Genomic DNA, 54816 nt, shown 5'->3' with positions numbered 1-54816 from the left:
CGAGAGCCAAGCCCTGGAACTCGCCCGGCATGATCCCTTGACGGGCCTGCCCAACCGCCGGAAGTTTTCCGAGGAGCTGAGCGCCACCGTCGAGCACGCCCTCGACTATCACATCGGGGTCGCGGTGCTGCTCTTCGACCTCGACCACTTCAAGCCGATCAACGACCTGCACGGCCACGGCGCCGGCGACACGGTCCTGATCGAGATCGCCGAGCGCCTGCGCCGCCTGGCGGGCCCGAACGACCACATCGCCCGGCTGGGCGGCGACGAGTTCGCGCTCGTGGCAGCGACCAACGACGACGACGCCACCGCCATCCGCCTTGCCCAGCGGGTCATCAGCGCCCTGACGCAGCCCGTTCCCATTGGCCACACGCACGCTCAGGTGAGCGTTTCGATCGGCATCGCCATCTGCCCGGCGGACGGCAAGGATCCGGAGACGCTGATCCACGCGGCCGACCTTGCCATGCACCGGGCCAAGCAGGAGGGAAGCGGCAAGTACCGGTTCTTCGAGGAGAGTATGGACGCGGAGATGCGGGACCGCGCCGTCATCGAGCAGGAGCTGAAAGTCGCGATCCAGGGCGGCGAGATCGTGCCCTATTTCCAGCCCATCGTGGCCCTCGACACCGGACGCCTGAGAGGGTTCGAGATCCTGGCGCGCTGGGAGCATCCGCTCAAAGGCACGCGTCAGCCGGGAGAGTTCATTCCCGTCGCGGAGGATACGGGCCAGATCTCCGCCATGTCCTATGGCCTCCTGCGCCAGGCCTGCCAGGATGCGCGGGTTTGGCCCAACCACTTCACCCTGTCGCTCAACGTGTCCCCCTGCCAGCTCGAGGAGCGGTCCTTCCCGCATGAAATCCTCCGGATCCTCGACGACATGGCCTTTCCGCCCGACCGCCTCATCATCGAAATCACGGAAGCCGCCCTCGTGAAGGACCTCGGCACCGCCAAGGAGGTGCTCGACACCCTGAAGACGCATGGAATCAAGGTCGAGCTGGACGATTTCGGCATCGGCTATTCGAGCCTCTACCACCTGCGGGAACTGGCTCTCGACGCCATCAAGATCGACCGGTCCTTCATCGAATCCCTGCGCCAGAACGCCGAGGCCCGCAAGATCCTCGGAGCCATCATCAATCTGGGCAACACCCTCGACCTCGGCACCGTGGCGGAGGGCATCGAGGACGAGGAGGATGCCCGGCTGGTGACGGACCTGGGCTGTCGCTTCGGCCAGGGCTATTTCTACGGCCGGCCCGCTTCGGCCGTGGAAGCGGAGAGGCTGGCCCGCGAGGAGGTTCTGGCCGCGGCCCAAGAGTAGGGCGAAACGGGGAAAGGGTCAGACCCGCTCAAGGCCTCCGAACGTCCGCCGCGTCAGCCGTGGGGCCAGCAGCGCCTGTCCGAGGCCACGCGTGCTCAGGAAGATCAGCAGCGCGATCCAGAGGCCCGTATTGCCGAGGCTGCCGGCAACGCTCACGAAAGCCGCAAAGGCCGCGAGCGCGGCCAGCATCAGGTTGCGCATGGCGGCCGTCCAGGTCGCGCCCGCATAGATTCCGTCGAAGGCGAAGGCGGCCGCGCCGAACAGCGGCGTCAGCGCCGCGAAGGGCAGGTACTGCCGGGCGAACGCCCTGACCTCCAGGTTGGTGGAGACGAAGTCGATGAAATGCGCGCCCCCGACGAGCAGGATCATCGAGGCCGCGAGCCCGAAACCGATGCTCCACCCCACGCTCAAGCGCACGGCCCGGCGAAAGGCGGTCTCGTCCCGAGCTCCCACGCTCTGGCCGCACAGGGTTTCGGCCGCCGTCGCAAAGCCGTCGAGAAAGTAGCTCCCCACCAGGAACATGTTGTAGAGCACCGCATTCGCGGCCAGCGTCACGTCTCCGGCCCGCGCGCCCTTGGCCGTGAAGACCGCGAAGGCCAGCATCAGCGCCATGGTGCGGATCATCACGTCGCGGTTGACCGCGAGCGTGCGCAGCATGGCGGCGCGGTCGAACACCCGCGCGCGCCCCACCCGGAACGGCCTCGATCCCAGGCGCCGCAAGGCCAAGAGGCCCAGCGCCGTCCCGACCATCTCGGCCAGCGCGGTGCCCACCGCCGCGCCCGCGATGCCGTAGCCGAGGCCGAGCACGAAGAGGCTCGTCAGGGCAATGTTCACGACGTTGATCGCCACCTGCAGCAGCAACCCCACATCCGTGCGACCCCGCCCGAGGGTGGAGCCCAGGATGGCGTAGTTCGCCAGGGTGAACGGCGCCGCCCAGATCCGCAGGCCGAAATAGACGCCGAGGGCCTGCGTGACGCTCTCGCTCGCTCCCGCCAGCGGAAAAGCGACGGCGGCGAGGGGCCATTGCAGGGCGATCAGCGCGAGGCCGATGAGGCCTGCGATGACCAGGGCGCGGGCCAGCGCGATGTCCACCTCCCGGTCGTCGCCGGCGCCCGTCGCCTGGGCCGTCAGGCCGGCGGTGGACATGCGCAGGGCCCCAAAGCTCCAGAACACGAAATCGAAGATCACTGCCCCTAGCGCCACAGCCCCCAGCAGGTGCGCCTCCCCCAGGCGTCCGATGACCGTGGCGTCCACCAGCCCCAAGAGCGGCGTCGTCACATGGGCGAGCGTCATCGGGATCGCGAGCAGGAGCAGGCGACGGTGGGAGACCTCGATGCGGCGCAGGGGCGGACGAATGTCCATGAGGCCCGTCAGCGACGGCTGAACAGGCGGGACAGGAGCCAGAGCGGGATCACGATCACGGCCCCGTACAGAATCCATAGGCCGACCTGCTGCACCGTCTCGAAGCTGATGTCCAGGACCGAGCGGATCCAGTTGAACAGGCCCTCGATCAGCCCGAACGGCGTGATGTCGAGATAATAGAGAAAGGCCCCCACGAGCAGCGACAGGAAGATCAGCTTCGCCAGCACGGAGCCGGGGGAACCCCCGAGAAATCTGTTCATGTTCGACAAGGCATGTCCTCTGCAGGGCCCGCGGTCTGGACCTCGGCTTCAACGCGTGCTTCATCGCAAGGGTCCCGTCCGTTTGCAACCGAGCCCGCGATGATCGATCCCGCTTCCTTCGACCCCGCCGCCGTGAGCGACGAGATCCGCCGCCAGAATGCCGATATCGTGGCCAAGCTGTCGGGTCTGCCGGATGTCTGGTCGGTTCCGGCCTCCGTGGTGCGGGAGCGCAGGGCGCAGGGGCTCGGACCCTTCCCGCCCATGCCGCTGAGCCGGAGGGTGAGGGACATGGCCATCGACGGGCCGGCTGGCCCGATCCCCTTGCGGGTGATCGCCCCCGCCAACCCGAGCGGCGCCTACCTGCATATCCATGGCGGCGGCTGGACCTGGGGCACGGCGGACGAGCAGGACCCCTGGCTCGACCGGCTGGCGGATGCTTGCAATCTCGCCGTGGTGTCGGTGGAATACCGGCTCGCGCCCGAGCATCCCTACCCGGCCGCCCCGGACGATTGCGAGGCGGCCGCGCTCTGGCTCGTTCGCGAGGCCAAATCCCTCTTCGGAACGGATCGGCTCTTCATCGGCGGCGAATCGGCCGGCGCGCATCTGTCGGCCGTCACCCTGCTGAGGCTGCGCGACCGACATGGCCTCACCCCCTTCCGGGGCGCGAACCTGTTCGCCGGCTGCTACGATCTGACCCTGACGCCCAGTGTGCGGAACTGGGGTGACGAGAAGCTGATCCTGAACAGCCGGGACGTGCGCATGTTCGCGGAGAATTTCTGCGGCCCCGACCGGGACCGCCGGTTCCCCGACGTGTCGCCGCTCTACGCCGACCTCACGGGCCTTCCGCCCGCCCTGTTCTCGGTGGGCACGAGGGATCTTCTCCTGGACGACACCCTCTTCATGGCCTCGCGCTGGACGGCCGCCCGAAATGCCGCGGACCTCGCACTCTGGCCCGGCGGCTGCCACGTTTTCATCCGCTTCGACAGCGCTCTGAGCGAGGCGGCGCTGGCGCGGATCGACGGGTTCATTCAGGGGCTTTGAGGCCTGACCCTCTCATTACAGCCTCACCCTGAGGAGCCGCGAAGCGGCGTCTCGAAGGGTCGTCCAGATCACACCGGAAGCGCTCCGCTGGAGCCATCCTTCGAGACGAATTGCTGTGCAATTCCCTCAGGATGAGGTGGAGGCGAATGTTGGAGGTGGGATGAAAACTACAGGACGCTCAGTCCGCGCCAGCTGGGGAGGGGCGCTGGGTGACGCCGATCTTCGAGGCGGCGATCACGGCCTGGGTGCGGCTGTCGACGCCGAGCTTGTCGAGGATCGCCGAGACGTGGGCCTTCACGGTCGCCTCTGAGACGTTCAGCTCGTAGGCGATCTGCTTGTTGAGCAAGCCCTCGGACAGCATGGTCAGCACGCGCACCTGCTGGGGCGTGAGGGTGCCGAGGCGGCGCACCAGGTCGGCGGTTTCCTTGTCCTCGGCGGCGTTCAGGTCCACGTCGGGCGGCGTCCAGGTATCGCCCGCCAGAACGGCCTCGATGGCGCCGCCGATGCTGTCGATGTCGATGGATTTGGGGATGAAGCCCGAGGCGCCGAAATCCATGGCCCGGCGGATCACCGTGGGCTCCTCCGTGGCGGACACGATCACCACCGGCAGTTCCGGGTGCTGGGCCCGGAGCGACATGAGGCCCGAGAAGCCCTGCACGCCCGGCATGGTCAGGTCGAGGAGGATGAGGTCGACGTCGCGCTCGCTGCCCAGGAGGGCGTTCAGCTCCTCCATGCCGTTGGCTTCCACGACGCGGGCCTTGGGCATCACCGATCCGATTGCCTGGCGCAGGGCGCCACGGAACAAGGGATGGTCGTCGGCAATCACGATGGTCGTGCTGGTCTGGCTCTGCACCCTGTACTCTCCCGCCCGGCTCCTCAGCCTTAGCCGGAAGTCTTATAAGAGATCAAGAAGCGCGAAAAGACCACGCGCATTCTCGTCTGGCGTGCTTAACGGCGCACCCCTTATGCGCCCAGGAGATGAAGGATGATTTCCCGCCGGTGCGGGCGGTCCCGGTGCTCCACGACGTAGAGGCCCTGCCAGGTGCCGAGCACCATCTGCCCCTCCAGCACCGGAACGCCCAGGGAGGCGCCGGTGAGCATGGCCCGGATATGCGCCGGCATGTCGTCCGGCCCCTCGGCCCGGTGGACATATCCTGAATCCCGAGGCGCGAGACGGTCGAGGGCCGTGGCAAGGTCGCGCCTGACGTCGGGGTCGGCGTTCTCCTGGATCGTCAGGGAGGCGGAGGTGTGGCGGCAGAACACGGTGAGCACACCCTGGAGAATGCCCGTCTCCAGGACCCAGCGAGCCACCGGCTCCGTGATCTCGGTGAAGCCAGGACCCGTGGTGTCGACCGCGAGGCGGGCGGTCGCCTGCTGGGTGACGCTGCCCTCGCTCAAGGGTTCGACGGTAGAGCGTTTCATGGGGCATCCTTTGGCTGTGCGGTCCCCTCGACAGGCGTGCCCTCCAAGGGGTGGACCTCCTTCTCGCCCCGTTCGAGGATCTTCTCCAGGGTCTCGATCCGGTCGGCCTCGGCCGAGGGCTTGTCCCAGCGGATGCGGCTGATGCGGGGAAATCGCATGGCGACGCCCGATTTGTGCCGGGTCGAGCGCTGCAGCCCTTCGAAGGCCACCTCCAGCACGAGGCCCCGGTCCCGCCCGTATTCCACCTCCCGCACCGGCCCGAAACGGTTGACCGTATGGTTGCGGACATAGCGGTCGAGCTTGACCAGCTCCTCGTCCGTGAACCCGTGATAGGCCTTGCCCACCGGCACCAGCTCCTCGCCGTTGGGGCCATCACGCCAGACCCCGAACGTATAATCCGAATAGAAGGACGAGCGCTTCCCGTGGCCGCGCTGGCCGTACATCATCACGGCGTCCACGATGTAGGGGTCTCGCTTCCACTTGTACCAGTACCCCTTGGGCCGCCCCGGCAGGTAGGGGCTGTCGGCCCGCTTGATCATGCAGCCCTCGATGGCGTCCGCATCGGGGCCGGCGCCTACCGAGGCCGGATCGGCCCGGGCCGCCTCCAACTCGTCCCAGGAGGTGAACGCCACCATGGGGGAGAGGTCGATGCGGGGATCGTTCAGGCGGGCGACGAAGGCTTCGAGACGCTTGCGGCGTTCCGCGAAGGGCAGGGCGCGCAGGTCTTCCTCGCCCTCGGCCAGGATGTCGTAGACCCGCAGGTGCGCCGGGAATTCGTCGATGAGCTTGGGCGTCACGGCCTTTCGGTTCAGGCGTTGCTGGAGCACGTTGAAGGTCTGGACCCGGCCTTCGCGGACGATGAGCAGTTCCCCGTCGATGGCGCCGTCGAAGGCGAGCGCCTCCACGAGGTCGGGGAAAGCGCGGCTCACATCCTCGCCGGTGCGGGAATAGATGCGCCGCACCGGTCGCCCGTCCGAGGCATGGCCCGAGACGGCCTGGAGCCGGATGCCGTCCCATTTCCACTCGCCGAGGAAGTCCCGCGCATCGAGCTTGGGGAAATCTTCGTCCTCGAGAGGATGAGACAGCATGGGTGGGCGAAACGGAGCCGGATTGCCCGATTCCGGCTTCTCGCCCCGGCCTTCGACCCAGGCGAACAGGTTCTCGTAAGGAGCCTCCAGCCCGTGCCAAATCAGCTCCACCTCGTCGGCCTCCATCCCGCCGAGCTGCGCCACGGCGGTCTTGGCGAGCCGGGCCGAGACGCCCACGCGCAATTCCCGCGTGATGAGCTTCAGCAGCGCCCAGCGGCCCTCCTCGTCGAGAGCGTCGAGCCAAGCCGTCAGCTTGGCCGGGAGATCGCTCTTGCTCGTCGTCGCGAGGGTCTCGACCACCTCGGAGATGCTGGGCACGTGGGGCGGCGGGTTGTTGTGGCCCATGGCGGGCGCACCGAAATCCCCTCCCTCCTTGTGGGGGAGGGGGGGCCGCGATAGTGGCCGGGAGGGGGGTATGGCGCCAACGGTCAGATCGTCCAACCCGGTCGACCCGTGGGCACCCCCCTCTCCATCTCTCCCCCACAAGGGTGGAGAGGGCCTGTCGTGCTGGTTTGGCCTAGCTTCGTTGACTTGGGAATGCGGCGCAGGCCAGATCAGCGCCACCGTCTCGGCCAGGTCGCCCACGTAGTGATACGACATCCGGAACAGCACCGGGTCGACCCGCTCCTCCACGAGGCCCCGGATCAGCCCGGCCTTGGCCTCCTTGAACATGAGCGCGCCGGTCATGGCCGCCAGCGCGTAGCCCCGGTCGGGGTCGGGGGTATGCCGGAAGTAGTCGACGAGCAGCCGTAGCTTCGCGTTCCGGCGCGGCTCGTACATGACCCGGTCGAGGAGGGCGGCGAAGCGGTTCATGGGGAGCTATCCTCCCCTTGAGGGGGAGGATCGGCCAAAGGCCGAGGTGGGGTGGGAACCGCGACCTCATCAGCGCTGGCGCTTCCCACCCCACCCCGGATCGCTGACGCGCTCCGACCCTCCCCCTCGAGGGGAGGGTGGGCTGGCGGCTCCACGGGAGGGTGCGCCGTCTCATCCGGCTCCGCCTCGCCCTCGTCGCCGTAGCCCAGCATGTGCAGGGGCCGCGCCTGGATGCCCTGGGTCGTGCACCAATGGACGAGGGCGTCCTCCTGGCCGTGGGTCACCCAGACCTCGCCCGCTCCGGTTTCCACGATGGTGCGGCACAGGTCGTCCCAGTCGGAATGGTCGGAGATCACGAGAGGCAGCTCCACGCCCTTCTGGCGGGCGCGGGCGCGCACCTGCATCCAGCCGGACGCGAAACAAGTGACGGGGTCGGGGAACCGGCGCGACCACAGGTCCTGGATCGAGGAGGGCGGGCAGAGCACGATGGCGCCCGCAAGCTTGGAGCGCTCCGCCGCCACGACCTTGGGCGTCTCGCCCAAGGGCACGCCTTCGCTCTTGTAGAGTTCGGTCAGCCGTTCCATGGCGCCATGGAGATGGATCGGCTTGTCGTAGCCCTCCTCCCGCAGCAGGGCCATGACCCTCTGGGCCTTGCCCAACGCATAGGCCCCGACGATATGGGCGCGTTCGGGAAACAGAGCCACGGAATCGAGGAGCTTGCGCACCTCGTCGCGGGTGTCGGGGTGGCGGAACACCGGCAGGCCGAAGGTCGCCTCCGTGATGAACACGTCGCAGGGGACTACCTCGTAGGGCAGGCAGGTCGGGTCCTCGGCGCGCTTGTAGTCGCCCGAGACCACGACGCGGGTGCCGCCCGCCTCGATGGAGATCTGAGCCGAGCCGAGCACGTGACCCGCAGGCGTGAAGCGCACGGTCACGTCGCCGAGCTTTGCGCTTTCGCCGAGCGCCGCCTCCTGCGTCGTGGCCGCGAAATCCTCGCCGTAGCGCACGCCCATGATCCGCAAGGTTTCCCGGGTCGCCATCACGGCCCGGTGGCCGGCCCGGGCATGGTCCGAGTGGCCGTGGGTGATGAGCGCCCGCTTCACGGGGCGGATCGGATCGATGTGGAAGTCGCCGAGGGGGCAATAGAGCCCTTGCGGGGTCTGGGTCAGGATGTCGGTCGAACGCAGGGCCATGGGTTTCGGATATAGGGTCTGCCGGAGCGATGTCAGGGAGGGGGAAAGCCGCCCGTTGACAGGTCGTTCCCGCTCGCGCATCGACGGCGCCATGGTATCCTCGTCCGCTCTCAGAACCTCCGGCGACCTCATCGCCGACCGCCGCTACGAATACGCCCGCGGCGCCTTCGACGAGCGGGATTTCGAGGCCACGGCCGACTTGGCCCGCCAGGTCTTGGAGCTCGTGCCCTTTTTCGCTCCGGCCCAGGCGCTTCTCGGGCGCTCGCTGATGGAGCTCGGCCATCGTGAGGAAGCAATCGAGGCCCTGCGTCAGGCCCTGTCGCTCGAGCCGGACGATGCCCTCGGCGTGCGGCTCGATCTGGCGAGGCTCGGTGCCCTCCCGGCTGGCGAGGCCATCAGCGGCGGCTACGTGCGGGCGCTCTTCGACGAATACGCGCCGCGCTTCGACGGGCACCTGACGGGGCCACTCTCCTATCGCGGGCCGGAGCTGATCGCGGACGCCCTCCGCCGCGCGTGCCACGAGCGCATGCGGCCCCATCGCTTCGGCCTCACCCTCGACCTCGGCTGCGGCACCGGCCTCATGGGGCGGGCGCTTTCGGGCGTCGCCTCGCCCCTGGAAGGGATCGACCTATCCCCGCGCATGCTGGATCAGGCCCGCAAGACCCATCTCTACGACGCCCTGCACGAGGCCGACCTGGTCTCCTTCCTGGCGGGCCGTCCGGACGGGGAGGCTGACCTCGCCATCGCGGCGGACGTGTTCGTCTACATGGCGGGCCTGGAGGCGGCTTTCGCTGGGGCTTACCGCGTCCTGCGCCCGGAGGGCTTCTTCGCCTTCACGGTCCAGGCCTTCGACGGGGAGGGCTTCTCCCTCGGGGAGGATGCCCGCTACGCCCACAGCGAGACCTATCTGCGCTGGCTTGCGGCCACGACGGGGTTCTCCGTCGTGGTGCTGGACGCCGTGTCGACCCGGCGGGACCGGGATATGGCGGTGCCGGGCTATCTCGCGGTTCTCGAACGCTAGGCGGCTTCGGGCTTCGAGGGGTGCGGCGCGCTCTCGTAGCAGCCCATGACCGATTGATCGAAATCGATCACGGAACCCGTCATCATCCCAGATTCGGCGCTCGCCAGGAAGGCGACGGAGCGGGCGACCTCGTCCGGCTCCAGCAGGCGGCCGAAGGGTTGGCTCTCCATGGCCTCGTCGAGCCAGCCGTCCTGGGCCCCGTGGAAGGTGCGCATGATCCGGTCCTCGCCGGGGGTGTTCATCCACCCGATGTTGAGGGCGTTCACGCGGATGCGCCACGGCATGAGGCTGAAGGCGGCGTTCTTGGTGAGCGTCGCGAGCGCGCCCTTCGAGCCGCTATAGGCCGTGATGAAGGGCTGGCCGCCATGGGCCGACATGGACAGGATGTTGACCATGCGGCCCTCGATCCGCTCCCGCCGCATGATCTTGGCGGCGTCCTGCATCAGGAAGAACGGCGCCCGCACGTTCACGGCGAACATCCGGTCGAAGAGTTCGGGGCTGGTGTCGAAGATCGTGCCCCGGTCCGTGATGCCCGCCGCGTTGACCAGGACGTCGACCCGGCCGAAGACCTCGTCCGCCCGCGCCGCCACAGCCCGCGCCTGGTCCACGTTCGCGAGGTCGGCCCGGACGAACTCCGTGCGGCAGCCTTGCCCCGAGAGTTCCCGGGCGACCGCCTCGCCACGCTCGGCGTTGCGGCCGCAGATGACGAGGCCCGCGGCTCCCCGCGCGGCGAAGCGGCGGGCGATGGCCTCGCCGAGGCCCTGGGTGCCTCCCGTGACGACCGCGATAGTGTTGTTCAGGGATGAGAGCGCTTCCGGCATTGTATGGGTTCTTTGTTATGACGATCGAGGTCGGCAGGGTGAGCCCTGTTTCAGGAGTGGGCAAGGCCGGAGCCGCGCTTGCCCACATCGATCAAAGCGCCCGTCGGACCTGCCATGGCGATCGGGACGCCGCTGCCTATCTAAATCCGTATGCCGAAAGCGTCCGCGTCCCTCCTGCCTAAACCCTTCCGAGACTGGTTCAAGAGCCGAGGCTGGAAGCCCCGCGAGCATCAGCTCCAGCTTCTGGCCAAGGCGCAGGCCGGGCGATCCGTGCTGCTGGTGGCGCCCACCGGCGCCGGTAAGACGCTGGCGGGGTTCCTGCCCAGCCTGGTAGAGCTGGCCGAGCGGAACGCGAAAGCTCCCAAGGCGAGGCTGAAGGGCGGTTCTCTCCATACCCTGTACATCTCGCCCCTGAAGGCGCTCGCGACCGACATCGCCCGGAACCTGGAGACGCCCGTTCAGGAAATGAACCTTCCGCTCCGGGTCGAGACCCGCACGGGCGACACGCCCTCCCACAAGCGCGCCCGCCAGATCGAGCGTCCGCCCGATATCCTGCTCACCACCCCGGAGCAACTGGCCCTCCTGGTCGCGCACCGGGAGGCCGGGGAGTTCTTCAAGGATCTCCGGCGGGTGGTGCTGGACGAACTGCACTCCCTGGTGACGTCCAAGCGGGGAGACCTCCTGTCCCTCGACCTCGCACGGCTCCATAAACTCGCGCCGAACATGACGACGGTGGGGCTGTCCGCCACCGTGCGCGAGCCGGACGATCTCAGGCGGTACCTGGTGCCGCAGCGTCTACCCTCCCCTGGAGGGGGAGGGTCGGATCGCATCAGCGATCCGGGGTGGGGTGGAACCGCTGAGCCTGGTGAGGTCGCGCTTCCCACCCCCTCCCGCGCCTCCGGCGCGACCTCCCCCCTCAAGGGGGAGGTGGTAGGCACCCACCCTCTCGCCGATCTCGTCGTCGTGAAGGGCGGGGCGCAGCCCGACATCGAGATGCTCGATATCCGCCAGCGCCTGCCGCTCGCCGGCCATACGGCCTATCGGTCCATGCCGGCGATCTACGACCTCATTCGGGAGCACAAGACCACGCTGGTCTTCGTCAACACCCGCCTTCAGGCCGAGTACACCTTCAAGGAGCTGTGGGACCTCAACGACGACGGGCTTCCCATTGCCCTCCATCACGGGTCGCTGGACGTGTCGCAGCGCCGCCGGGTCGAGGAGGCGATGGCTGCGGGCAAGCTGCGCGGGGTGGTGTGCACCGCCACCCTCGACCTCGGCATCGATTGGGGCGACGTCGACCTCGTGGTGAATGTGGGGGCGCCCAAGGGGGCGTCGCGCATCATGCAGCGCATCGGGCGCTCCAACCACCGCATGGACGAGCCCTCGAAGGCCTATCTGGTTCCCGCCAACAGCTTCGAGATCCTGGAATGCCGGGCGGCCCTCGATGCCGTCCATGAAGCCGCCCAGGATACGCCCGATGCCCGCGTCGGCGCGCTCGACGTGTTGTGCCAGCACATCCTCGGCATGGCCTGCGCGGATGCTTTCCGGCTGGAGGACCTCTATGACGAGATCGTCTCGGCGGCGCCTTACGCCAACCTGACCTGGGAGGAGTACGAGGCCTGCGTGGCCTTCGTGGCGACCGGGGGCTACGCGCTGCGGGCCTATGAGCGCTTCGCCAAGATCGTGAAGGGGCCCGACGGCCTCTGGCGGGTCAGGGATGCGCGCATCGCCCAGCAGTACCGGCTCAACGTGGGCACCATCATGGATTCCACGACGGTCAAAGTGCGGCTCGGCCGCTCCCGCCGCGCGCGGCCCGGCACGATCCTGCCGCGCGGTCCGGTGCTGGGCGAGATCGAGGAGTACTTCGCCGAGACCCTGACGCCGGGCGACACGTTCCTGTTCGCCGGACAGGTTCTGCGCTTCGAGGGCATGAGCGAGGACGAGGCCCTGGTCACCAAGGCGGCGTCGGGCACGGACCCAAAGATCCCGGCCTATGACGGCGGCAAGTTCCCGCTCTCGACCTTCCTGGCCGCCCGGGTGCGGGCGATCCTGGCCGATCCGTTCGAATGGGACCGGCTGCCGCGCGAGCTCAACGAATGGCTGCTCCAGCAGCGCCGCCGCTCCGTGATCCCCGGACCGCGCGACCTCCTGGTCGAGACCTTCCCGCGCGGAGGGCGCTCCTACATGACGTGCTTTCCCTTCGAGGGCCGGCTCGCGCACCAGACGCTGGGCATGCTGCTCACCCGGCGTCTGGAGCGGGCGGGGCTCAAGCCTCTGGGCTTCGTGGCGAACGATTACGGCCTCGCCGTCTATGCCAACGGCGACATCTCGGCGCGGGCCGGGCGGGAGCCCGGCTTCATGGAGGAGCTGTTCTCCGAGGACATGTTGGGCGACGACCTGGAGGATTGGCTCGCCGAATCCGCCCTCATGAAGCGCACTTTCCGGCATTGCGCCGTGATCGCGGGGCTGATCGAGCGGCGCTTTCCGGGCCAGGAGAAGACCGGCCGCCAGGTCACGGTTTCGACGGACCTCGTCTACGACGTGCTGCGCAAGCACGAGCCGGACCACGTTCTGCTGAGAGCCGCGCGGGCGGATGCGGCATCTGGACTCCTCGACGTGAAGCGCCTCGGCATGATGCTCTCGCGCATCCGGGGGCGAATCATCCACAAGGCGCTCGACCGGGTATCTCCCTTAAGTGTCTCCGTGATGCTGGAGATCGGCCGCGAGCGCGTCTACAGCGACGATGCGGACGAGATTCTGGCCGAGGCGGAAGCGACGCTTCTCGACGAGGCTCTGGCGTGACGGCTTTGCTCAAGAACAAACAGACAACGACCGAGATCGGCCTCGGCGGCATGGCGGCGATCCTCGACCTCTCGGGGGCGATGTACCTGCCCGACGAGGACACGCTGCTCGTCGCCGACCTCCATTTCGAGAAGGGCTCGTCTTATGCGAGGCGCGGCATGCTGCTGCCGCCCTATGACACCCGCGAAACCCTGGCGGCCTTGAGCGAGGTGATCTTCCGCCTCGGCCCGCGCCGGGTGGTCGCTTTGGGCGACAGTTTTCACGATGTCGGCGGCCCGGATCGGTTGGGCGGCGAGGAGCGGGAGACGCTCGGCGCCGTTCAGTCCGGGCGCGACTGGGTCTGGGTCACGGGCAACCACGACCGCTCCCTGCCGGACCATATCGGCGGCACGGTGGTGGAGGACATGGAGATCCGCGATCTGATCCTCCGCCATGAACCCAAGGAGGGCGCGACCGGCGAGGTCGCGGGTCATCTCCATCCGGTGGGCAAGGTGGTGATGCGCGGGCGAGCGACCCGCCGACGCTGTTTCTTGAGCGACGGCGCCCGCTGCATCATGCCGGCCATCGGCGCCTATACGGGCGGGCTCAATGCCTGCGACGCGGTCTACAAGCCGCTCTTTCCGAAGGGTTTCACGGCCTATCTGATCGGCACAGAACGCATCTTCGCGATCGCCCGCGCGATGCTGTGCCGGGATTGACCGGCCCGGTCAGTCCCGCCGGAAAATCATGCTGGCAGTCCAGCCGAAGAACAGGGCGAGCAGGGCCGTCATGGCGCCGTAGAGCCAGGACCAATCCCGGGCGGCGACGCCCACCTGCTGCTCGAAGCCCGTCTTCACCATCTCGAAATGGGTGAGCGTCCGGGCCAGGATCACGGTGTCGGCCAGGAGCGTCACCTCCACGTCGTAGTCGCCGGGCGGCGCGGTGGCGGGGAGCGGAATGCTGGCCCGGAAGATGTTGGGTGTCAGGAAGGCGACGCCGCGCTCGTCCTCCCGGTAGAGGCCCTCGCGCGATTTCAGGCGGAAGAGGGCATCGCGGAAGGGGCGGTCGGCGCCGCTGCGGTCGTTGGTGAAGTCCGCCGCATGGATGATGGCCTGGAGGCCGATCTTCTGGCGCATGCGCAACTGTTCGCTGGTGATCTCACGCACGGGCTCCGAGGTGAGCACCGCAAGGTATGACGGGGCGCCGGGAAACTTCTGCTGCTCGCGGTTGAGCCAGAGCGGGCCCAGGCGTTCCTTTTCCCGCACCACGATATACTGGCGAGGCCCCCGCACCGTGATGACCACGTTGTAGGGCGTGGCGCGGGAAATGGTCTGGGCGTCGCGCTCGATGGCGCCGAACACGGCGATCGACGTGCCGGTGTAGTTGGAATTGATGAGAACCCGGCTGCTCGACAGGGACGTGACGAGGCTCTCCCCGAGGACCGGCACGGGTGCGAGCGCCAGCAGGCAGATCCAGAGCCGCGCCGCGATCCGCATCATGCGCGCACCTCCTCCGTGGTGATGGAGAACGGCTCGTTGGGGCGGATCATGAGTTCAAGGGCGAAGCGCAGGCCCACCGCCAGGAGCAGGATCGCCAGGAGGAAGCGGAACACCTCGGCGCGCAGGTTGCGGCCGGCTCGGGCTCCGAACTGTGCGCCGAACACCCCGCCCACGATGAGAAGGATCGCCAGGACGATGTCCACCGCCTGGTTCGCCACCGCGTGCAGGACGAGGGTGATGAGGGTGGTGCACACGATCTGGAACTGGGAGGTTCCCACCACCACGCCGGTGGGCACGCGGAAGATGTAGAGCAGGGCCGGCACCATGATGAAGCCGCCGCCGATCCCCAGAAGCGCGCCCGCGAAGCCGACGAACAGGGCAAAGCCGAGGATCGGGATCACGCTGGCATAGAGCTTGGAGCGCGGGAAGCGCATCCGCAGCGGCCAGCCGAGATAAGGCGCGTGGTCGCCGCCCCGCCGGCGCGGGCGCGCCGCGCCGCCCCTGCGCTTCACCCAGAATTCCCGGATGCTCTCGCGCATCATCAGGCTGCCTACCACGGTGAAGAGGGTCACATACGAGACGACGATCACGAGGTCGAGCTGGCCCGCCCGCCGGGCGGCCGCGAAAAACCAGACGCCGAGTCCGGACCCGATGAGGCCGCCGGCGATCAGCATGGATCCGAGCTTCAGGTCGAGCGCCCTGCGCCGGAGCGCCCCCAGTGCGCTCGTCGTGGACGAGGCGACGATCTGGGCCGATTGCGTGGCCACCGCCACCGCCGGAGGAATGCCGAGGAAGATCAGCAGAGGGGTCATCAGGAACCCGCCGCCGATCCCGAACAGGCCGGAAATGAACCCCACCGCTGCCCCCATCGCGAGAATCAAGAGGACGCTCACGGGCATCTCGGCAATCGGCAGATAAATTTGCACCCCGGTTCCCCTGTGGCCGGTGCAGCCGGTTCGAGAGCGCCGGCCGGCGGCCCGGAAGGTTCGCCGTCACGACGCATGACTGGTGTACGGGAGACGCTCGCCTGCGGATGAGGGAACGGCTCCGACGGATGGCCAGGGTGGATGTCCCGGCGCCTTCAGGCGCTCTTAGCGCTCCTGGTGTGAACGGAAGCTGACAAAATCCGTTCCGGTCTCAAATTCGGTTGTGGGCCGGCACCCCAAGGCTCGCGCTCTCGGCCGGAATCGCCACCTCGTTGGCCGAGATGTCGACCGCGCGGGGGCGCCAGCGCTCGACCGCGACGCGGACCGAAGCCAGGTCGGACGGGTTGAGCCGGGCCGCCATCTCGTCCCGCTTCCGGCCAGCCTCCAGGTCGCCCTGAGCCGCCGCGAGCGCAAACCACTTGTAGGATTGGGTCAAGTCCGGACGGGTGCCGACCGCGCGGGCGAACAACACGCCGATGTTGAACTGGCTGTCCCGCACGCCTGCCTCGGCGGCCTCGAGGTACCAGCGCAGGGCGGCGGCGTAGTCGGGTTTTCCGCCGGCGCCGGCGGCCAGGAGGGTCGCGAGATTGTGCATGGCGCGGGTGTTGCCGCCGGTCGCGGCGCGTTCGTACCAGGTGAGGGCCATCTTGGTGTCCCGCGCCAGGCCGAACCCCTTCTCGTAGAACATGGCGAGCCGCTCCTGCGCGGGGGCGAGACCAGCCCTCGCGGCACGTTCCATCAGACGGGCCGCCAGAGTGGGATCCTTCTCCAGGCCCCGGCCGTCGGCCGCCCGGGAGGCGATCTCATGAACGGCGGAGGCGTCCCCGCCCAAAGCCGCCGCGCTCAAGGCTTCGGGAAGCCCCTGCGGCAGCGTCCCGAGACTGGAAGGATCGAGCCTGAATTGCGGAGCCGCCTGAACCGGCACGCCAGCCCCAAAGCCCACGGGTTGGACGAGGGGCGCGCGCTCCGCCGTGAGCGCGGCCGGTACGGGCGCGGCAGCTCGCGCAACCGGGATGGCATCGACAGCTCCCGCCGTGGACGCGCTCACGAACACCTGAGCGGTTCCCGAGGCCAGCAGGAGGGTGGCCAAGCCGAAGAGGAGCGGGCGCTTGTGGCCGTCGAGGGTCTTCTTCAGGCGCTCGATCAGGTTGCTGTGGGGTTCGGGGTTCGGCTCGGCTCCGGCATCCAGGGCTTCCAGGTCGGAAGCCCTGTCGGCGCCCGCATCCTGCGCCGCCACGATGGTCTGCGTGGCGCGCCGGGCGGCCGCGATGAAGCTCGCCCGCAAGCCGCCGGTGTCGCCGGCGCCCGACGCGAAGGCCGCGGCCACGTTACGGGGCGCCTCCGACTGGGGCGCGGGCGGCGGGCCGGCCCTGCGGTCGCCCATCGGACCGTCCAGGACAGGACCGTCCGGAGCCGGCGTAGAGACTGTCGCGGCCTGCGAGATCGCCGCCGCATGAAGCTTGCGGACGGCTGCTTCCAGCCTGTCGACGGGCAGGGCGGCGGAGGCTGGAGCCTCACCCTCGACCGCCATCGCAGGGGACGTCTTGGGATGCGCCGCGAAGCGGTCGATCAAGGTCGCCAGGGCGTCGTGAACGGCCTGGAGGGTCTGGTGGGTCTTCTTGTCGGATCGGATATGAAGCGCCTTGAGCTCGACCAAGCCTTGCTTGAACGCGTCGAGATCCGCCTCCGGGGCCGCCGGAGCTTGGATCTGGGCTCGGACTTCCTGCAAGGCCGTCCGCGCCGCGCTCTCGGCGATGCGGGACGCCTCGTCCTGGAGCCCCTTCAGGGGGATGGCTTCATCGGCGTTCGCCTGGGAGGCGGAATGAGGCGGAAGGGTCAAGAGCCTGTCCGCGAGGTCGGCGATCCGGCTCTCCATTGGTCCCAGGTCGGGAAGGGGGCGCTGCTCCAGCTTTTCCGCGAGGGTGCGCAGCATGAGCTCCATCGCCGAGGTATCGGCCTGCTGCCAGACCTGGCGCAGTTCCTCCTCGATCCGGTCGAAGCGCCGGAGCAGGGGCTCCGGAGACGGGTCGGGTTTCTCGGCCACCGACCGGACGTCGCCCGACAGGCGCTCCATCATGGCGGTCAGGGTTTGGGCCTCCGCTTTCCGGCCGTCGTTCAGGGCGCCCATGCGCTCGGTCAGGAGCGCGAGCTGGCGCGCCATGGGTTCGAGGCTGGGGGGGGGTGGGTCGGGGCGATTGGCGAGACGGTCGATCTTCTCCCCGAGATCCTGCAGCCGGTCCGACACGTCGGTCGCGGCCTGCTGCTCGACCGTGCGGGTCAGGACTCCGCAGATGTCCTCAAGGGAACCTTTGAGCGCCGCGAAGTCGCCGCGCCCGACCTGATTCTGGCGCAGGTCGGCGAACTGGCGGGTCAGCGCCGCGATGTCGCCCGACAGCCCCGCGATCTGCGCCGGCTCGGCCCTGTGGGCGAGGTCCTGACGGAGGTCGACGATCTGGCTGCTCAGGAAATCGATGACGGTGCGGTCGATTCCGGTTTCGGCTGCGCGGTTGATCCTGTCCCGTAGCCGCTCGATCTGGCTCGAAACCTTCTGGTGGACAGCGTCGGCATGGGACGCGAGCGTCCGATCCAGCCGCGTCTGCAGATCCGACACCGACGCGGCCATCAGCGCCATGTCCGCGGGACCGCGGTCCGCGGCGATGGTTGCGGCCAGGCTGCGCACCTGCTCCTCGAGACCTGTGATCTCGTCCCGTGTCGCCAAGGCGTCGACTGTGCCCTGCAGGCGCTCGATCTCGCTCCGGATACCGTCCAGGCCGGGGGGCGATCCCACTTGAAGCGGTTGCTCCAGGCGGTCCGTGAGCCGGGCCATGTCGGCGCGCAGGCCCGCCAGGGTATCCGACAGAGGAGCGAGCGCCTCAGCGGCCTCCCGAACGGGAAAGACGATCTGAGGCGCGGGAGGCGGTGCCCGCTCCGTCTCGGTTCTGCGTTCGACGCCGTCCAGCCTGTTCCTCAAGGCGATCAGCGCGTCCGACAACGATGCGGCCAGCTTGCTCTGGTGGTCGGCGGTCTGGCGGGAGACCCGATCGATCCGTTCCTCGGCCTGCGCGATCCAGCCCGCCACGGAGTCCAGGGCTGCCCCCGCAGGTGTGTCGTCGGGTCCGCCGAGGGGACGGCCCGTCTTCCCCAGGCGGGCCAGGATGGCGTCCAGCTCGTCGTCCGGCGTCGGACGCAGGCGTCCCGTCGCCGGGCGGTCGGCCTGCAGCGCGGCGATCCACTGATCGAGGGTCAGGCCCGCCCGGCGGGCAGCCGCCTCGGCCAGTTCGCGAATGTCCAGACCGTCAGGGGTGGTGAGAACGTGCCGTCTCATGTCCGTCCGCGAATACTTGAAACTCGATCGCGGCCGTTCCGGGAACGCCGCTCGGCTCCGGCTCGCCGCGCGAATCACGCGCGGACGATTCGGCTCCGACGATCAGAACTTTTCGCGGACGTGGTAAAAACCAAGTTAAGACTGAAGCTTAAGGCTCGGTGTCCCCTTCGTTTGGAGGGCGCCGCTTCCGATTCCCCAAAGCAAACTCGTCGCTACCTCTGAGCGAGCCCGGGTTTTTAAACTCACTTGGTTTAGTAAATAAAATGTTCTATAATATCATTACTGCGAGCTTCCAGGTTTTCAGGAGGCTTGCTGTCTTAACGATAACAGGGGCGACATGAGCACGATTTCATATGAACAGCCATTAGTGACAGCCTTAAGCCGGACCGCCGAGGCGGCACCATCCTTTACGATCGGCGACCTCGCGCGGGAGTTCGGCGTCACGCTGCGCACCTTGCGCTTCTACGAGGACCGAGGTCTCCTGTCCCCCCGCCGGGACGGGCTGTCGCGCATCTACGACGCTCGCGACCGGGACCGCCTGTCGGTTATCCTCAAGGGCAAGCAGCTCGGCTTCACCCTCACGGAAATCCGCGCCATGCTGGCCGAGGAGCGTCGCCCGGACGGCTCGATGCTGAACCTCAACCTGTCCCTCGAGCAGATCGAGGACCAGATCGAGCATCTGGAAGCCCAGAAGGTGGAGATCGAGCAGGCCCTGGCCGAGCTCCGGTCGCGCCTGTCCGGCATGGCCGTCGCGGCCTGAAAGCTGCGCGGTCACCGGCCGCGCCCGCCACCGTAACACGACAGGGACGTCGCCCTTGACGTCCCTTCCTGTTTTGGGCACCGCCGGATCATGACGGTTTTTCTGATCTATGCCGGCGCGGCCTTGGCCGAGATCGCGGGTTGCTTCGCGGTGTGGTCGGTGCTGCGGCAGGGAGCGCCGGCCTTTTGGCTTCTGCCGGGGGTCGCGATGCTGGCCCTGTTCGCCGGGCTCCTGACCCTTATCGACAGTGCCGCGGCCGGACGGGCCTTCGCGGCCTATGGGGGCGTCTATATCGCGGCCTCGCTGGCCTGGCTCTGGTCGGTGGAGGGCGTTCGCCCGGACCGGTGGGATCTCGCGGGCGGAGCCGTCTGCCTGATCGGCGCCGGGCTCATCCTGTTGGGCCCCCGCGCCGCGTAGCCGGCCGCTCATGGGGCGCGACCGGGCCTTTTCTCGCCCCTCCCGGTTGGGCTATGTCTGGCCTCCGATACGGGAAACGACATCAGGGACAGGGGGACCGCGTGGCTGACTTCGTGCTGGCGCTCGACCAGGGCACCACATCCTCACGGGCCATCGTCTTCGACGGCGCGTACAAGATCCGCGGCATCGGCCAGCGCGAGTTTCCGCAGCACTTCCCAAGGCCGGGCTGGGTCGAGCACGACCCGGAGGATCTCTGGCGGACGGTGGTCGAGACCATGCGCATGGCCCTGGCCGACGCCTCCCTGTCGGCCTCGGACATCGCCGCCATCGGCATCACCAACCAGCGCGAGACGGCGGTCGTCTGGGATCGGAAGACCGGGAAGGCGATCCACAACGCCATCGTGTGGCAGGACCGGCGCACGGCCGACATCTGCGCCGCCCTGAAGGCGGACGGGTCCGAGCCGTTCATTACCGAGCGCACAGGCCTCATCGCCGATTCCTATTTCTCCGCCACCAAGGTGGCCTGGATCCTCGATCATGTGGAGGGCGCGCGGGCACGGGCCGAGAACGGGGATCTCGCCTTCGGGACGGTGGATTCCTGGCTGCTCTGGCACCTGACCGGCGGCAAGCGCCACGTAACCGACGCCACCAACGCGTCGCGCACGATGCTGTGCAACATTGACACCGGCCAGTGGGACGACGAACTCCTGCGGCTCCTGCGCGTACCCCGGGCGATGCTGCCGGAGATCCTGGAGTGCATCGACGATTTCGGCGCCACGGATCCTGCCCTGTTCGGGGTCGCCATCCCGATCCGAGGCGTGGCGGGGGACCAGCAGGCCGCTACGGTGGGGCAGGCCTGCTTCCGGCCCGGCATGATGAAATCCACCTATGGCACCGGCTGCTTCGCCCTTCTCAATACGGGGCACGACCGGGTACCGTCGCAAAACCGACTCCTGACGACCATCGCCTACCGGATCAACGGCCGGACCACCTACGCGCTGGAGGGTTCGATCTTCATCGCGGGCGCGGCGGTGCAATGGTTGCGAGACGGTCTGGGCATCCTCCAGCGCGCGGAGCAATCCGGTGCCTTCGCCGAGAAGGCCGACCCGCAGCAGGAGGTCTATCTGGTTCCGGCCTTCACGGGTCTCGGCGCGCCCTGGTGGCACGCGGAGGCGCGGGGGGCGCTCTATGGGCTGACCCGCAACACGGGCCCGCATGAGATCGCCCGCGCGGCGCTGGAATCCGTCTGCTTCCAGACCCGCGATCTCCTGGAAGCCATGCGCCAGGACTGGGCCGCGAGTGCCGACACCGTGCTGCGCGTCGACGGCGGCATGGTAGCGAGCGATTGGACCATGCAGCGCCTCGCCGACATCCTCGACTCTCCCGTGGACAGGCCGGTGGTGCTGGAGACCACCGCTCTCGGGGCCGCTTGGCTGGCCGGCTGCGGGCAAGGGGTGTGGCCGGACCAGGACGGTTTCGCGGGCTCCTGGCGCCTCGATCGCCGCTTCGAGCCCCGGATGGAGCCGGAGGCGCGCCGCAAGTCCGTCGCGGGCTGGAAACTGGCCGTCGAGCGCACGATCTGGAACGGCTCCTAGGTTCGGCCTCTCCGGCGCGGCAATCGATCCCTCGCGCAAGGGGGCCGAAGCCGCTAGGGTCCGGCTCCCGTCCGTGCCCCGCCGCAGAGCTCCCATGAACTATCTCGTCCTCGACCTCGAGACCGCCAATTCCGACTGCGCTTCCATCTGCCAGATCGGGATCGTGCATGTGGAGGGGGGCGAGATCGCCGGCACGGTGTCGCGCCTGGTGGACCCGGAGGATTACTTCGATCCCTGGAACATCAAGGTTCACGGCATCCAGCCCCATCAGGTGGCGGGCCAGCCCGCCTTTCCGGAGGTTTGGCGCGAACTCGCCGGGTTGGTCGAAGGACGGATCGTGGTGACTCAAGGATCCTTCGACCGGACGGCGATCCACCGGGCCTGCGCCCGTTACGGGCTCCCGATCACGGAGGCGAACTGGCTCGATAACACCACGGTGGTGCGCCGGACCTGGAGCCAGTTCGCCAAACGCGGCTACTCCTTGGGCAACCTGGCAAACCATTTCGGCATCGCGTTCCGGCACCACGACGCCCTGGAGGACGCCATCGCGACGGCCCACATCTTCCGCCGCGCCCTGGACGAGAGCGGCAAGACCGCGTCGCAATGGCATGCGGAGATCGCAGGGCGCGCTTCGGCGCGGGCCTCGATCGTGCTGCAGGGGGTCTCCGGCGCGGACTTCTCGGGGCAATCCGTCGTGTTCACGGGACGCATGCGCATCAAGCGGGCCGAGGCCGCGCGGTTGGCGGCCGAACGGGGGTTCAGCATCGAATCCGCCATGACGCCCACCACCAGCCTGCTTTGCATCGGACGCGAGGGCACGGTGACCGGCAAGAGCGCGAAGGAGCGCGAGGCCGAGCGGCTGCGCGCGGGCGGACATCCGGTCTCCATCGTGAGCGAGGACGAGTTCTGGCAGATGCTCCGCGCATGATGCAAGCCGTTATCTACACGGACGGCGCCTGCATCGGCAGCGGCGGCGGCACGCCGGGAGGTTTCGCGGCCATCATCCGGACCGGTGAGGAGGAGCGCATCGTGACGGGGCGGTGTTCCGCCGCCACGAGCACGGCCATGGAGCTCATGGGCGTGATCGCGGCCCTGGAGGCGCTCGTGCCCGGCCTGCCCGCCGCCATCCACACGGACAGCCGCTACGTCATCACGGGCGCCACCGAGCGCCTGCCCTGGTGGCGCTCCCGACGCTGGCGCATCGTCAAGGGCGGCAAGGTGGCGAACCGGGACCTCTGGCAGCGCCTGTCGGACCTGATCGAAGATCGCGCCGTGACATGGCACTGGGTCCGCGGCCATGCGGGCGATCCGTTGAACGAACGCGCGCATGCGCTGGCTTTTGGCGAGGCTTCGCGCGCGAGGGACGAACGCCCAAAAGGTGATTAGGCCTGCGTTTTCGCGCTCTTCCTGAAAGCATCGCGCAATTTCAGCATGATCCGGTTCATCGGATTGCGACGCAGAAGACGCAGATCCGCGTCCTGTCGGGCCAGGCGATCATTCGCGGCCACCAGCTGCTCGTAGACGGTGTCGCGGTTGGCCGTCACGGCAATGCATTCGTTCGTCATCGCGACGAGCTGGCTGTGCACGAGACCCCGGTTGGCCTCCGTCTCGCTCAGAAGCTGGGTGAGGCTTGCGATCTGGTCGGCATAGACGGGCGGGACGGGGGATGCTCCGGCGCTGTCCCGGCTCTCGCGGGTGAGGCGTTCGACGAGCCTGTCGAGGATGAGCGCGTTGTCCGGCGAGATCAGAACCGGGCCGGCCTTTCCCTGACCTGGGCTGAAAAGTGACGACCGGTGAGGGAAATAGCCGCGTCTGACAGCCTCGTTGACCGCCTCGAAGCGGGATTGGATCCCGTCATAGGTCACCTCGTCCAGGCCGACGCTTCGCCCCTTCGTTCCGTCGAGGACGATGTCGGACAGATCGATATTGCGCCGGTTGAGCCCGATGCCCGGGACGAGGCGGGGGACATACCGGTTGATGATGTTGAGCAGCGTCTGGCCGAATTGATTGACGGACTCGTTCTTGGATTCGATGCGTCGGTCGATCTTGCGTCCCAGTTCCGGATCGACCTGGTCGAAGAAGTCGTCGACCAGGTCCCCGTTGAGGAACTCCCCCGGCTCGAAGATCCGGACCGTGAGGTTCTCCCGGCCGAAGGCCTTCTCCCACCGTGCGAGATAGGCGAGATAATCGAAATACGGGTTGTCGGGCCGGCACATGTCGCTGACGAAATCGTGCAGGGTTCCGTGACCGCCGCTGATCAGAAACGTCGTATAGGCGGACAACGCCGCATCGATCTGCTTGCGCAGGTAGGTGAGAACCCTGACCCTCTCGAACCGTTCCGCCAGGAGCCGCTTCAGGGTCTCGATCTCATCGTCGTGGATGACGCGCGAATGAAAGTGCTCGCTCGTTGCCAGAACGGTATGGACGTGCGGCGGGATCGCCGCCAGTTCGTCGTCGAAGCGCCGCAGGAAGTCGCGCTGGAAGACCTCGCGCTTCTCGGGCGTGTCGATGAGCTGGGCGCGGAAGTGATCGTCGAACCGGTCCTGGCGCAGGCAGTAGGCCGCTAGGTCCCTGTTGTTGTGGATGCCGGGCGAGCTCAGGAAGTAATACCCGTTCCGGATCAGCGCATCGCGATTCTTGTGCAGGAGCTCCTGGATCGTCGTCGTGCCGGTCTTCTCGGTCCCGATGTGAAGAACGATGTCCATGGGTGGTCTTGTCCAAGCTAGAGACGTCTGCGTTTGCGACAGGGTCGCGCGGTCTCACCGGATCCCGCGCGACTCCAGGAACTCTTCGACCTGCACGGCCAGCATCACGGGCTCCCGGCCGATCGTATGCAGGTGGATCTCCGGCTGCTGCGGCGGCTCGTAGGGCGAGTCGATCCCCGTGAAATTCTTGATCTCGCCCGCCATCGCCTTGCGGTAGAGACCCTTCGGGTCGCGCCGGGCGCATTCCTCCAGGGGCGTGTCGACGAAGATCTCGATGAACTCGCCGTCCGGCATCATGTCGCGGGCAAGCTGGCGCTCGGACCGGAACGGCGAGATGAACGACACGATGACGATGAGGCCCGCATCCGCCATCAGCTTCGCCACCTCGGCGACGCGGCGAATGTTCTCGACCCGGTCCGCTTCCGTGAAGCCCAAATCCCGGTTGAGACCGTGGCGGACGTTGTCGCCGTCGAGGATGTAGGTGTGGCGGCCTTTGGCGTGCAGCAGCTTTTCCACCGCGTTGGCGATGGTGGACTTGCCCGAGCCCGAGAGTCCGGTGAACCAGAGGACGGACGGCTTCTGGTGCTTGATCGCCGCTCGGGCCTGCTTGTCGACCTCAATGGCCTGCCAGTGGATGTTCTGCGCGCGCCGGAGCGGGAAGTCGATCATGCCGGCGCCAACCGTCGCGTTGGTGAAGCGGTCGATCAGGATGAAGCCTCCGGTGACCCGGTTGTCCCGGTAGGCGTCGAAGGCGATGGGCGACTGCGTGCCGATATTGCACACGCCGATCTCGTTCATCTGCAGGGATTTCGCGGCTTCGTGCGCGAAGGTGTTCACATCCACCTGGTGCTTGAGGGCCGTGACCGTGGCGCCGACGCTGTCGGCTTCCGTGCGCAGGATATAGCTGCGGCCTGGGATCATCGGTGTCGGCGAGAACCAGATCAGGTGCGCCTGGAACTGATCGGCGACATGGGGCCGGGCCTCCGGCGCCGCCAGCATGTTGCCGCGGGAGACCTCGACCTGGTCTTCCAGGACCAGCGTGACGGCCTGGCCCTCCACCGCGCGGTCGAGGGAGCCGTCCTGGGTGACGATCTCCTTGATCCGGGATCGATGGCCGGACTTGGCCACGCTCACCGGGTCGCCCACCGCGACCTGTCCGGACGCGACCTGCCCAGCGAAGCCGCGGAAATCGAGATTGGGGCGGCTCACGTACTGGACCGGGAAGCGGAAGGGCTTGTCACGGGCATCGTTCTCGACCTGAACGGTTTCGAGGTGATGCATCAGGGTCGGGCCCGCATACCACCCTGTATGGGACGATGCCTCGGTGACGTTGTCGCCGTAGCGCGCCGAGATCGGGATCGGCTGGACGGTCTTGAAGCCGAGATCCCGGGCAAACGCCGTGTAGTCCGCCACGATGCGGTCGAACACCGCCTGGTCGTAGCCCACGAGGTCGATCTTGTTGACCGCCAGCACGATGTGGCGGATGCCGAGCAGGGAGGCGATGTAGGAATGACGGCGCGTCTGGCGCAGGATTCCCTGCCGGCTGTCCACCAGCACGATGGCGAGATCCGCCGTGGAGGCCCCGGTTGCCATGTTGCGCGTGTATTCCTCGTGGCCGGGCGTATCGGCCACGATGAACTTGCGCTTGGCGGTGGTGAAGAACCGGTAGGCGACGTCGATGGTGATGCCTTGCTCGCGCTCGGCCTCCAGACCGTCCACGAGAAGCGCGAAATCGATATCCTCGCCCGTGGTGCCGTGCTTCGCGCTGTCGCGCTCGAGAGCCGCCAGGTGATCCTCGAAGATCAGCTTGCTGTCGTAGAGCAGGCGGCCGATTAGCGTGGACTTGCCGTCGTCCACGGACCCGCAGGTGAGAAAGCGCAGGAGAGATTTGGATTCCTGCTCCCGCAGGTACTCCGTCATGCTGCCAGGGAAGGGAGTCGCGTGGTTCATCTAGAAATACCCCTCGCGCTTCTTCTTCTCCATGGAGCCGACCTCATCCTTGTCGATGAGCCGGCCCTGCCGCTCCGACGTGCGGGCCGTGAGCATTTCGCGCACGATATCTTCCAGGGATGTCGCGTCGGACTCGATGGCGCCCGTCAGGGGATAGCAGCCGAGCGTGCGGAAGCGGACGAGCCGCTCCCTGACCACGTCGGATTCGGTCAGCGGCATGCGGTCGTCATCCACCATGATCAGCATGCCGTCGCGCTCCACCACCGGCCGCTTGGCGGCGAAGTACAGCGGCACCACCGGGATTTGCTCTTTCATGATGTATTGCCAGATATCGAGTTCGGTCCAGTTGGACAGCGGGAAGATCCGCATCGACTCGCGGGGGCCGACGTGGGTGTTGTAGGTCTTCCACATCTCCGGGCGCTGGTTCTTCGGGTCCCAGGCGTGCTGGTCGTTGCGGAAGGAGAAGATGCGCTCCTTGGCGCGGGACTTCTCCTCGTCCCGGCGGGCGCCCCCGAAGGCCGCGTCGAAGCCGTATTTCTCCAGGGCCTGGCGCAAACCCAGGGTTTTCATCACGTGCGTGTGGACGCTCGAGCCGTGGCTGAAGGGTCCGATATTCTGTGTGATCCCGTCCGGGTTGACGTGGACCAGGAGGTCGATCCCGAGGTCCCGGGCCATCCGGTCCCGGAAGGCGGTCATCTCCTTGAACTTCCAGGTCGTGTCCACGTGTAGGAACGGGAAAGGAGGCTTGGCCGGGTAGAACGCCTTCATGGCCAGATGAAGCATCACCGACGAATCCTTGCCGATGGAGTAGAGCATCACCGGATTGGAACAGGTGGCGGCCACCTCCCGGAAGATATGGATCGATTCAGCCTCGAGGCGCTGAAGATGGCTGAGGGACATGGAAAATCTGCTCTGGGGCCGCCATGGGATGGATGGCCCAAGCCTCTAATGTTACGGGTAGGGGAAAGCAACCCGCCAGAGGGACGCGGGACTGCGGCGTTCTCCGGCGCCTGTCGAAGTCTGCCGACCGCAACGAAGGGTCCGACGGCGTCTCTAGGAATATAAAGCCGAAAAATCTCCAGGCGGCCGCAGCATAATGCTACCTTTTTGGTCCGCCCTCCTGTAGGCAGTGCGAAGGTCGCAGGCACCGGACCCGATCCCTCGACGGGTCGGAAACAAATGCTCCGTTCTGGGATTGTGACCTTCTCTAGCGTCATGAAGGAAAAAGCCATGTTTACTCTCGAAGTTGCTGGGAAAGCGATTGCGGTCACCAATGCGGACGAGGAACAGGCACGCGACCTCTTCATGAGCGAGGATTTCAAGGCCGACCTCCTCTCCCTCAAGAGCGAGAGCAAGCCCCTCTGGGACGGCTCCTCCGCCCTAACGGTTCGGGCCGCCTCCGACGAGGAAATGGACGCCGTCGACGAGGTGCTCGAAGAAGAAGGCGAGGACGACGATCTGGGAGACGATGACGAGGAACTCGGCATCGATGTGGTCTTCCTGGTCGAGATCGACGAAACCGACGAACCTTCAGCCCTGAGCTGAGCAACCGACAGGAGCATGCCACGGCTCCGCAGGAACGGCCGAGCCGCAACACCATGCCCTTTCCCACCACCAATCCCAGCCTCGAACGCGCCCTGACCGACCGAGGCTACCAGGACCCGACCCCCGTCCAGGCCGCCGTTCTGCAGCCCGAGGCCGAGGGCCGGGACCTCCTGGTCTCCGCCCAGACCGGCTCCGGCAAGACCGTCGCCTACGGGCTCGCGCTCGCCTCGACCCTCCTGGGCGAAGCCGAGCGGTTCGGCCCGCCGGCCGAGCCCCTGGCGCTGATCGTGGCGCCGACCCGTGAACTGGCCCTCCAGGTTCACCGCGAGCTGATCTGGCTCTATGGGCCCGCCGGCGTGCGGGTTGCCTCCAGCGTCGGCGGCATGGACGTGCGCCGCGAGCAGCGGGCTCTCGAAGACGGCTGCCACATCGTGGTGGGCACCCCCGGCCGCCTGCGCGACCATCTGGAGCGCGGTCGCCTCGACCCGTCGCAGATGAGGGCCGTCGTCCTGGACGAAGCCGACGAGATGCTCGACCTGGGCTTCCGGGAGGACCTCGAGTTCATCCTGGACGCCCTGCCCGAAAGCCGCCGGACCCTCCTGTTCTCGGCAACCCTGCCGCGGAACATCGTGGCCATGGCCCGGCGCTACCAGCGCGACGCCTTCCGCATCGACACGCTCGTCGAGAACGAACCCCACAGCGACATCGAATACCGCGCCTTGCGCGTGGCTCCCAACGAGATCGAGCTCGGTGTCGTCAACGTCCTGCGCTTCTACGAGATGCGCAACGCCATGGTGTTCTGCAAAACCCGCGAGGCGGTGCGGCATCTTCATGCCAGCCTGACGGAGCGCGGCTTCGCGGCCGTGGCCCTCTCGGGCGAGCTGACCCAGAACGAGCGCAGCAACGCGCTTCAGTCCCTCCGCGACGGGCGCGCCCGGGTCTGCGTGGCGACCGATGTGGCGGCGCGGGGCATCGATCTGCCCGATCTCGGCCTCGTCATCCACGCGGAGCTGCCCAACGACCACGAGACCCTGCTCCATCGCAGCGGCCGGACGGGCCGCGCGGGCCGCAAGGGCGTCTGCGTCCTGCTGGTGCCGTTCACCCGTCGCCGCAAGGCCGAGGGCCTTCTGGCGGCCGCTCGGGTCGATGCCGAATGGGCGGGCCCGCCCACGGCCGAGGAAATCCGCAAGCGCGACCAGGAACGCCTCGTGAGCGACCCGGCCTGGACCGAGGACAAGCTCGACGAGGATCTGGAGATGGGCCGCGTTCTCCTGGCGCAGCACAGCGCCGAGGAGGTCGCCGCCGCCCTCGCGCGCATGCACCGGGCCCGGTTGCCGGCGCCGGAGGAACTCGTCGAGGCCGGTCCCGACCGGGGACCCCGCGCCAAGCGGGACTTCGGCGATGATCGTCCGCCCCGGGAGCGGCATGCCCGCGACGAGGCCTTCGAGGCCGAGGACATGGCGTGGTTCACCATGAGCGTCGGACGGCGGAACAACGCCGACCCGCGCTGGCTCCTGCCGATCATCTGCCGCCTGGGACACGTGACCCGGAAGGAGGTCGGCCCGATCAAGATTTACGACCGGGAGACCAAATTCGGCATTCTGAAGTCGTTCGCACCCCGCTTCGCCTCGGCGGCGCGCAAGAGCAACGACGAGGACATCCGCATCGAGCCCGCGGGTTTCGAGCGCGGGAAGCCGCAGGACGGCAAGAAACCCTTCGGGTCCAAAAAGCCCTATGAAGGCAAGAAATCGTTCGAGGGCAAGAAGCCGTTCGACGGCAAGAAATCACACGAAGGCAAGAAGCCCTATGAGGGCAAGAAACCTTACGAGCCTCGGAAGGGCGCCGACGACAGGCCGCACGGAGACAAGAAGCCGCCGGGCGGCAAGAAATGGGCCGGCAAGGACGCCAAGCCTGGTGGGCCGAAGCCTGGCGGACCTAAGAAAAAGTTCTCCTCCAAGCGCGAGCGGTAACCCACCGCGCCTCCAGTGCTCAGCGGCGCCTGACGGGATCGGGGGCGGGCGCATCCGGATGGAGGATGTCGCCCAGCGCTTCCTCGACGGCCTCGATGCCCTTCACATGGATGCGGTCCCGCTGCTCGAGCTTCCTCACATGGGTGTCGAGCTCGGGCGGGATCGCCGGGTCGCCCAGATAGGCCGGTCGGTCGCCCGCCTCGTAATAGGCGGCCCGGAGCTTCTGGCCCAGGTGCTCCTGCACGGGCCGGGGCAGCGTGGGCGCGTCGTCTTCACCGTTCGTCTTCGTCTCGGCCGGCATCTGGGGCTCCGTCGTGCCATCTCTGCGTGCCAGGGTTGAACGCCCGACCTTGTCAGTTGGTTCGGGCCAGCCGGAGACGCCGCTTGCGACCGTGCCGCCCGTTCGCCAGAATGGCATGAAGATATGCCTGATTTTCCAGCCTCCGCCTCGTGGCACCCGGGCGTCGATTCGCTCCGCTTCCGGCCGCACGGCCATGAAGGCGATTGTTTCGTCCACCGGCTGGCCTTCCGCACCCTGATCGGCACAGCTCCCTCGCCGGAGGAATGTGCGGCGTTCTTCGTAAAACAGGCTGACGCCTTCGGGGTGGCGGCGGCTCTCAAGATCGAGCGCCGCAACCTCGCGACCGACGCACACTTCCATTTGACGAGCCGCGACATCCTCCGGGCCATGGAAAATGGATTGAAACACCAGAGCCTTTCGGCTTGAGGTTGGACAACATGTCTCTATAGTCCAGCCGTCGGTTCCCGATCGGGACGAACAGGGAATGCGGTGCGGATGGACCTCCATCCAAAGCCGCGGCTGCCCCCGCAACTGTCAGCGGACAGTGATCCTCGACCAACGCCACTGGGTTTCCCGGGAAGGCAGGGGAGACACGCTCATCCGCAAGCCAGGAGACCTGCCGACGCACGAAACCTCTTGACCGGCCCTCGGGTGGAGGGCGGAAAGTCATCACGATGACACCGAACGACACTTCCCTTCAGCTTTCCACGTCCGTCACGCCGTCCTCGCGCCTCGTGCAGCTGGGACTTGCGGCTTTCCTCGGACTTTTCGTCGTGGGCTTTGCGGGCTTCTCCCACATCAGCGCCGTGCACAACGCCGCGCATGACGTCCGGCACTCCTTGGCCTTTCCCTGCCACTGAGGAGATCGCCCCATGTCATTGTTCCGGAATATCGTATTCGTAGCCGCCCTGGCTGGCCTCGTGGCCGGGATCGGCATGACCGGCATGCAATATGCCAGCACCGTCCCGCTCATCCTCAAGGCTGAAACCTTCGAGAATGCCGCGGGCGGCGAAGGGCCCGCGACTGCCGCCCACCAGCACGCGGAGGCCACCGCCGCCCATTCCCACGACGAGGCTGACGGTTGGGCTCCGGAGGACGGCTTCGAGCGGTCGGCCTATACGGCGTTGGCCAATGTCGCGACGGCCATCGGTTTCGCGCTCCTGCTCGTCGTCGCGTCCGAGTTCGCGGGCGGCATGACAGGCTGGCGTCAGGGCATGTTCTGGGGCCTTGCCGGGTTCGCGGTCTTCACCCTCGCGCCCGGCCTCGGCCTTCCGCCGGAGCTTCCGGGAATGCCCGCAGCCGATGTCGCCACTCGCCAGGTCTGGTGGATCTTGGCCGCATTGGCCACGGCGGCGGGACTTTCGCTGATCGTTTTCCGGCGCTCCGTCGCTTGGGCGGTCCTGGGCGTGGCGTTGATCGTCGCGCCCCACATCGTGGGAGCCCCCCAGCCGGAAAGCCATGAGACGGCGGTGCCCCATGGCCTGCTGCACAGCTTCGTCGTGGCGGTCGTGGCCTCGAGCCTTGTGTTCTGGGTCTTACTCGGCGGCGTGGCAGGCTACCTGCGCTCGCGCTTCATGCGGGTCGCCTGATCGGTCTTTGGGTGATTTCGAACGGCCGGCGTCCCTCATGGCGCCGGCCGTTTTCGTTCAGCCCGCCAGAACGTGGAAGAACGTACCGCTCACCTGGCCCGAGCGATGGCCCGCACGGCCAAGATCGGACCCGGTGGCGTCGCTGACGGCAGCGAGGTTGGCGGGCTCGCTCTCGACGACCGACGCGTAGTGGAATTCATGACCGACCAGGGTGTGGCCCGGTTCGCCGAGCGCGCTGGCCTCCAGGGAGCGCGCCACCCGGTAGCCCAGATGAAGCTTGCGCCGCGCATAGCTGGTGGCGACCGGCAGCAGGCCCGCCATGGGGTGGGTGCATCCATCCCCATCTTCGAGGGTGCGGCCCAGAACCATGTAGCCGCCGCATTCCCCATGGACTGGCCGTGACCCGGCGAAGGCGCGCAGGCCCTCCAAGAACCGGCGAGCGCCCGCGATCCGGCCGGCATGAAGCTCCGGGTACCCTCCGGGAAGCCAACAGGCGTCGCAATCCGGCGGGGGGGCCTCGTCGGCGAGGGGCGAGAAGAAGCGGATCTCGGCGCCCGCGCCTCGCCAGCCGTTCAGGATATGGGGATAGACGAACGAAAAGGCCTCGTCCCGCGCCAGGGCGATCCGCTGGCCCGGCGGCCGAAGAGGCACGCCTGGCCGAATGGGGTCGAGGCGGGTCGGGCCGGCGAGCTCCAGGATGCGCTCGATGTCGAGGCCGGCCTCGACGGTGTCGGCCAGCTTTTCCAGCCGGGCCTCGAGGTCTGCCGTCTCGCGCGCCTGGACGAGGCCGAGATGCCGCTCCGGCAACACCATGGACTTGTCCCGCGACAAGGCGCCCAGCACGGGCAGGCCGACGCGGGCGAGACCGTCTTCCGTCAGACGGCGGTGCCGGTCGCTGGCGACATTGTTGAGGACGACGCCCATGAGGGCGATGCGCGGGTCGTAGAGCTTGCAGCCGAGCGCCGTCGCGGCGGCGGATTGCGCCTGGCCGGCGATGTCGAGCACCAGGAGGACGGGCCAGCCGAAGCGCGCCGCGATATCGGCGCTCGCGCCCGTGCGCCCGGCCTCGGCCTGGATGCCGTCGAACAAACCCATGGAGCCCTCGGCGATCACCAGGTCGGTGTCCGCCGCCGCCTCACCCGCGAGCCGGTTCAAGAGGTCCGGGCCCATGGCGAAGCTGTCGAGATTGGCGCTGGGCGTTCCGGTTGCGGCCTCGTGGAAGGCGGGGTCGATGTAGTCGGGTCCGCACTTGAGCCCCCGCACCGCGAGACCCCGGCGTCGCAGGGCCCGCTGGAGGCCGAGGGTGACCGTCGTCTTGCCGGACCCGGATCGAGGCGCCGCGACCAGGAGGCCGGGAGCGGCGTTCGGGGTCACGCTGCCGCTTCCGCCCGGAAGAGCAGCAGGTGGTCGAGCACCCCCGAGCGGAATCCCGCGATGGCCCCCACCACCACGATGGCCGGCGATTGGATGGCCCGCTCCAGGGCCAGACGCGGCAGGTCGCCCAGGGGCGCTTCCGCGACGGCTTCCGCCTCGGTGGTGGCCGCGTGCACGATGAGGGCCGGGGTCTGGCGGCTCAAGCCCCCGTCGAGGAGTTCTCCAACGATGGAGGCGAGGTTCGTCACCGCCATGTAGAGGATGAGCGGTGCCCCGGTACGAGCAAGGGCGGCCCAGTCGGTGGCCTGGCCCTCAGCGCAATGGCCCGTCGCCAGGATGACGGCGTGGTTGGTGTCGCGGGTGGTGGCCGGGATGCCGTGGATGGCAAGCGAGGCCAAGCCGCTCGACACGCCGGGGACGATCCGGAATGCGATCCCGGCCTGGGCCAGCGCCAGCGCTTCCTCGCCGCCGCGGCCGAAGATGAACGGGTCGCCGCCCTTGAGCCGCAGAACCCGCTTGCCTTCCTCAGCGAGCGCGATCAGCCGGGACGTGATCGAGTCCTGCGCCACGGAGGTCCGGCCTCCGCGCTTGCCCGCGTATTCGAGCACGGCGCCCTCGCGGGCAAAGGCGAGGATGCGCGGGTCGACCAGGGCGTCATGGACGATCACATCGGCCTGGCGCAAGGCATTGAAGGCGTGAAGCGTGAGCAGGCCCGGATCGCCTGGACCGGCACCCACGAGCCAGACCGTGCCGGGGTCGAAAACGGGGGTGAGATCGTTCGTGCTCAAGTGGAAATCCTCGGGGCCGGCGCGGGGCGTTCATGGCCATATACGGCAAGGGAGTGTCCCATGGCGACCCCTGGGTCCGAACAGGCGGGCGGGAGGTGGACGCGGCCCAAGGTCACGCGCCCGCCTTCGGCCGGAAACGGCGGTCGTAGCCCGTGGAATAGAGGGCACTTTCGCGAAACATGTCGTCTCCCAGGGCTGGGCCCACGAGGATGAGAGCCGTGCGCTCCAGGCCCGCGCCCTTCACGGCGGCGGCGATCTCGCCCAGCGTCGAGCGGATCACCCGCTCGTCCGGCCAGGTGGCGCGCCAGACGACGGCGGCGGGGCACTTCTCCCCGTAGGCAGGGGTCAGCTCGGCCACCACCTTGTCGATGACGTGGATCGAGAGATGGATCGCCAGCGTGGCCCGCGTGGCCGCGAAGGCCTCCAGGCTTTCGGTCTCGGGCATGGCGGAGGCCCGTCCCGACGTGCGGGTGAGAACCACCGATTGCGCCACCTCCGGCAAGGTGAGTTCGCGCCCCAACACGGCAGCGGCCGCCGAAAAGGACGGCACGCCCGGCGTCAGCGTGTAGGGAATGCCCAGCGCGTCGAGCCGCCGGGTCTGCTCCCCCACCGCGCTCCAGATCGAGAGGTCTCCCGAATGCAGGCGCGCCACGTCCTGCCCCGCCTCATGGGCGCGACGGATCTCCGCCACGATGGCGTCGAGGTCGAGGGGGGCGGTGTCGACGATCCGCGCATCGGCGGGGCACCAGGTCAAGATGTCGGGCGGAATGATGGATCCGGCGTAGAGACAAACCGGACAGCGTTCGATGAGGCTGCGGCCCCGCACGGTGATGAGGTCGGGCGCGCCTGGGCCCGCGCCGATGAAGTGGACGGTCATGAGGCGTCTCCCCGGGCGAGCGCGCAGGTGACGCGATCCGATGCGATGCGCTTGAGAATCAGGCGCGGGTGATCGCCGGCACAGGCGAGCGCCGCCGCTTCCGCGACCGAGCCCACGCCGTAGCGGTCGCGAACGCGCTGCGAATGTGTTTCGACGAAAGAAGCGACCCGGTCCAGGCCGTTCCGATCCGCTGCGAGCGGCGTGAGGCTCATGTGCTCGGCCGCCAGCCGGTAGCCCGGCTCGCCGGAACGCTCCTCGATCGTCGCCAGCGCCGCCAGGTCGCTTCTCGCCAGCGATGCAAGGTGCAGCGCGCGTTCCACGAGATCGACGATCTCGTCCGCTGTCACGCCATGCCGGAAGCCCAGGCCCGCCACGATCATGGCTTCGTCGCCCACCATTGCGTCACCGGCATCGCGGGCCGCCAGCCATGAAGGGAGCCGATCGGATCGAGGCGGGAGACCGCGATCCGCCGCATGGCTCCGCCATAGCGCGCGAAGCAGGTATTCAGAACGTGCTCCGTCTCCAGCGTAACAGCATTGATGACGAACCGCCCACCCGGTTTCAGGGCCTCCCAGCAGGCTTCTATAACCCCATCACCTGTCGCGCCGCCGCCGATGAAGATGGCGTCCGGTCGCGGCAGATCCTTCAAAGCGTCGGGCGCTTTTCCGACGATGCTTTTCACATCCGGCACCCCGAGATGCGAGGCGTTGCGAAGGAGACGCTCCGCGCGATCCCCGCGCGCCTCGACCGCGATGGCGCGGTTGGCCGGATGGCGCAGCATCCATTCGATAGACACCGAGCCGGCCCCCGCGCCCACGTCCCACAGGAGGTTGCCCGCGCGAGGCGCGAGAGCCGACAACGTGATAGCGCGGATTTCCGCCTTGGTGAGCTGCCCATCGTTCTCGAACCACGTATCGTCAAGGCCGGATGCCAGCGGGACGACGTGCGCTTCGGGCGCGGCCACGATCCGAACCGCGATGACGTTCAGCGGGTCGATGTCCCCAAGGTCGAAGCTATCGGCCTGGGCCCGCAGCACCCGCTCGCGAGGGCCGCCCATAGCCTCCAGAACCGTGATGTCCGATCCCCCAAAGCCACGCTCGTTGAGGAGAGACGCCAATCGCTCCGGCGTCGTGCCGTCCCAGGACAGCGCGAGGACACGGGCATCGGGTTGAAGATGGGGGACGATCCGCTCCAGGGCGCGGCCATGCAGGCTCACGCAGGCGCAGTCGGGCAAGGACCAGCCGAGACGCGCCGCCGCGAGGCTGAAGGCCGAGACATGCGGGAAAGCGCTGATCTCCTCGGCCGGGACGAGTTTCGCCAGTTCGGCCCCAATGCCGTAATGAAACGGATCGCCGGAGGCCAGGACGCAGACCTTTTCGCCCTGATGAGCCAAAATCTGCGGATAAACATCGGTCATCGGGCTCGGCCAAGGCCGTGCCTCGCCCGGAAAGGGCCCCGCGAGTTCGAGATGGCGCTTGCCGCCGAACACGAGACCTGCCCCTTCGATGGCCTGGATGGCCGTCGCCGAGAGCCCCGCGCGTCCATCCTCGCCGATGCCGACGATGAAGAGCCAGGGCGTCTGGGAGGCGCTCGACACGGGCGAACCGTTAGGCGACAAGGCTGCCATGCGCATTCTCATTCTCGGTGGAACGACGGAGGGCCTCGCTCTGGCCGAAGCCCTGGCGCAGATGCGCCAGGACGCCGTGATGCTGTCGCTGGCGGGGCGCACCGCGGCGCCGAGGCGGGCGGAGGCTCGCACCCGCATTGGCGGATTCGGGGGCGTGGAAGGCTTGCGCCGCTGGCTGAGGGAAAACCTCACGGATCTGGTGATCGATGCGACGCATCCCTTCGCGGCGCGGATCTCCGCCAACGCGGCCCAAGCCTGCGAGCGGGAAGGGATCCCCCTCATGGCCATTCGCCGTCCGCCTTGGACGATGCGCCAGGGAGATCGCTGGATCGAGGCGACCTCCATGGCCGAGGCGGCCGAGGCCGTCGGCCCGGAGCCCCGACGGGTCTTCCTCACCGTTGGACGGCTTGAGCTGGACGCCTTCAACCGCGCCCCGCAGCACCACTATCTCGTGCGAACCATCGAACCGGTCGGAGACGCCTTGCGCGTGCCCCGCGTCACCACCCTGCAGGCCCGGGGACCGTTCGACGAGGCCACTGAGGAAGCTCTCCTGGCGGAGCATGGGATCGAGGTCGTGGTCACCAAGAACTCGGGCGGTCCCGCCACCTACGGCAAGATTGCGGCCGCCCGCAGGCTCGGCCTGCCCGTGGTGGTCGTGAGCCAGCCCGACAAGCCGGTCGTTCCGACCGCCGCGACCGTGGCGGAGGCGATGGCCCTGATCAAGGCTCATGGACGAACCCCATAGAAGCGCGGCGTGTAGACGTAAGGAGCACCGCCTTCTCTCGGGATCAACCGGGTCGTGCTGGCGCCGATGATGACGAGGGTGGACATGTCGGCCGCAACCGTCGCGGCATCCCGCACGGACGCGACCGTGACGGTCTCCCCAGGACGCCCGACGGCGCGGGCGAAGATGACCGGGGTTTCCGGAGGGTGAGCCTCGGCGGCGAGCGCAAGCGCCGCGCCGAGCTGCCACGGCCGCGCCTTCGAGATGGGGTTGTACAGCGCGATCACGAAATCGGCCGAGAGCGCGGCTTTCAGGCGTTTTTCGATGATATCCCAGGGCTTCAGGTTGTCGGACAGCGACAAGGCGCAGAAATCGCCGCCCAGCGGCGCGCCGATGCGCGAGGCGGCCGCCAGCATCGCCGTGATACCGGGTTCGACCGTGATGGCGATATCCCGCCATTGCGGGCCGCCGCCGTCGAGGGCTTCGAACACCGCCGCCGCCATGGCGAAGACCCCGGGATCGCCGCCGGACACCACGGCCACCCGCCGCCCTTCGGCCGCGAGATCGAGGGCGAAACGCGCGCGCTCCACCTCGACACGGTTGTCGGAAGCGTGCTTGCGCTGGCCCTCGCGCTCCGGCGCGCGGTCGAGGTAGGGGCCGTAGCCGACCAGATCCGTCGCGGCCTCCAGGGCGGCGCTGGCTGCGGGGGTGATCCAGCGGGCGTCGCCGGGGCCGAGGCCGATGACGGTGAGCGATCCGCTCATAGGCGCCGCCCCTGGCCCGGCACGAGGATCATGGCGAAATACGGCGCGTCGTCGTCCGTCTTGTCGGGCAGCGGACAGATGAACTCGTCCGGCATGGTGCCGCGCTCCACATAGACGGCGCGCTCGTGCAGGCCCGCCTGTTGAAGCACCGCGCGCACCTTCGGCAGATGCCGCCCGAGCTTCATGATCACGGCGGCGTCGGTGGCTCGAAGGCGCTGGAGCAGCGTCTCCGCGCCTAATGTGGCGGGGCACACGGTCAGCACGTCGTCGCCCCAGGTGATGGGCACCCCCGCCCGCGTCCAGCACCCCGACATGCCGGTGATGCCGGGCACCACCTCGGTCGGATAGCGCGGCGCGAGGCGGCGCCAGAGATGCATGAACGAGCCGTAGAAGAAGGGGTCGCCCTCGCACAGGACCGCAACCTTGCGGCCTGCCTCCAACTCCCCGGCCAGACGGGCGCAGGATTCCTCGTAGAATGGCGTGATTGCCGCCCCATAAGCGGGATCATCCGCCGTGACCTCGGTGGTGATCGGATAGACGAGCGCGATTTCCCGTGCGGGATCGGGCGGGATCACCGCATCCACCATCGTGCGGGCGTTGCCGCGTTTCCCCTTCTTGGAGAAGTGCACCAGCCTGTCGGCCCCTTGAAGGACCTTGAGCGCCCGCACGGTCATGTAGTCTGGATCGCCGGGCCCAAGGCCGACGCCGAAGAAGCGGGCGCTGTCACGGGAAACGGTCATCTATTCCACCGGATTTGCGAGGGCGTTGACGGCGGCGGCCGCCATGGCGCTTCCGCCGCGCCGTCCGTGCACGACGAGAAACGGGACCCCGCCGTGGCGGGCGAGTGCTTCCTTCGACTCCACCGCGCCCACGAAACCCACCGGAATGCCGATGACGGCGGCGGGCTTGGGCGCTCCGGTATCGATCATCTCCAGCAGGCGGAAGAGCGCGGTCGGCGCGTTGCCGAACACCAGGACGGCGCCCCCCATCGCCTCGCGCCAGAGCTCCATGGCGGCGGCGGTGCGCGTGTTGTTCAGCGCCTTCGCCAGGTCCGGCACTCGCGGGTCGTCGAGGGTGCAGATCACGGGGTTGCCGGCGGGCAGGCGCGCGCGGGTGATGCCGTTCGCCACCATCTTGGAATCGCAGATGATCGGAGCGCCGCGCATGAGGGCCGCCTCGCCGGCTCCCGCGAAGTCCGCTGACATCTCCACGTCGCCCGGTAGGTCCGTCATGCCGCAGGCATGGATCATGCGCACCACGACCCGCTCGGCCGTGCCCTCGAACCGGGACAGGTCGGCCTCTGCGCGGATCATCGCGAAGGAGCGCTTGTAGATTTCCGCACCGTCGCGGATGTACTCGAACGGAGCATTCATGGCTGGGACTTCGGCAAGGGGTTCAGCAAAGGGTTCAGCAAAGGGGTCAGCAAGGGGTTCGATGAGGGGTTCGATAAAAGTGCCGTGAGGCCTGTGGCATCGTCCGCCGCGCGCAGCCGGTCCACGATGGCCTCCCGCGTGAGCCGGATGGCAGGCTTATCGCGTGCGGTCCCGTGGAGCACAACCTCATAAGCGCCGTCGCTGCCGACGAGGGTCAGGGCGGCAGGCCCCGGATGGGCGCAGCCTTTCGGGCAGCCGGACACGTGGACGGACATTCCCTGCGCGATCAGTTGTCCCGCCCCGGCGGCCACCGCGTCCGCATCCGCGTGGGTGGGGGTCGAGCCCCGGGCGCAGGCGGGCGCGCCCGGGCAGGCCGAGACGGAGAGCCGTGGGTCGTCATGCGTCCCGATCAGGTCCAGGCGCTCGGCCGCGTCCAGGAGCGGGCGCAGGTCGCCGTCCGCCACCTGCGGGATCGCGATGGCGCGGCCCGGCGAGAGTCGGATCTCGCCGGTGCCGTACCGGTCGCTCCAATGCCCGGCCTGGGCCAATGTTCGCGCCTGGCACCGCCCGTAGGGGAGGGCGAGCAGCACGGTCGTCCCGTCCCCGGTCGGGATCGATCCGGCGCGAGGAGCCGCCGGGCGAACGGGCGGCGCGATCACGGCACCGAGCGGCAAACCCGCGACGAGGTCGGGCCACAGGGGTGCCGGAAGGTCACGCAGGCGACGGATCTCCCCGTCGCCGTCGCCCTGCAGCGCGGACAGGCGGGTGAGAATGCGCCGAATGGCTCCGGGAATGCCGTCCATGGGCAGGGTTCCCAGCCATTGCGTCCCGTGGGTGACCGCAATGCCGAGCGCTGCGGTGGAACCCAGGGCCACCACGCGGAGGTCGGCCTCGACATCGTCAAGCGGGTAGAGCCCGCCGCCATCCACCGCCACGCAGGTTTTGGGCGCGAGGCCGGTCACGGATGCGCAGGCGGCCTCGATCCCTTCGGCGAGGGCGAGGGCGTCGGTGGCGTCGTGAGGATCGAAACCCGCGAACGGGGACGTGAGGGTGAGGCGGAACGGGCCCTCGGATCGCGCCCCGTCCGTCAGCCCCGAGTTCATCAGGGCCTCGGCCAGAGGCCCGTGGGTCGCGTCGGAAACGCCCCGGATCTGGAGATTGCCGCGCCCCGTCACGTCGAGCAGCCCGTTGCCGTAGCGGCTCGCGGCTTCGGCGATGACCCCGGCCTGGTCGGCGCTCAGGATGCCGGCGCGCGGATGCAGGCGCACCAGAAGGCCGTCCCCCGTCGGCATGGGGCGAAGCATCCCGGGGCACCAGCCCCTGCGCAGGGCGGACGCCGTCATGGAGCGCGCTCCCTCAGGGCATCGAGCGCGGCGTCGACCGAGTTGCGGCGGCTCGTCCAGAGGCCGCGGCGGCGCGCGTCGGCCAGGCGGTTCAGGATCGACCGGGCGGCGTCGGGATTGGCGGCCTGGATCCTCTCGTAGACGTTCGGATCCGCCACATAAGCCCCGTAGACCGCATCCAGGGCCGCATCGCTCACCGCATCGGTCGTGGCCGCGAACACGTAGAGCGCGTCCACGGCCTGGGCGAATTCCGCGGCTCCACGCCAGCCATGGCGAAGCTGCGCCTCGATCCAGCGCGGATGCACCAGTCGGCCATGGACGAGGCGGCCGATATCCTCCCGCAGGGTCCGGGCCTTCGGGGCCTCGGCGCGGCTCGTGTCGAGGCTGTAGAGGGAGGGCGCGGCGCCGAGCAGCCTCGCGGCCGCCGCGAAGCCCCCGACGGCGTCGCCATGGGAGTCGCCGTCGAGGAGGTCGCGCTCCGCCACGTCGCTCACGTGCACGAAGGCGTCGGCCCCGGCGACGCGGCGCTCGAAGGACCCATCGGGCCGTCCGTTCTCGTCCGTCCCGAACGCATGGGAGGTGAGGGCCAGATAGGCCCGGCCGAGATCGGCGTCGCTGTCCCAATCCCCGTCGAGGGCCTCTCCGGAGACGCCTGCGCCGTAACGGCCCGGTGCGGCTCCGAAGACCCGCGCCAACGACTCGCCCCGGCGGCGGGCCGCCGCGAGCGCGTTCCACTCGTCGTCCTCGTCGAGGGCCGCCACCGCGCGGGCGGCCCGGTCGAGAAGCACGATCTGGTCCGGGAACGTGTCGCGAAAGACGCCGGAAATACGCAAGGTGACGTCGATGCGCGGGTGGTCGAGGAGCGGTTGCGGAACGATTTCGAATCCCGTGACGCGGGTCGAGCCCGTATCCCATTTCGGCCGCACGCCCATGAGGGTCATGGCGTGGGCGAGGTCCTCCCCGCCGGATCGCAGGGTCGGCGATGCCCAGAGATCCATGACGATCCGGCGCGGATAATCGCCCTCGTCCTGCAGGTGGCGCCGAATGACCTCCGCGGCGGCGCGTTGGCCCAAAGCCGTTGCGGCGCGTGTCGGGATGGCGCGCGGGTCGAGGGTCGTGAGGTTGCGGCCCGTCGGCATCACGTCGAGGCGCCCGCGCGACGGTGAGCCTGCGGGGCCTGGGATGACGAAGCGGCCATCGAGGGCGCGCCGCAAGCCCTCCCGCTCGCCTCGCGCGGAGTGTTCCAGGGATCCGGCGCCCTCGCCGAAGACGTGAAGCCCGTCGCGGATCGTCACTTCGGCGAGGTCGCACAGATGCGCGTCGAGGCAGGTCAGCGCCTCGTCCATCGGCGCATCGGCCCTGACGCCGCATTGGGCCGCCAATCCGCTCGCCCGCGCCCGCTCCATGATCTCCCGCGCGACGATATCGGCGCGGCGCGGGTCGAGGGTCTGCGCGGCGGAATACTCCTCCACGAGCTCGCGCAGCACCGCATTGTCCTCCGACAGTTCGGCCTGGGCGACCGCGGGCGTCATGTGTCCGACCGTGACGCCGCTCAGCCGACGCTTGGCGGGGGCCGCCTCGCCGGGATCGTCCACGATGAACGGATAGATCACGGGCAGCGAGCCCACGGCGAGGCGTGGCGCGCAACGGGGGGACAAGGCCGCGGCCTTGCCCGGCAGCCATTCCGTGGTCCCATGGGTTCCGAGATGGATGATCGCGTCGATGCCCTCGATCCGGCGCAGGCCGAGATAGAAGGCCAGATAGGCATGGGTCGGCGGTGCATCGGGATCGTGGTAGAAGGCTTTGCGGTCCGCACCGCGCCCGCGATCCGGCTGAAGGGCGACAAGCACGTGTCCGGCCCGAACGACCGTGAAGCGGAACGCCCCGTCGGCGATCGCCGGATCGGCCTCGGGCGGACCCCAGGCGGCCGCGATGCCGTCCCGCACGGGCGCGGGCAGTCCGGCCAGCCAGGCCAGATAAGGAGCGAGCGGCACCGCGAAGGCTTCGCCGCTCCCGGTCAGGGCCGGCATCAGGTCGTCCTGCGCGAAGCCGCGCCGGGCCCTGTAGCCGTCGGCCGCGAGGGTGTCGAGGATGGCGCAGACGCTGGCCGGCGTGTCGAGGCCCACGGCGAAGCCGGCCCGCCCGCCACGGGCCGGATAATCCGACAGCACCAGGGCCAGGCGGCGGTCCGGGCGCGGCTTGCGCCGCAGCCCGATCCACGCGAGAGCCGCCTCCGTGGCGGCCGCGATGCCCTCCGGGTAGGGCTGTTGGCGGCGGCCCGTGAACCCCAGTACGGGGTCGGGCTCGTCCTCTTCCTTGAAGCCGATGGGCCCGATGGCGAGCCGCCCGTCGAATTCGGGCAGAACGGCCTGCATCGTGAGATCGGACGCGGATAATCCCCGCGCGGAAGCCTCCCAGGCCTCGCGGGACGAACTCGGGTTGAGGGCCTGCAGGACGGGGCAATCGGCCTCGTCGAGCACGAAGCCCGCGTCGTCGCGGGCCGAAAAGGCCGTGGTGGTCACGATGATGTCGGGACGGCGAACCCGCAGCAGCTCGCGGAGCAGGCGGCTCGCCTCTTCGTCCTTCAGGCTCGCCACCGCCACGACCAGCGGTGAGACCCCCTCGGCCCGCAGCGATGCAGCGAAAGCCTCGACCGCCGCCATATCGGCCGACAGAACCGACGAGCGATAGACGATGACGTACGCGACGGGGCGCTCCGGCTCCAAGGGAGCGCAAGCGTGTTGGACCGATATCGCGCCCATGCCCGGATGCCAGACGAAGGCGCGGGATACGGCCTTCGGCGCGTCCGCACCCCGGCCGTCGCCGATCTCCGACGCGATCCGGAGCAACATCGCATGAAGATTGTCGACCCCGCCCGCGCGGAAATAGGCGTCGAGTTCCCGCAGCAGGTGCGGCGGAACCGTGCCGAATTCCGCCAGGCGCGGATCCGGCCTGTCGTCTCCCGGCAGAACGGCGAGACCGATGCCGCGCTCGCGGCACACCGCCCGCAGGCGCTCCAGGCCATAGCGCCAGTAATCGAGCCCGCCGAGACACCGCACGAGCACGAACTTGGCCCCCGGCACGGTTTTCTCGGCATAGAGATCCACCGAGAGCGGGTGCCTGAGCTGGCGCAGGCTGGCGAGACGCAGGCTCGGCAGGCTGTTTCGTCCCAGCCGATAGGCAGCCGCCAGGGCCGTCAGGTCGCTGTCGGTGAACGACAGCACGAGCACGTCGCCGGGCACCTGGCCCAGGTCGATCGCCCTGTCGCTCTCGTCGAGCGAAACCGTCGTGACCGGCAGGAGATGCATCTCACCCCGCAAGCGCCGCTTCGACCGCCGAGCGGTCGAAGCCCTTGAGGCCGATGACGACGAGGCGGCCCTGCCGGTCCTCGCCCGCATTCCACGGGCGGTCGTAGTGGTGGGCCACCCGCTGGCCGACCCCCTGCACCACGAGGCGCATGGGCCGGTCCTGCACCGGCACGAAACCCTTGATGCGCAACACGCCTTCCGCCTCGGCGGCCTTGCCGACCCGGGCCGCCAGGGCTTCCGGGGACGCCACCGTGCCGACCGGGATCGCGACGCTGTCGAAATCGTCGTGGTCGTGAGCCTCCAAGGCGTCGTGGTGCGAGGGGCGGGCCGCCAGATCGGCCTCGGCCGCCGCGTTCAGGCCCAGGATGAGGGACGGATCGACGCCGCTATGGTCGGTCTCGACGATCTTCACGGCGCGCGGCAGGTGCTCGTTGATGTCACCCTTGACGCGGTTGCGGTCGCTGACGCTCATGAGGTCGGTCTTGTTGAGCAGGATCATGTCGGCGCAGAGCAGTTGGTCCTCGAACACTTCCTCCAGGGGGTTGTCGTGCTCGACGGAGGCGTCCGCCGCGCGCTGGGCGGCGAGCGCCTCCGGATCGTCCGCGAACAGGCCGGATGCGACCGCTGGGCCGTCCACCACGGCGATCACCCCGTCCACGGTCACGCGTGAGCGGATGTCGGGCCAGTTGAAGGCCGTCACCAGGGGCTTGGGCAGGGCCAGACCCGAGGTCTCGATGAGGATGTGCTCGGGCGGGTTGGGACGGTTGAGCAGCTTGTTGAGCGCGGGCACGAAATCGTCCGCCACGGTGCAGCAGATGCAGCCGTTGGGCAGTTCCACGATGTCATCCTCGCTGCAGCCGGCGATGCCGCAGCCCTCGATGAAGGAGCCGTCGAAACCGATATCTCCGAACTCGTTCACGAGCACGGCGAGGCGCCGCCCGCCCGCATTCTCGAGGAGATTGCGCACCAGGGTCGTCTTCCCGGCCCCGAGGAAGCCGGTCACGATGGTGCAGGGGATCTTGGACGTGATTTTGGCGGTGCTCGTCATGTGGCGTTGTCCATGAGGGTTGGAAAGGGCGGGATGCGGGCGAGGACGCCCTTGCGGAAGGCTTCGGGACGCTCGCGCCAGGGCACGAGGCCGTTATCGGTCGCGCCGTAGCGGCGGATCCCGTCGAGAATGGCCTCGACGGAGGCGTCGGGGTCGAGATCGCCGTAGACATAGGTCCAGCGGCCAGGACCCGAGAGCGCGACCGTGCAGGCGCGCTTGCAGCCGCTCAGGCACTCGACGGGCTCGATCCGAACGCGGGGAAGATTGGCGGGATCGGCCTGGAGGGCGTCGCGCAGGGCGCGGTGCAGGCGTGCGCCTGGGCGTATCTCTCCCTCGGGAGCATCCGCCTTGCGGCAGGTGACGCAGACATAGAGCCTCAGCTCGTCCGGTGTGGTGGTCTCGTCCGTGCCCAATGTCGGCCGCTCCGATCAGCGCATGGTCCCAGGCCCGGCCTGGGGCCGGTTCCGGAACGCGAAGGGGCTTCCGCGGACAAGCTGGGCCGAACGAGCCCAAGGCAGCCCCACCAGGACACCCCGCCCGGTCGGCCCGAAGAAGCATGGTGACGGCAGGTCTCCTGGCTCGCGGCACCCGCTCCGCCTTCCCGGATCGAAGATCCAGTGGCGCGTGGAGCGGGCCTTGCCGATCACAGTTGCGGGGGCAGCCGCGGCTTCGACCGCGTTCCCTTTTCACCTCGATGAGGCACCGTCGGGACCGTTCTTACCCCGTCCCGGCCGGTCGGGCAATCCGCGACGCCGCCGAAAGGTTGACGGGAGGGCGCGGGCGCGGTCCAAGAACCGCCCCAGACCGGAGAGGCCCCATGAACTCCACCCCCGACGAAGCCGCCCGCCACCGGGCCAAGATGGCCAAGCGCAAGGAGGTGCAGGATCGCGAGGTCGCCTCGAAGACGGTCGAGAAGGGCCTCCTCATCGTTCACACCGGTCCCGGAAAGGGCAAGTCGACGGCGGCCTTCGGCCTGATGCTGCGGGCGTTGGGCCATGGCTGGAGGATCGGCGTGGTCCAGTTCATCAAGGGGGCCTGGAGCACCGGCGAGCGCACTGCCCTGGACCGATTCGGCGACCTGGTGGAATGGCACACGATGGGCGAGGGGTTCACCTGGGAGACGCAGGACCGCAACCGGGACGTGGCGGCCGCCCGTCAAGCCTGGGCCAAGGCCGTGGAACTGATGGCGCGGCCGGAGATCCGCCTCCTGATCCTGGATGAGCTCAACATCGCGCTGCGGTACGATTACCTGCCCCTGGAGGAGGTGGTGTCCGCGCTCGCCGCCAGGCGGCCGGACCTTCACGTGGTCGTCACCGGCCGCAACGCCAAGCCGGAGTTGATCGAGGCCGCCGACCTCGTGACCGAAATGACCCTCGTGAAGCACCACTTCGCGGCGGGCGTTAAGTCCCAGGAGGGCATCGAGTTCTAGGGTTCAGCCGAAGCGCGCCAGGTAGCGCCGGGCCTCGGCGCAGGTGCCCCGCGTATAGGCCTCGCCATTGGCTTGAGCGGTTTCGCTCTCGATATGGGACGCGATCCAGGCCACGATCAGGATGCGGCGCAGGAGGTTGAAGGTCGGGATCTCGTCCCGCTCGTCCGACGTCAGGGGCCGGACGGCCCGGTAGCCGCGCAGCCATGCCTCGGACAGGGCCGGGGCCTCCGGCCGGTCCTCGATGAAGGTGAGGGCCGCGCTGAGGTCGTAGAGGTGCCAGCCGAACCCGCAATCGTCGAAATCGATGACCTTCGTGACATCTCCCTCGACCAGGACGTTCGTCAGCCGTAGATCCGCATGGATGAGGCCGAACCGGTCGTCGCCGCGTCCGAAGGCGTCAAGCCTGCGGGCCAGGACGTCGCCGGCTCGGTCGAGAAGCTCCAGGTCCTCCGCTGTCAGGCCAAGGCCGTCCTGCCAGCGTCCCCAGATCGGCTGCGGGCGCCCGATCATGGTCTCGACATCCCAGGTGGGGCGGCGGAAGGCTGGCGGCCTTTGCCAGGCGGCGCTTTGCGCGTGCATCCCGGCCGCGAGCCGGCCCAGGCTTTCGAAGGCGGCAGGAAGATCGGCCCCGGAGGGTTCGCGGCCCTCGAGGAACGTGAACATGGCCGCATGGCGCTCGGTCCCGCGCAAGGCGTCGTGGAGGTTCTGGAGATCGTCTCCACGGCACGTGGGCACGACCGCCGGCACGACGATCTCTCCGGCAGACCCGAGAGCTTTCATCCAGGCCAGTTCGGAACGGATCGTTCCCGTGTCGTGGTAACCGTGCCGGTAGACCCTCAGGATCGTCCGTGCAGGGGAGCCGGGCGGGTCGATCCGGAACGTGATGTTCTCCGACTCGTTCAGGAGCGTGATCGCCGAGGTGTCGGGCAACCCCCAGGCCGGCAGGAGGCCGCGCACCTGCTGCCGGAGATGGTCGATCTCCTGGTGGAGGGCGGGGGCAGGGGATCGGACGCGGGCGAACGGCATGGTGTCGCGTGCATAATTCACAAGGAAGTCGCGCGAAAGGGCCGGACTGTCCACAGCGACCCGATTCCCCTCGGGCCGATGAAGCTATAGGCTGGCAGGCCATCGAACCGACCGGGGGAGTCCAAGGGATGCAAAGGGGCCTGTTGCCGATCGCCTGGGGCGTCCTGGCCCTCTTGCCCGTTGTCCCCGCGTCCGCCCAGGGCGGTCCGATCACGGCGCGGTATGCCTGCGCGGACGGCACGCATCTGACCGCCGTCTTCACCCCGCCCGCCACTATGCCGGGCTCCGTTGCCCTGACGCTTCCCGGCGCCGGCCAGCCCGTGACCCTGCCTCAAGCTCTTTCGGCGGATGGCGGCCGCTATGCGGCCGAGAACCTGGAATTCTGGGTCAAGGGGCGGGAAGCGACCTATACCAGGGGCTCCACGTCGGTCACCTGCCGGACGTCCTGAGCCCAACCTTCGCGAGGAGCCGACGCCCTCGGCCCGACCCCATGACAGGAATTGCCCATGTTGCTGAGTTGCGGTGACGCCCTGATCGACTTCATGCCGGCCAAGGCGGAGGATGGGCGCGACGCCTATGTGCCGGCGGTAGGCGGCTCGTGCCTGAACGTCGCTGTCGCCATGGCGCGGCTCGGCGCGCCCACCGGCCTGATCGGCGGCATCTCCACGGACATGTTCGGAGCGATGATCGCCGAGCATGCCGGGTCCTCGGGCGTGAGCCTGCGCTACGTCCAGCGCTCGCCCGCCGAGACGACCCTGGCTTTCGTCCGGTTCGTCGGCGGTGAGCCGACCTATGCGTTTTACGATGAAACGACCGCCACGCGGCTCTGGACCTACCGGCCCGGCACGATCCCTTTCGGAGAGATCGACGCCATCCATGTCGGGTCGACATCGCTGATCAATGATCCGGTCTCGGCCGAAACCCTCGCGATGGTGGAGGATGCGCGAGCCCAGACGACGATCTCGTTCGATCCCAATTGCCGGCCCAATCTCGTGCGGGACAAGGCCGATTACCGCCGGCGCATCGACGCGTTCGTGGCCGCGGCCGACATCGTGCGCATGTCGGATGTCGACTTCGATTTTCTCTACGGCGGCGAGAATTACACGGACTTCGCGGAGGCGGCCCTTGCCGGCGGCGCATCCCTGGTCGTGGTGACCCGAGGACCCAAGGGCGTGCAGGCATGGTGCGAGAGCGGCATGGTCGAGGTCGTGCCTCCCCCGGTGACCGTGGCGGACACGATCGGCGCCGGCGACACGTTCCAGGGCGGTCTGCTCGTGGCGTTGCGGGAGGCCGGATCGATCCGGCGCGAGGCCCTTGGGCGGCTGTCGCGAGCCGATCTCCGGGAAGCCCTCGTCTTCGGGACGCTTTGTGCCGGAGTGACCTGTTCGCGGCCCGGCGCGGATCCACCCTACAGGTCGGAGTTGCCCCGGGGCTGAAGCGTGCGTTCAGGTTTCCCGTGCCGGCTCGACCTGGCCGAGGCCCTCCAGGGAGACCCAGCCGACATCCGGCTTCGGGCAGGGCACCAGGTAGGCCCGGCCGCTTTCGATCTTCTCGACGCGGCAGGCGATGGCGCGGTTGTCGCTCGGAGGGCGGTAGACCACGACGGACCCGACCGCAATCATCTCGCCGGGCTCGGAGACGATGCCATGGTCCGAGCCCTCGTCGGACGGGCCTTGCTCGCTGGCGATCTTCCGATTGGCCTCAAGGCGCTCCAAGGCCGCGATGGCGACCCGGGCCCGGTCGCGATACCGTTCGCCCACAAGCCGCAGGATCCCGCCCCGTTCGCGTCCCGGATACCAAGAGGTGCCACCGATCTTTGCGAGTTCCGCAGCGACGGCTTCCACCTGTTCCTCAGTCACTTCGATGCCTCATGATGATATTACGCAACGCAAGCCAGGCAGCATGAAGGCTCAATGAATACCGTAGAATTGTATCACTGGCAGACCTGTCGGCGGCGCCAACCCTACAGCAACTTTCGGCTGCCCGATAGGGTCCGGCTCGTCTGTTGCAGGTTTCGAGAAGAGTTGGGAAGCTGGACTTTCGTTCAGGCATTGCCCCTGAGCTTCCAGGCGGGTCCCGAGATCTATTTGGCTTTCTTTTGCCGATCGATGCCGCGCGGCACCGGGATCAGGTCTTGCTGGTCCACGGATACGGCCATCTCACGGATTTCGTCGATCGCTGCGATTGCGGCCCGCGCTTCGCTTCGGAACTTGGCCTTCAGCCGCTCCGGCTCCCGGTGCCACCCGCGGGAGCCTTCGGTAACGTTGTAGAAGGCAAGCGCGACGGCTTCGATTTCCCGGTCGTCCATGAACTGTCCCCCTTGTCAGCTTCGCTCGCCTCTTATCCCAACCTAATCGTCCCGACGTCCGAAGGTGACTACCCGCACAAGCCTGATCTACCGGCTGTTCCTTCGACTTCCCAGTCCGCAGATCGACCCCAGGGTCGCCTGATCTCGCTTTAGGTTAGTATTCACAGGGCGAATATTTTTCCAAGAAACCCCTGATTGCTGACGCAACCGGATGTCCATTTCTGCACGAAGTCTCGACTAGCTGGCCGTCGGGTTCCGTTTGATCAGCTCCTGGACCAGACGCGCCTCGATGGCTTTCGGCATTTCAAGGCCGACGACGCGCCACGTCGTGCCGTTCAACCGGAATTGCAGCCGGAAGCGATCATCCGCGTGCCGGCCCGGCGGCACCGCGAAGGAGACGGCTCGAAAACCGCGGGTCTCGGCGTTGGCGAACACGTCCCAGGCTTGGTCGAGCGATTGCAGCGACATGACGCCGAGGCCCCCTTCCGGAGCCGGGATCGCGCGATCCTGCCTCGCGCCGCCGTCATCCTGCAGGAGCGCCATCAGCGCCTCCGGCGTCACGTATTCCTCGACCAGGGGGTCGGCGAAGCTCGTGGCGGCGCCGACCACGAACCGCCCGGCGGTGCCCTTCAACTCGTCCGCGCGCCCGGTCGCGTTCAGGTAGGCCGTGACGAGCTGTTTCGTGATGGAGATGCGCACGGCGCCGAAATTGACGCGCTCGGCGATGGCAGCCTCGTCACGGGCCTGCACCGCCTTCGCAAAGCTGTAGAGCGCCACGTAGGGCGACACGGCGAAGATCGCCCACACGAGGGCGAGCATGATGAGGGAGCGGGTGAACCAACGCATCCCCGGGGGTTAGGGGACAAATTCGACCCTTTGAAGGCTGCCCGGCCGCCTCGTCCCCTAGGAGACTGACAGGAAGCCGACGGGCGGTCCCTGCCGGTCGTCGAAGATCCCGGCCGTGAGAGGGCCACCGAAAACAGCGCCGGTATCGAGATTGGTGCGGAACGGCCGATTGTCGGGCCGAAAATCGGCCGAGGGCGTGTGCCCGTGCGCCACATGCTTCCCGAAATCGTAGTCCCGATCCAGGAAGGCCTCTCGGATCCACAGCATGTCGGTCCGCGATTGCTTGTCGATGCGCCGTCCCGGACGGAAGCCCGCATGAACGAAGTAATGCCTGTTGTCCTGGAAGGCCGCCGGCAGGGTCGCGAGCCATTCCGTCACGGCGGTCGGAACCGCCTGCGGCGAGGAAACGCCATAGGATGCGAGGGTCGCGTCTCCGCCGTTCATGATCCAAAGGGTGGCGGCCCGAAGGTCTGACATCGCCTCCAGGAGCATCGCCTCGTGATTGCCCATCAGGCACACGACTTCTCCTGGGCGGGACGACTGGAGCGTCATCAGCGTCCCGAGGACGCCGGCGCTGTCGGGGCCGCGGTCGATGTAGTCGCCGAGGCAGATAACGCGATGGTTCCGGCCGTCCGCATGGGCCGCGATGTCGGACAAAAGCCGGACCAGGAGGTCGTGCCGGCCATGGATGTCCCCGATCGCGTAGGTCAGGCCGTTCACGGGCCTAGCCGTCGTTCGAGGAGTTGAGCTGTTCGGGCCTCATTCCCTCCTCGACCGGCTTGTCCTGGTGGTGTTCGTGCAGCATGCGGGCGAGGCCCTTGAGGAAATCGACCGAGTCCTGGGGCCGCTCCTCCTTCTCGGCCCGGGCGACGATGCTCTGCACGATGCCGGCGATCTCGTCCAGCTTCGCCACCCGCCCGGCCGCCAGCACGTGAAAGAAGGTCGTGAAGGCCACCATGATCGCCTGGTTGTGGTCCTCCAGGCGCTGGCAGCGCTGCTTGAGGGTCTGCACGTCCTTTTCCTGATCCGACACGATCTCGATGAGGGCGAGCATCTGTTCGGCCAGGGTTTCGATGGAAGCGGTCATGTCGTCGGAAGCCCTTGGCCTTGGGGTGGGATTTGCGGGGGCGGATCGGTGCATGGCACGGACCTCATCATGGTGTCGTTCAAGGTTTATCCTGACATCATGTCCTAACGGCAAAACCTTAACCATATTTTGCGGGCAGCGACAGGATGGACGCGGCACATCTCAGTCAAACGAAGATCCGGTGACGTTGTTGCGCGAGGCGGGAGGTGGCCTGTGGAAGAATGGACCGTCCCCGCTTGGCCTCAACGGGTTCGCGATGCCTGGCCGCGTCTGCCGCGGATGCCGATCTCCCCTCGTTAGATCTTGGAGTGAGAGCGGAGACAGGTTGCCCGCGAGGCGACCCTCGGTCAGGCCGCATCGACGCTTTGATCCAGGGCGTGAGGGTCCTCGTCCGACAAAGCTCGGCGGCGGGCGCGCTGGCCTGCTTCCTGCGAACACTTCTCCACATGGGCCGACCGGTTGATCACCTGCAGGTTGGGCGTACCCCAGTAGCCCAGCAATTCGGGCCACGGCCTATCCCGGCGATCCGCCCAGACGCTGAACAGAGGCGTCCTATGGTCGACTTCGGACGTTTTGAGCAGCCTTTTCCCGGTGGTGCGGCAGCGATGCTCCTGGCGGCGCTTCAGGATCTTGAGATGCTCCGTCGGTGCGGTCCACAACTGCCAAGCCACGACGCAGCAGGCGTGCCACGTGGCATTTCGGTTCGGCTTGCCGTCCTGCCAGAGGTCGCAATGCCATCCCAGGCGGTAGACCGGCTGTCCGCAGATGCAGCAATGGCCGGGGCCCTTGACGTAGGGCGCCTCGCGAAAGGGGGTCGGCGGCATGCGGAACGAGAGGGCCAGGCCCGAAGCCTTGTCGGTGCCGAGGCGCCAAGCCCAACCGTCTGGCGACCCGCTTTCGGCCGCGAGGGCGCGGGCGAGCCGGTCGGCCCTCAGGGGGTGGTGACGCCAATAGGATTCGACGGCGCGGCGCTGGGTCGGCGGCACGAAGGGCTGCCTCAGCGCGTGAGCGAGAACCGCCTTGGGAAAGAGATCCGTGAGGCAGCGCTCAAGGCGTGCCCTGGCTTTCTTGTTCCTTTCCGCGCGCCACTCCGACATCCGCACCTCTCCCGCCGCGCCGGCGCGAGGCCGGGTCCAACGATGTAGCGAGGCGCGCTTAACGGATCGTTCGCGCGGGCCGCTCCCGTCAGGACAGGCCCTGGACAATGCTCCAGGCGCAGAGCCCGAGGCCTACGATCAGGGCGATCCAGCGGCAGGCCTGGGCCAGCGCATCATTGGCGGGAGAGGAGTGGAGGTCGGTATCGGGGCTGTGCTTGTACATGACGCGACCTTGAAGCCGTCGGCGCCCGGAGCGCACTTCATTTGCTAAGAAGGCCGTTCGGCTCCCCGGATCATGCGGATCATGGCGATTCTTATCCGTTGTGAGGGCGGACCTCACCGGAAGGGGTATAGGATGGAGACCGGCGACGCGGATCGCGCTTCGAAAGGCCCGCCATGGCAGCTTCGATCAGCTCTCTCCCGTCCATGACGGACGGCCCGTTCCTGACCGATGGTGGGCTGGAAACCACCTTGGTCTTCCACGACGGGATCGACCTGCCGTGCTTCGCGGCCTTTCCGCTGCTCCGGGACGAGAAGGGGCGGGGGCGGATCGAGCGATACTACGAGCCCTATATCCGGATGGCGCTGGCTCGCCGCATCGGCTTCCTGCTGGATACGCCCACCTGGCGCGCCAACCGCGACTGGGGCGCCCGGCTCGGCTACTCGCCCGAGGATCTCGAGGTCGTCAACCGGGAGGTGGTGCGCTGGGCGCGGTCCATGAGCGAGCTTTATGCCACGCCGGACACGCCCATCGTCGTCAACGGCGTGATCGGCCCCCGGGGAGACGGATATCGGCCCGGGAGCCTGATGAGCCCGGATCAAGCCCAGGACTACCATGCCGCGCAGGTGAGCGCCTTCCGTGACGCGGGTGCCGACATGGCGAGCGCCATGACGATCAACTACGCCGAGGAAGCCATCGGGATCGTGCGGGCCGCCGGGTCCGCCGGTTTGCCGATCGCTGTCTCGTTCACGGTCGAGACCGACGGCAGCCTCGCGACGGGCGACAGCCTCGCGGACGCCATCCGGCGGGTTGACGACGCGACGCATGGGGGGCCGGCCTACTACATGATCAACTGCGCCCATCCGGATCATTTCGAGGACGCTCTCGGCACGGATGGGAGCTGGATCCGGCGCGTCGGCGGCATCAGGGCCAATGCTTCGACCAAATCCCATGCGGAACTGGACGAGTCCCTGGAGCTGGACATCGGGGACCCGGCGGATCTCGGACGGCGCTATCGGGCTTTGCGCGACCGGATGGGGCACCTGCGGGTGCTCGGCGGCTGCTGTGGGACGGACCATCGCCACATCGCCGCCATCTGCGAGGCCTGCCTGCCCTGAGGCACGCGAGGTGGCCCTGCGACGGGACACGCCTATTTCCAGCTTCGGGCGTCATCGTTTAAGAGACGAGCCGTCATTCTCAGGTATGGGTGTTGTCGATGTTCTCAGGTCTCAAAGGTTTGTTCTCCCGCCTGTCGGGAAACGGTGAAAGCGGGGGGCAGGACGAGGCGCCCGGCGAGGCCACGGAATACAAGGGCTTCCGCATCCGCCCGGCGCCGTACCCGTCGCGAGGTCAGTTCCAGACCGCCGGCGTGATCGAGAAGGACTTCCCGACCGGGGTCAAGGAGCACCGCTTCGTGCGGGCCGAGACCCATGCCAGCAAGGACGATGCCGTCTCCTTCGCGCTCGCGAAAGGCCGCCAGATCATCGACGAGCAGGGTGACCGCATCTTCGACTGACGCCTTACTGAAAACCCTGCCCCGCAGCGCGGCCGTACCGGACCTGGATCGTTCTCCGGGGACGTCGCCGGGCTGCGCCCGCCGAGCCGGCAGTTGGCCCCAAGGCGCCTATCCCCGCACTTGCACGCGCGCGGCCTGGGCCGGGAACGCGCCGTTCATAAGCCGGCCTCGATCACCAGAAGACATCGCCATCTTATTGAACTTAAGTCTAGTGGCTTGAGGCGCCGATGCGCGCCCCGGTTTCTTGACACGTCCAGGCATCTTTTTATGCTTACTAGTATACTAGTGGACAACGATGCCTCAAGCGATCGACCCGACCCGGCCCGTGGCCGACCAGCTCTACCGAATGCTGCGTGAGGAGATTC

The 54816-nt window shown here is 68.1% G+C and carries 56 protein-coding genes and 2 riboswitches (2 of these 58 running past the window's edge); of the genes, 22 read left to right on the top strand and 34 right to left on the bottom strand.

Going from position 1 to position 54816, the window contains the following annotated elements; translation table 11 throughout:
* Window positions 1–1312 carry the 3' portion of a putative bifunctional diguanylate cyclase/phosphodiesterase gene (locus tag ILT42_RS02950; protein ID WP_204213821.1) on the top strand. Its footprint begins 266 nt before the window's first position, so 1312 of the gene's 1578 nt are visible here — the last part of the coding sequence; its start codon lies beyond the left edge, outside the window; its stop codon occupies window positions 1310–1312.
* A gap of 18 nt (window positions 1313–1330) precedes the next feature.
* Here the strand turns inward: ILT42_RS02950 and ILT42_RS02945 are convergent, their stop codons facing one another.
* Both ILT42_RS02945 and ILT42_RS02940 read right to left on the bottom strand, forming a co-directional pair.
* Complete coding sequence (locus tag ILT42_RS02945; protein WP_204213820.1) at window positions 1331–2674, bottom strand: MATE family efflux transporter; 1344 nt, start codon at window positions 2672–2674, stop codon at window positions 1331–1333.
* An 8-nt stretch (window positions 2675–2682) separates the two neighbouring features.
* Window positions 2683–2934, bottom strand: a complete 252-nt coding sequence (locus ILT42_RS02940; protein ID WP_204213819.1) for a DUF6460 domain-containing protein — start codon at window positions 2932–2934, stop codon at window positions 2683–2685.
* A gap of 99 nt (window positions 2935–3033) precedes the next feature.
* Here ILT42_RS02940 and ILT42_RS02935 point away from each other — a divergent pair, with 99 nt between their 5' ends.
* Window positions 3034–3975: an alpha/beta hydrolase gene (locus tag ILT42_RS02935; protein ID WP_204213818.1), complete on the top strand. Its 942-nt coding sequence runs from the start codon at window positions 3034–3036 to the stop codon at window positions 3973–3975.
* Window positions 3976–4153: 178 nt separating this feature from the next.
* Here the strand turns inward: ILT42_RS02935 and ILT42_RS02930 are convergent, their stop codons facing one another.
* From ILT42_RS02930 to ILT42_RS02915, 4 genes are all read right to left on the bottom strand, one after another.
* Window positions 4154–4828 carry a response regulator transcription factor gene (locus tag ILT42_RS02930; protein WP_324617691.1) on the bottom strand — a complete coding sequence of 225 codons (675 nt, stop codon included), beginning with the start codon at window positions 4826–4828 and terminating at the stop codon, window positions 4154–4156.
* Between the two features lie 110 nt (window positions 4829–4938).
* Entirely contained in the window at window positions 4939–5397 is a 459-nt protein-coding gene (locus ILT42_RS02925) for a secondary thiamine-phosphate synthase enzyme YjbQ (protein WP_204213817.1), read from the bottom strand.
* Complete coding sequence (locus ILT42_RS02920) at window positions 5394–7298, bottom strand: cisplatin damage response ATP-dependent DNA ligase (protein WP_204213816.1); 1905 nt, start codon at window positions 7296–7298, stop codon at window positions 5394–5396. The genes ILT42_RS02925 and ILT42_RS02920 overlap by 4 nt, the downstream gene beginning before the upstream one ends.
* Window positions 7295–8491 (bottom strand): ligase-associated DNA damage response exonuclease, encoded by a 1197-nt coding sequence (locus ILT42_RS02915; RefSeq protein WP_204213815.1) that lies wholly within the window; start codon window positions 8489–8491, stop codon window positions 7295–7297. Before ILT42_RS02915 ends, ILT42_RS02920 begins: the two co-directional genes overlap by 4 nt.
* Before the next feature lie 55 nt (window positions 8492–8546).
* Here ILT42_RS02915 and ILT42_RS02910 point away from each other — a divergent pair, with 55 nt between their 5' ends.
* Entirely contained in the window at window positions 8547–9512 is a 966-nt protein-coding gene (locus ILT42_RS02910; protein ID WP_204213814.1) for a class I SAM-dependent DNA methyltransferase, read from the top strand.
* Here the strand turns inward: ILT42_RS02910 and ILT42_RS02905 are convergent.
* Window positions 9509–10333: an SDR family oxidoreductase gene (locus ILT42_RS02905; RefSeq protein WP_204213813.1), complete on the bottom strand. Its 825-nt coding sequence runs from the start codon at window positions 10331–10333 to the stop codon at window positions 9509–9511. The genes ILT42_RS02910 and ILT42_RS02905 overlap by 4 nt on opposite strands.
* A gap of 150 nt (window positions 10334–10483) precedes the next feature.
* Between ILT42_RS02905 and ILT42_RS02900 the strand changes: the two genes are divergently transcribed.
* The gene (locus ILT42_RS02900) at window positions 10484–13135 is read left to right on the top strand and encodes a ligase-associated DNA damage response DEXH box helicase (RefSeq protein ID WP_204213812.1); all 2652 of its coding nucleotides are present in this window, start codon (window positions 10484–10486) and stop codon (window positions 13133–13135) included.
* 50 nt (window positions 13136–13185) lie between these two features.
* The gene (gene pdeM, locus ILT42_RS02895; RefSeq protein ID WP_229428431.1) at window positions 13186–13833 is read left to right on the top strand and encodes a ligase-associated DNA damage response endonuclease PdeM; all 648 of its coding nucleotides are present in this window, start codon (window positions 13186–13188) and stop codon (window positions 13831–13833) included.
* A 9-nt stretch (window positions 13834–13842) separates the two neighbouring features.
* Here the strand turns inward: pdeM and ILT42_RS02890 are convergent, their stop codons facing one another.
* From ILT42_RS02890 to ILT42_RS23015, 3 genes are all read right to left on the bottom strand, one after another.
* Complete coding sequence (locus ILT42_RS02890; RefSeq protein ID WP_204213810.1) at window positions 13843–14613, bottom strand: TIGR02186 family protein; 771 nt, start codon at window positions 14611–14613, stop codon at window positions 13843–13845.
* Window positions 14610–15539, bottom strand: a complete 930-nt coding sequence (locus ILT42_RS02885; RefSeq protein WP_324617690.1) for a sulfite exporter TauE/SafE family protein — start codon at window positions 15537–15539, stop codon at window positions 14610–14612. The genes ILT42_RS02890 and ILT42_RS02885 overlap by 4 nt, the downstream gene beginning before the upstream one ends.
* 211 nt (window positions 15540–15750) lie before the next feature.
* Complete coding sequence (locus ILT42_RS23015) at window positions 15751–18864, bottom strand: SEL1-like repeat protein (RefSeq protein WP_204213808.1); 3114 nt, start codon at window positions 18862–18864, stop codon at window positions 15751–15753.
* A gap of 337 nt (window positions 18865–19201) precedes the next feature.
* Here ILT42_RS23015 and ILT42_RS02875 point away from each other — a divergent pair, with 337 nt between their 5' ends.
* The 5 genes from ILT42_RS02875 (at window position 19202) to ILT42_RS02855 (ending at window position 23022) form a co-directional block, all read left to right on the top strand.
* A complete protein-coding gene (locus ILT42_RS02875) occupies window positions 19202–19624 on the top strand; it encodes a MerR family transcriptional regulator (RefSeq protein WP_204213807.1) in 423 nt (140 codons plus the stop codon).
* Between the two features lie 90 nt (window positions 19625–19714).
* A complete protein-coding gene (locus ILT42_RS02870; RefSeq protein WP_204213806.1) occupies window positions 19715–20041 on the top strand; it encodes a YnfA family protein in 327 nt (108 codons plus the stop codon).
* Between the two features lie 101 nt (window positions 20042–20142).
* Window positions 20143–21636, top strand: a complete 1494-nt coding sequence (gene glpK, locus ILT42_RS02865; protein ID WP_324617689.1) for a glycerol kinase GlpK — start codon at window positions 20143–20145, stop codon at window positions 21634–21636.
* A gap of 94 nt (window positions 21637–21730) precedes the next feature.
* A complete protein-coding gene (locus ILT42_RS02860) occupies window positions 21731–22564 on the top strand; it encodes an exonuclease domain-containing protein (protein WP_204213804.1) in 834 nt (277 codons plus the stop codon).
* Window positions 22561–23022: a ribonuclease H family protein gene (locus ILT42_RS02855; protein ID WP_204213803.1), complete on the top strand. Its 462-nt coding sequence runs from the start codon at window positions 22561–22563 to the stop codon at window positions 23020–23022. The genes ILT42_RS02860 and ILT42_RS02855 overlap by 4 nt, the downstream gene beginning before the upstream one ends.
* Here ILT42_RS02855 and ILT42_RS02850 read toward each other — a convergent pair.
* The 3 genes from ILT42_RS02850 to cysD are packed head-to-tail and all read right to left on the bottom strand — an operon-like array spanning window position 23019 to window position 27191.
* Complete coding sequence (locus ILT42_RS02850; protein ID WP_204213802.1) at window positions 23019–24341, bottom strand: hypothetical protein; 1323 nt, start codon at window positions 24339–24341, stop codon at window positions 23019–23021. The two genes, ILT42_RS02855 and ILT42_RS02850, sit on opposite strands and share 4 nt — an antisense overlap.
* Window positions 24342–24395: 54 nt before the next feature.
* On the bottom strand, window positions 24396–26291 hold the full coding sequence (gene nodQ, locus ILT42_RS02845) for a bifunctional sulfate adenylyltransferase/adenylyl-sulfate kinase NodQ (protein WP_204213801.1): 1896 nt from the start codon (window positions 26289–26291) through the stop codon (window positions 24396–24398).
* The gene (gene cysD, locus ILT42_RS02840) at window positions 26292–27191 is read right to left on the bottom strand and encodes a sulfate adenylyltransferase subunit CysD (protein WP_204213800.1); all 900 of its coding nucleotides are present in this window, start codon (window positions 27189–27191) and stop codon (window positions 26292–26294) included.
* A gap of 330 nt (window positions 27192–27521) precedes the next feature.
* Between cysD and ILT42_RS02835 the strand changes: the two genes are divergently transcribed.
* Both ILT42_RS02835 and ILT42_RS02830 read left to right on the top strand, forming a co-directional pair.
* Complete coding sequence (locus ILT42_RS02835; protein ID WP_204213799.1) at window positions 27522–27836, top strand: hypothetical protein; 315 nt, start codon at window positions 27522–27524, stop codon at window positions 27834–27836.
* A 53-nt stretch (window positions 27837–27889) separates the two neighbouring features.
* Window positions 27890–29806, top strand: coding sequence for a DEAD/DEAH box helicase (locus ILT42_RS02830; protein ID WP_204213798.1), 1917 nt, complete (start codon window positions 27890–27892; stop codon window positions 29804–29806).
* Window positions 29807–29825: 19 nt separating this feature from the next.
* Here the strand turns inward: ILT42_RS02830 and ILT42_RS02825 are convergent, their stop codons facing one another.
* Window positions 29826–30224, bottom strand: a complete 399-nt coding sequence (locus ILT42_RS02825; protein WP_204213797.1) for a hypothetical protein — start codon at window positions 30222–30224, stop codon at window positions 29826–29828.
* 6 nt (window positions 30225–30230) lie between these two features.
* On the opposite strand from ILT42_RS02825, the gene ILT42_RS02820 reads away from it, so the two are divergent.
* From ILT42_RS02820 to ILT42_RS02810, 3 genes are all read left to right on the top strand, one after another.
* Window positions 30231–30533, top strand: coding sequence for a hypothetical protein (locus ILT42_RS02820; RefSeq protein ID WP_204213796.1), 303 nt, complete (start codon window positions 30231–30233; stop codon window positions 30531–30533).
* Between the two features lie 15 nt (window positions 30534–30548).
* Window positions 30549–30745, top strand: a riboswitch (cobalamin riboswitch).
* 36 nt (window positions 30746–30781) lie between these two features.
* The gene (locus ILT42_RS02815; RefSeq protein WP_204213795.1) at window positions 30782–30967 is read left to right on the top strand and encodes a CbtB domain-containing protein; all 186 of its coding nucleotides are present in this window, start codon (window positions 30782–30784) and stop codon (window positions 30965–30967) included.
* A 12-nt stretch (window positions 30968–30979) separates the two neighbouring features.
* The gene (locus tag ILT42_RS02810) at window positions 30980–31696 is read left to right on the top strand and encodes a CbtA family protein (RefSeq protein ID WP_204213794.1); all 717 of its coding nucleotides are present in this window, start codon (window positions 30980–30982) and stop codon (window positions 31694–31696) included.
* Between the two features lie 57 nt (window positions 31697–31753).
* On the opposite strand, the gene ILT42_RS02805 is transcribed toward ILT42_RS02810, so the two are convergent.
* The 5 genes from ILT42_RS02805 to cbiE all read right to left on the bottom strand — a co-directional run bounded on the left by ILT42_RS02805 (window position 31754) and on the right by cbiE (window position 36362).
* The gene (locus ILT42_RS02805; protein ID WP_204213793.1) at window positions 31754–33070 is read right to left on the bottom strand and encodes a cobyrinate a,c-diamide synthase; all 1317 of its coding nucleotides are present in this window, start codon (window positions 33068–33070) and stop codon (window positions 31754–31756) included.
* Window positions 33067–33858: a uroporphyrinogen-III C-methyltransferase gene (gene cobA / locus ILT42_RS02800; protein ID WP_204213792.1), complete on the bottom strand. Its 792-nt coding sequence runs from the start codon at window positions 33856–33858 to the stop codon at window positions 33067–33069. Before cobA ends, ILT42_RS02805 begins: the two co-directional genes overlap by 4 nt.
* A 112-nt stretch (window positions 33859–33970) precedes the next feature.
* On the bottom strand, window positions 33971–34735 hold the full coding sequence (cobM, locus tag ILT42_RS02795) for a precorrin-4 C(11)-methyltransferase (RefSeq protein WP_204213791.1): 765 nt from the start codon (window positions 34733–34735) through the stop codon (window positions 33971–33973).
* Entirely contained in the window at window positions 34732–35133 is a 402-nt protein-coding gene (locus tag ILT42_RS02790) for a cobalamin biosynthesis protein (RefSeq protein WP_204213790.1), read from the bottom strand. The genes cobM and ILT42_RS02790 overlap by 4 nt, the downstream gene beginning before the upstream one ends.
* A complete protein-coding gene (gene cbiE / locus ILT42_RS02785) occupies window positions 35112–36362 on the bottom strand; it encodes a precorrin-6y C5,15-methyltransferase (decarboxylating) subunit CbiE (RefSeq protein WP_204213789.1) in 1251 nt (416 codons plus the stop codon). The genes ILT42_RS02790 and cbiE overlap by 22 nt, the downstream gene beginning before the upstream one ends.
* Between cbiE and ILT42_RS02780 the strand changes: the two genes are divergently transcribed.
* Entirely contained in the window at window positions 36361–37107 is a 747-nt protein-coding gene (locus ILT42_RS02780) for a cobalt-precorrin-6A reductase (RefSeq protein WP_204213788.1), read from the top strand. The two genes, cbiE and ILT42_RS02780, sit on opposite strands and share 2 nt — an antisense overlap.
* On the opposite strand, the gene cobJ is transcribed toward ILT42_RS02780, so the two are convergent.
* The 7 genes from cobJ to ILT42_RS02745 are packed head-to-tail and all read right to left on the bottom strand — an operon-like array spanning window position 37089 to window position 45335.
* A complete protein-coding gene (cobJ, locus tag ILT42_RS02775) occupies window positions 37089–37850 on the bottom strand; it encodes a precorrin-3B C(17)-methyltransferase (protein ID WP_204213787.1) in 762 nt (253 codons plus the stop codon). The genes ILT42_RS02780 and cobJ overlap by 19 nt on opposite strands.
* Complete coding sequence (locus ILT42_RS02770; protein ID WP_204213786.1) at window positions 37847–38590, bottom strand: precorrin-2 C(20)-methyltransferase; 744 nt, start codon at window positions 38588–38590, stop codon at window positions 37847–37849. Before ILT42_RS02770 ends, cobJ begins: the two co-directional genes overlap by 4 nt.
* Window positions 38591–39223, bottom strand: coding sequence for a precorrin-8X methylmutase (locus ILT42_RS02765; RefSeq protein ID WP_204213785.1), 633 nt, complete (start codon window positions 39221–39223; stop codon window positions 38591–38593).
* Entirely contained in the window at window positions 39220–40566 is a 1347-nt protein-coding gene (cobG, locus tag ILT42_RS02760; protein ID WP_204213784.1) for a precorrin-3B synthase, read from the bottom strand. Before cobG ends, ILT42_RS02765 begins: the two co-directional genes overlap by 4 nt.
* Window positions 40563–43874 carry a cobaltochelatase subunit CobN gene (gene cobN / locus ILT42_RS02755; protein WP_229428427.1) on the bottom strand — a complete coding sequence of 1104 codons (3312 nt, stop codon included), beginning with the start codon at window positions 43872–43874 and terminating at the stop codon, window positions 40563–40565. The genes cobG and cobN overlap by 4 nt, the downstream gene beginning before the upstream one ends.
* Before the next feature lies 1 nt (window position 43875).
* Window positions 43876–44922 (bottom strand): cobalamin biosynthesis protein CobW, encoded by a 1047-nt coding sequence (cobW, locus tag ILT42_RS02750; protein ID WP_204213782.1) that lies wholly within the window; start codon window positions 44920–44922, stop codon window positions 43876–43878.
* Window positions 44919–45335, bottom strand: coding sequence for a DUF1636 family protein (locus ILT42_RS02745; RefSeq protein WP_204213781.1), 417 nt, complete (start codon window positions 45333–45335; stop codon window positions 44919–44921). Before ILT42_RS02745 ends, cobW begins: the two co-directional genes overlap by 4 nt.
* Window positions 45336–45469: 134 nt before the next feature.
* Window positions 45470–45644, bottom strand: a riboswitch (cobalamin riboswitch).
* Between the two features lie 95 nt (window positions 45645–45739).
* Between ILT42_RS02745 and cobO the strand changes: the two genes are divergently transcribed.
* Window positions 45740–46351: a cob(I)yrinic acid a,c-diamide adenosyltransferase gene (gene cobO / locus ILT42_RS02740; protein ID WP_204213780.1), complete on the top strand. Its 612-nt coding sequence runs from the start codon at window positions 45740–45742 to the stop codon at window positions 46349–46351.
* Window positions 46352–46354: 3 nt separating this feature from the next.
* Here the strand turns inward: cobO and ILT42_RS02735 are convergent, their stop codons facing one another.
* The gene (locus ILT42_RS02735; protein ID WP_204213779.1) at window positions 46355–47398 is read right to left on the bottom strand and encodes a phosphotransferase enzyme family protein; all 1044 of its coding nucleotides are present in this window, start codon (window positions 47396–47398) and stop codon (window positions 46355–46357) included.
* A 107-nt stretch (window positions 47399–47505) separates the two neighbouring features.
* Between ILT42_RS02735 and ILT42_RS02730 the strand changes: the two genes are divergently transcribed.
* Both ILT42_RS02730 and ILT42_RS02725 read left to right on the top strand, forming a co-directional pair.
* Window positions 47506–47826, top strand: a complete 321-nt coding sequence (locus ILT42_RS02730) for an MliC family protein (RefSeq protein WP_204213778.1) — start codon at window positions 47506–47508, stop codon at window positions 47824–47826.
* Between the two features lie 57 nt (window positions 47827–47883).
* On the top strand, window positions 47884–48813 hold the full coding sequence (locus ILT42_RS02725) for a carbohydrate kinase family protein (RefSeq protein WP_204213777.1): 930 nt from the start codon (window positions 47884–47886) through the stop codon (window positions 48811–48813).
* A gap of 9 nt (window positions 48814–48822) precedes the next feature.
* On the opposite strand, the gene ILT42_RS02720 is transcribed toward ILT42_RS02725, so the two are convergent.
* The 7 genes from ILT42_RS02720 to ILT42_RS23010 all read right to left on the bottom strand — a co-directional run bounded on the left by ILT42_RS02720 (window position 48823) and on the right by ILT42_RS23010 (window position 52938).
* The gene (locus ILT42_RS02720) at window positions 48823–49236 is read right to left on the bottom strand and encodes a hypothetical protein (protein WP_204213776.1); all 414 of its coding nucleotides are present in this window, start codon (window positions 49234–49236) and stop codon (window positions 48823–48825) included.
* A 224-nt stretch (window positions 49237–49460) separates the two neighbouring features.
* Window positions 49461–49685 carry a hypothetical protein gene (locus ILT42_RS02715; protein WP_204213775.1) on the bottom strand — a complete coding sequence of 75 codons (225 nt, stop codon included), beginning with the start codon at window positions 49683–49685 and terminating at the stop codon, window positions 49461–49463.
* Window positions 49686–49922: 237 nt separating this feature from the next.
* Window positions 49923–50531: a DUF2939 domain-containing protein gene (locus ILT42_RS02710; RefSeq protein WP_204213774.1), complete on the bottom strand. Its 609-nt coding sequence runs from the start codon at window positions 50529–50531 to the stop codon at window positions 49923–49925.
* A 57-nt stretch (window positions 50532–50588) separates the two neighbouring features.
* Complete coding sequence (locus ILT42_RS02705) at window positions 50589–51251, bottom strand: metallophosphoesterase family protein (protein ID WP_204213773.1); 663 nt, start codon at window positions 51249–51251, stop codon at window positions 50589–50591.
* A 4-nt stretch (window positions 51252–51255) separates the two neighbouring features.
* On the bottom strand, window positions 51256–51618 hold the full coding sequence (locus tag ILT42_RS02700; RefSeq protein ID WP_204213772.1) for a hypothetical protein: 363 nt from the start codon (window positions 51616–51618) through the stop codon (window positions 51256–51258).
* Between the two features lie 347 nt (window positions 51619–51965).
* On the bottom strand, window positions 51966–52715 hold the full coding sequence (locus ILT42_RS02695; RefSeq protein ID WP_204213771.1) for a hypothetical protein: 750 nt from the start codon (window positions 52713–52715) through the stop codon (window positions 51966–51968).
* A gap of 88 nt (window positions 52716–52803) precedes the next feature.
* Window positions 52804–52938, bottom strand: a complete 135-nt coding sequence (locus tag ILT42_RS23010) for a hypothetical protein (RefSeq protein WP_267874379.1) — start codon at window positions 52936–52938, stop codon at window positions 52804–52806.
* Between the two features lie 173 nt (window positions 52939–53111).
* On the opposite strand from ILT42_RS23010, the gene ILT42_RS02690 reads away from it, so the two are divergent.
* The 3 genes from ILT42_RS02690 to ILT42_RS02680 all read left to right on the top strand — a co-directional run.
* Window positions 53112–54053, top strand: a complete 942-nt coding sequence (locus ILT42_RS02690) for a homocysteine S-methyltransferase family protein (protein ID WP_204213770.1) — start codon at window positions 53112–53114, stop codon at window positions 54051–54053.
* A 98-nt stretch (window positions 54054–54151) separates the two neighbouring features.
* On the top strand, window positions 54152–54451 hold the full coding sequence (locus ILT42_RS02685) for an HlyU family transcriptional regulator (RefSeq protein ID WP_204213769.1): 300 nt from the start codon (window positions 54152–54154) through the stop codon (window positions 54449–54451).
* Between the two features lie 295 nt (window positions 54452–54746).
* Window positions 54747–54816, top strand: partial view of a GntR family transcriptional regulator gene (locus tag ILT42_RS02680; RefSeq protein ID WP_204213768.1) — the start only. It continues 629 nt past the right edge of the window; 70 of the gene's 699 nt are visible here — the first part of the coding sequence; its start codon is at window positions 54747–54749; the stop codon falls past the right edge of the window.

It is taken from the genome of Microvirga pudoricolor (genome assembly GCF_016892705.1).
Taxonomy (GTDB): domain Bacteria; phylum Pseudomonadota; class Alphaproteobacteria; order Rhizobiales; family Beijerinckiaceae; genus Microvirga; species Microvirga pudoricolor.
This window is presented reverse-complemented; position numbering and strand designations above follow the sequence as displayed.

Excerpts from the sequence above, each read along its gene's own strand:
- ILT42_RS02870 (WP_204213806.1), top strand. The coding sequence starts at position 19,715 with ATGACGGTTTTTCTGATCTATGCCGGCGCGGCCTTGGCCGAGATCGCG.
- ILT42_RS02850 (WP_204213802.1), bottom strand. The coding sequence starts at position 24,341 with ATGGACATCGTTCTTCACATCGGGACCGAGAAGACCGGCACGACGACG.
- ILT42_RS02710 (WP_204213774.1), bottom strand. The coding sequence starts at position 50,531 with ATGCGTTGGTTCACCCGCTCCCTCATCATGCTCGCCCTCGTGTGGGCG.
- ILT42_RS02725 (WP_204213777.1), top strand. The coding sequence starts at position 47,884 with ATGTTGCTGAGTTGCGGTGACGCCCTGATCGACTTCATGCCGGCCAAG.
- ILT42_RS02790 (WP_204213790.1), bottom strand. The coding sequence starts at position 35,133 with ATGGTGGGCGACGAAGCCATGATCGTGGCGGGCCTGGGCTTCCGGCAT.
- cobG (WP_204213784.1), bottom strand. The coding sequence starts at position 40,566 with ATGACGGCGTCCGCCCTGCGCAGGGGCTGGTGCCCCGGGATGCTTCGC.
- ILT42_RS02715 (WP_204213775.1), bottom strand. The coding sequence starts at position 49,685 with ATGGACGACCGGGAAATCGAAGCCGTCGCGCTTGCCTTCTACAACGTT.
- ILT42_RS02925 (WP_204213817.1), bottom strand. The coding sequence starts at position 5,397 with ATGAAACGCTCTACCGTCGAACCCTTGAGCGAGGGCAGCGTCACCCAG.
- ILT42_RS02770 (WP_204213786.1), bottom strand. The coding sequence starts at position 38,590 with ATGACCGTTTCCCGTGACAGCGCCCGCTTCTTCGGCGTCGGCCTTGGG.
- ILT42_RS02900 (WP_204213812.1), top strand. The coding sequence starts at position 10,484 with ATGCCGAAAGCGTCCGCGTCCCTCCTGCCTAAACCCTTCCGAGACTGG.
- ILT42_RS02835 (WP_204213799.1), top strand. The coding sequence starts at position 27,522 with ATGTTTACTCTCGAAGTTGCTGGGAAAGCGATTGCGGTCACCAATGCG.
- cobM (WP_204213791.1), bottom strand. The coding sequence starts at position 34,735 with ATGACCGTCCACTTCATCGGCGCGGGCCCAGGCGCGCCCGACCTCATC.
- ILT42_RS02815 (WP_204213795.1), top strand. The coding sequence starts at position 30,782 with ATGACACCGAACGACACTTCCCTTCAGCTTTCCACGTCCGTCACGCCG.
- ILT42_RS02935 (WP_204213818.1), top strand. The coding sequence starts at position 3,034 with ATGATCGATCCCGCTTCCTTCGACCCCGCCGCCGTGAGCGACGAGATC.
- ILT42_RS02830 (WP_204213798.1), top strand. The coding sequence starts at position 27,890 with ATGCCCTTTCCCACCACCAATCCCAGCCTCGAACGCGCCCTGACCGAC.
- ILT42_RS02860 (WP_204213804.1), top strand. The coding sequence starts at position 21,731 with ATGAACTATCTCGTCCTCGACCTCGAGACCGCCAATTCCGACTGCGCT.
- ILT42_RS02810 (WP_204213794.1), top strand. The coding sequence starts at position 30,980 with ATGTCATTGTTCCGGAATATCGTATTCGTAGCCGCCCTGGCTGGCCTC.
- ILT42_RS02695 (WP_204213771.1), bottom strand. The coding sequence starts at position 52,715 with ATGTCGGAGTGGCGCGCGGAAAGGAACAAGAAAGCCAGGGCACGCCTT.
- nodQ (WP_204213801.1), bottom strand. The coding sequence starts at position 26,291 with ATGAACCACGCGACTCCCTTCCCTGGCAGCATGACGGAGTACCTGCGG.
- ILT42_RS02690 (WP_204213770.1), top strand. The coding sequence starts at position 53,112 with ATGGCAGCTTCGATCAGCTCTCTCCCGTCCATGACGGACGGCCCGTTC.
- ILT42_RS02915 (WP_204213815.1), bottom strand. The coding sequence starts at position 8,491 with ATGGCCCTGCGTTCGACCGACATCCTGACCCAGACCCCGCAAGGGCTC.
- cobW (WP_204213782.1), bottom strand. The coding sequence starts at position 44,922 with ATGACGAGCACCGCCAAAATCACGTCCAAGATCCCCTGCACCATCGTG.
- cbiE (WP_204213789.1), bottom strand. The coding sequence starts at position 36,362 with ATGGCAGCCTTGTCGCCTAACGGTTCGCCCGTGTCGAGCGCCTCCCAG.
- ILT42_RS02780 (WP_204213788.1), top strand. The coding sequence starts at position 36,361 with ATGCGCATTCTCATTCTCGGTGGAACGACGGAGGGCCTCGCTCTGGCC.
- ILT42_RS02730 (WP_204213778.1), top strand. The coding sequence starts at position 47,506 with ATGCAAAGGGGCCTGTTGCCGATCGCCTGGGGCGTCCTGGCCCTCTTG.
- ILT42_RS23010 (WP_267874379.1), bottom strand. The coding sequence starts at position 52,938 with ATGTACAAGCACAGCCCCGATACCGACCTCCACTCCTCTCCCGCCAAT.
- cobN (WP_229428427.1), bottom strand. The coding sequence starts at position 43,874 with ATGCATCTCCTGCCGGTCACGACGGTTTCGCTCGACGAGAGCGACAGG.
- pdeM (WP_229428431.1), top strand. The coding sequence starts at position 13,186 with ATGGCGGCGATCCTCGACCTCTCGGGGGCGATGTACCTGCCCGACGAG.
- ILT42_RS02905 (WP_204213813.1), bottom strand. The coding sequence starts at position 10,333 with ATGCCGGAAGCGCTCTCATCCCTGAACAACACTATCGCGGTCGTCACG.
- ILT42_RS02685 (WP_204213769.1), top strand. The coding sequence starts at position 54,152 with ATGTTCTCAGGTCTCAAAGGTTTGTTCTCCCGCCTGTCGGGAAACGGT.
- ILT42_RS02940 (WP_204213819.1), bottom strand. The coding sequence starts at position 2,934 with ATGAACAGATTTCTCGGGGGTTCCCCCGGCTCCGTGCTGGCGAAGCTG.
- ILT42_RS02700 (WP_204213772.1), bottom strand. The coding sequence starts at position 51,618 with ATGACCGCTTCCATCGAAACCCTGGCCGAACAGATGCTCGCCCTCATC.
- ILT42_RS02890 (WP_204213810.1), bottom strand. The coding sequence starts at position 14,613 with ATGATGCGGATCGCGGCGCGGCTCTGGATCTGCCTGCTGGCGCTCGCA.
- ILT42_RS02820 (WP_204213796.1), top strand. The coding sequence starts at position 30,231 with ATGCCTGATTTTCCAGCCTCCGCCTCGTGGCACCCGGGCGTCGATTCG.
- ILT42_RS02875 (WP_204213807.1), top strand. The coding sequence starts at position 19,202 with ATGAGCACGATTTCATATGAACAGCCATTAGTGACAGCCTTAAGCCGG.
- ILT42_RS23015 (WP_204213808.1), bottom strand. The coding sequence starts at position 18,864 with ATGAGACGGCACGTTCTCACCACCCCTGACGGTCTGGACATTCGCGAA.
- cysD (WP_204213800.1), bottom strand. The coding sequence starts at position 27,191 with ATGTCCCTCAGCCATCTTCAGCGCCTCGAGGCTGAATCGATCCATATC.
- ILT42_RS02825 (WP_204213797.1), bottom strand. The coding sequence starts at position 30,224 with ATGCCATTCTGGCGAACGGGCGGCACGGTCGCAAGCGGCGTCTCCGGC.
- ILT42_RS02945 (WP_204213820.1), bottom strand. The coding sequence starts at position 2,674 with ATGGACATTCGTCCGCCCCTGCGCCGCATCGAGGTCTCCCACCGTCGC.
- cobJ (WP_204213787.1), bottom strand. The coding sequence starts at position 37,850 with ATGAGCGGATCGCTCACCGTCATCGGCCTCGGCCCCGGCGACGCCCGC.
- ILT42_RS02855 (WP_204213803.1), top strand. The coding sequence starts at position 22,561 with ATGATGCAAGCCGTTATCTACACGGACGGCGCCTGCATCGGCAGCGGC.
- cobO (WP_204213780.1), top strand. The coding sequence starts at position 45,740 with ATGAACTCCACCCCCGACGAAGCCGCCCGCCACCGGGCCAAGATGGCC.
- ILT42_RS02920 (WP_204213816.1), bottom strand. The coding sequence starts at position 7,298 with ATGAACCGCTTCGCCGCCCTCCTCGACCGGGTCATGTACGAGCCGCGC.
- ILT42_RS02765 (WP_204213785.1), bottom strand. The coding sequence starts at position 39,223 with ATGAATGCTCCGTTCGAGTACATCCGCGACGGTGCGGAAATCTACAAG.